General features: G+C 68.2%; 51 protein-coding genes and 1 tRNA gene (1 of these 52 running past the window's edge). 16 read left to right on the forward strand and 36 right to left on the reverse strand.

Annotation, left to right across the window (positions count from 1 at the left end):
* Both ACFX43_RS00340 and ACFX43_RS00345 read right to left on the reverse strand, forming a co-directional pair.
* Positions 1-827, reverse strand: an 827-nt coding sequence (locus ACFX43_RS00340; protein ID WP_378815696.1) for a PhzF family phenazine biosynthesis protein, incomplete at its 3' end; no start/stop codon positions are given.
* A gap of 57 nt (positions 828-884) precedes the next feature.
* Positions 885-1358: a GNAT family N-acetyltransferase gene (locus ACFX43_RS00345; RefSeq protein ID WP_378815698.1), complete on the reverse strand. Its 474-nt coding sequence runs from the start codon at positions 1356-1358 to the stop codon at positions 885-887.
* A 43-nt stretch (positions 1359-1401) separates the two neighbouring features.
* On the opposite strand from ACFX43_RS00345, the gene serC reads away from it, so the two are divergent.
* On the forward strand, positions 1402-2517 hold the full coding sequence (serC, locus tag ACFX43_RS00350) for a phosphoserine transaminase (protein ID WP_378815700.1): 1116 nt from the start codon (positions 1402-1404) through the stop codon (positions 2515-2517).
* Between the two features lie 38 nt (positions 2518-2555).
* Here the strand turns inward: serC and ACFX43_RS00355 are convergent, their stop codons facing one another.
* The gene (locus tag ACFX43_RS00355; RefSeq protein WP_378815701.1) at positions 2556-3512 is read right to left on the reverse strand and encodes a hypothetical protein; all 957 of its coding nucleotides are present in this window, start codon (positions 3510-3512) and stop codon (positions 2556-2558) included.
* 10 nt (positions 3513-3522) lie between these two features.
* Positions 3523-4734, reverse strand: coding sequence for a class I SAM-dependent methyltransferase (locus ACFX43_RS00360; protein WP_378815703.1), 1212 nt, complete (start codon positions 4732-4734; stop codon positions 3523-3525).
* Positions 4735-4990: 256 nt separating this feature from the next.
* Between ACFX43_RS00360 and ACFX43_RS00365 the strand changes: the two genes are divergently transcribed.
* Positions 4991-5362: a DUF4267 domain-containing protein gene (locus ACFX43_RS00365; RefSeq protein ID WP_378815705.1), complete on the forward strand. Its 372-nt coding sequence runs from the start codon at positions 4991-4993 to the stop codon at positions 5360-5362.
* 39 nt (positions 5363-5401) lie between these two features.
* On the opposite strand, the gene ACFX43_RS00370 is transcribed toward ACFX43_RS00365, so the two are convergent.
* A complete protein-coding gene (locus tag ACFX43_RS00370) occupies positions 5402-8200 on the reverse strand; it encodes an FAD-binding and (Fe-S)-binding domain-containing protein (RefSeq protein WP_378815707.1) in 2799 nt (932 codons plus the stop codon).
* A 151-nt stretch (positions 8201-8351) separates the two neighbouring features.
* On the opposite strand from ACFX43_RS00370, the gene ACFX43_RS00375 reads away from it, so the two are divergent.
* Both ACFX43_RS00375 and ACFX43_RS00380 read left to right on the forward strand, forming a co-directional pair.
* On the forward strand, positions 8352-9710 hold the full coding sequence (locus tag ACFX43_RS00375) for an MFS transporter (protein WP_378815709.1): 1359 nt from the start codon (positions 8352-8354) through the stop codon (positions 9708-9710).
* Positions 9711-9727: 17 nt separating this feature from the next.
* Complete coding sequence (locus ACFX43_RS00380) at positions 9728-10687, forward strand: ornithine cyclodeaminase family protein (RefSeq protein ID WP_378815711.1); 960 nt, start codon at positions 9728-9730, stop codon at positions 10685-10687.
* Here the strand turns inward: ACFX43_RS00380 and ACFX43_RS00385 are convergent.
* Together ACFX43_RS00385 and ACFX43_RS00390 are read right to left on the reverse strand one after the other, a co-directional pair.
* Entirely contained in the window at positions 10684-11568 is an 885-nt protein-coding gene (locus ACFX43_RS00385) for an NUDIX domain-containing protein (RefSeq protein WP_378815713.1), read from the reverse strand. The genes ACFX43_RS00380 and ACFX43_RS00385 overlap by 4 nt on opposite strands.
* Before the next feature lie 50 nt (positions 11569-11618).
* Complete coding sequence (locus tag ACFX43_RS00390; protein WP_378815715.1) at positions 11619-12851, reverse strand: geranylgeranyl reductase family protein; 1233 nt, start codon at positions 12849-12851, stop codon at positions 11619-11621.
* A 125-nt stretch (positions 12852-12976) separates the two neighbouring features.
* Here ACFX43_RS00390 and ACFX43_RS00395 point away from each other — a divergent pair, with 125 nt between their 5' ends.
* Genes ACFX43_RS00395 through ACFX43_RS00405 form a run of 3 tightly spaced genes read left to right on the forward strand, consistent with a single transcriptional unit; the run spans position 12977 to position 15772 of the window.
* Positions 12977-14035, forward strand: coding sequence for a FecCD family ABC transporter permease (locus ACFX43_RS00395; protein WP_378815716.1), 1059 nt, complete (start codon positions 12977-12979; stop codon positions 14033-14035).
* Positions 14036-14051: 16 nt separating this feature from the next.
* Positions 14052-15020, forward strand: coding sequence for an ABC transporter substrate-binding protein (locus tag ACFX43_RS00400; protein ID WP_378815718.1), 969 nt, complete (start codon positions 14052-14054; stop codon positions 15018-15020).
* Complete coding sequence (locus tag ACFX43_RS00405) at positions 15017-15772, forward strand: ABC transporter ATP-binding protein (protein WP_378815719.1); 756 nt, start codon at positions 15017-15019, stop codon at positions 15770-15772. The genes ACFX43_RS00400 and ACFX43_RS00405 overlap by 4 nt, the downstream gene beginning before the upstream one ends.
* Positions 15773-15780: 8 nt before the next feature.
* Here ACFX43_RS00405 and ACFX43_RS00410 read toward each other — a convergent pair whose 3' ends face one another.
* From ACFX43_RS00410 to ACFX43_RS00425, 4 genes are all read right to left on the reverse strand, one after another.
* Positions 15781-16266: a pyridoxamine 5'-phosphate oxidase family protein gene (locus ACFX43_RS00410; RefSeq protein ID WP_378815721.1), complete on the reverse strand. Its 486-nt coding sequence runs from the start codon at positions 16264-16266 to the stop codon at positions 15781-15783.
* A 101-nt stretch (positions 16267-16367) separates the two neighbouring features.
* Positions 16368-17435, reverse strand: a complete 1068-nt coding sequence (locus tag ACFX43_RS00415) for a glycerophosphodiester phosphodiesterase family protein (RefSeq protein ID WP_378815722.1) — start codon at positions 17433-17435, stop codon at positions 16368-16370.
* Between the two features lie 30 nt (positions 17436-17465).
* Positions 17466-17930 (reverse strand): DUF4232 domain-containing protein, encoded by a 465-nt coding sequence (locus ACFX43_RS00420; RefSeq protein WP_378815724.1) that lies wholly within the window; start codon positions 17928-17930, stop codon positions 17466-17468.
* A gap of 305 nt (positions 17931-18235) precedes the next feature.
* Positions 18236-18637, reverse strand: a complete 402-nt coding sequence (locus ACFX43_RS00425) for a winged helix-turn-helix transcriptional regulator (RefSeq protein ID WP_378815726.1) — start codon at positions 18635-18637, stop codon at positions 18236-18238.
* A 109-nt stretch (positions 18638-18746) separates the two neighbouring features.
* On the opposite strand from ACFX43_RS00425, the gene ACFX43_RS00430 reads away from it, so the two are divergent.
* Entirely contained in the window at positions 18747-19628 is an 882-nt protein-coding gene (locus tag ACFX43_RS00430) for an alcohol dehydrogenase catalytic domain-containing protein (protein ID WP_378815727.1), read from the forward strand.
* A 100-nt stretch (positions 19629-19728) separates the two neighbouring features.
* On the opposite strand, the gene ACFX43_RS00435 is transcribed toward ACFX43_RS00430, so the two are convergent.
* The 15 genes from ACFX43_RS00435 to rplJ all read right to left on the reverse strand — a co-directional run bounded on the left by ACFX43_RS00435 (position 19729) and on the right by rplJ (position 40606).
* On the reverse strand, positions 19729-23604 hold the full coding sequence (locus ACFX43_RS00435; protein WP_378815729.1) for a DNA-directed RNA polymerase subunit beta': 3876 nt from the start codon (positions 23602-23604) through the stop codon (positions 19729-19731).
* Between the two features lie 88 nt (positions 23605-23692).
* Positions 23693-27163, reverse strand: coding sequence for a DNA-directed RNA polymerase subunit beta (gene rpoB, locus ACFX43_RS00440; protein WP_378815731.1), 3471 nt, complete (start codon positions 27161-27163; stop codon positions 23693-23695).
* 349 nt (positions 27164-27512) lie between these two features.
* A complete protein-coding gene (locus tag ACFX43_RS00445) occupies positions 27513-28424 on the reverse strand; it encodes a J domain-containing protein (RefSeq protein ID WP_378815733.1) in 912 nt (303 codons plus the stop codon).
* A gap of 8 nt (positions 28425-28432) precedes the next feature.
* Positions 28433-29065, reverse strand: coding sequence for a hypothetical protein (locus ACFX43_RS00450; protein WP_378815735.1), 633 nt, complete (start codon positions 29063-29065; stop codon positions 28433-28435).
* Between the two features lie 136 nt (positions 29066-29201).
* The gene (locus tag ACFX43_RS00455) at positions 29202-30470 is read right to left on the reverse strand and encodes an MCE family protein (protein ID WP_378815736.1); all 1269 of its coding nucleotides are present in this window, start codon (positions 30468-30470) and stop codon (positions 29202-29204) included.
* Positions 30467-31939, reverse strand: coding sequence for an MCE family protein (locus ACFX43_RS00460; RefSeq protein ID WP_378815738.1), 1473 nt, complete (start codon positions 31937-31939; stop codon positions 30467-30469). The genes ACFX43_RS00455 and ACFX43_RS00460 overlap by 4 nt, the downstream gene beginning before the upstream one ends.
* Entirely contained in the window at positions 31936-33078 is a 1143-nt protein-coding gene (locus ACFX43_RS00465; RefSeq protein ID WP_378815740.1) for an MCE family protein, read from the reverse strand. The genes ACFX43_RS00460 and ACFX43_RS00465 overlap by 4 nt, the downstream gene beginning before the upstream one ends.
* Positions 33079-33157: 79 nt before the next feature.
* Entirely contained in the window at positions 33158-34132 is a 975-nt protein-coding gene (locus ACFX43_RS00470) for an MCE family protein (protein ID WP_378815742.1), read from the reverse strand.
* Positions 34129-35181 (reverse strand): MCE family protein, encoded by a 1053-nt coding sequence (locus ACFX43_RS00475; protein WP_378815744.1) that lies wholly within the window; start codon positions 35179-35181, stop codon positions 34129-34131. Before ACFX43_RS00475 ends, ACFX43_RS00470 begins: the two co-directional genes overlap by 4 nt.
* Positions 35178-36539 (reverse strand): MCE family protein, encoded by a 1362-nt coding sequence (locus ACFX43_RS00480; RefSeq protein ID WP_378815746.1) that lies wholly within the window; start codon positions 36537-36539, stop codon positions 35178-35180. Before ACFX43_RS00480 ends, ACFX43_RS00475 begins: the two co-directional genes overlap by 4 nt.
* On the reverse strand, positions 36536-37363 hold the full coding sequence (locus ACFX43_RS00485) for an ABC transporter permease (protein ID WP_355228099.1): 828 nt from the start codon (positions 37361-37363) through the stop codon (positions 36536-36538). Before ACFX43_RS00485 ends, ACFX43_RS00480 begins: the two co-directional genes overlap by 4 nt.
* A 12-nt stretch (positions 37364-37375) precedes the next feature.
* On the reverse strand, positions 37376-38161 hold the full coding sequence (locus tag ACFX43_RS00490) for an MlaE family ABC transporter permease (protein ID WP_378815748.1): 786 nt from the start codon (positions 38159-38161) through the stop codon (positions 37376-37378).
* The gene (locus ACFX43_RS00495) at positions 38161-39147 is read right to left on the reverse strand and encodes an ABC transporter ATP-binding protein (RefSeq protein ID WP_378815749.1); all 987 of its coding nucleotides are present in this window, start codon (positions 39145-39147) and stop codon (positions 38161-38163) included. Before ACFX43_RS00495 ends, ACFX43_RS00490 begins: the two co-directional genes overlap by 1 nt.
* Before the next feature lie 397 nt (positions 39148-39544).
* Positions 39545-39931 carry a 50S ribosomal protein L7/L12 gene (gene rplL, locus ACFX43_RS00500; protein ID WP_141802532.1) on the reverse strand — a complete coding sequence of 129 codons (387 nt, stop codon included), beginning with the start codon at positions 39929-39931 and terminating at the stop codon, positions 39545-39547.
* A 93-nt stretch (positions 39932-40024) separates the two neighbouring features.
* Complete coding sequence (gene rplJ / locus ACFX43_RS00505; RefSeq protein ID WP_141802531.1) at positions 40025-40606, reverse strand: 50S ribosomal protein L10; 582 nt, start codon at positions 40604-40606, stop codon at positions 40025-40027.
* Positions 40607-40848: 242 nt separating this feature from the next.
* Here rplJ and ACFX43_RS00510 point away from each other — a divergent pair, with 242 nt between their 5' ends.
* Entirely contained in the window at positions 40849-41838 is a 990-nt protein-coding gene (locus tag ACFX43_RS00510) for an aldo/keto reductase (protein ID WP_378815752.1), read from the forward strand.
* A gap of 241 nt (positions 41839-42079) precedes the next feature.
* Complete coding sequence (locus tag ACFX43_RS00515; protein WP_378815754.1) at positions 42080-43294, forward strand: MFS transporter; 1215 nt, start codon at positions 42080-42082, stop codon at positions 43292-43294.
* Here ACFX43_RS00515 and ACFX43_RS00520 read toward each other — a convergent pair.
* The gene (locus ACFX43_RS00520) at positions 43274-43984 is read right to left on the reverse strand and encodes a maleylpyruvate isomerase family mycothiol-dependent enzyme (protein ID WP_378815756.1); all 711 of its coding nucleotides are present in this window, start codon (positions 43982-43984) and stop codon (positions 43274-43276) included. The two genes, ACFX43_RS00515 and ACFX43_RS00520, sit on opposite strands and share 21 nt — an antisense overlap.
* Positions 43985-44041: 57 nt before the next feature.
* Positions 44042-44581: a CGNR zinc finger domain-containing protein gene (locus ACFX43_RS00525; RefSeq protein WP_378815758.1), complete on the reverse strand. Its 540-nt coding sequence runs from the start codon at positions 44579-44581 to the stop codon at positions 44042-44044.
* Between the two features lie 64 nt (positions 44582-44645).
* Between ACFX43_RS00525 and ACFX43_RS00530 the strand changes: the two genes are divergently transcribed.
* Positions 44646-45830: an MFS transporter gene (locus tag ACFX43_RS00530; RefSeq protein WP_378815759.1), complete on the forward strand. Its 1185-nt coding sequence runs from the start codon at positions 44646-44648 to the stop codon at positions 45828-45830.
* A 10-nt stretch (positions 45831-45840) separates the two neighbouring features.
* On the opposite strand, the gene ACFX43_RS00535 is transcribed toward ACFX43_RS00530, so the two are convergent.
* The 5 genes from ACFX43_RS00535 to rplK form a co-directional block, all read right to left on the reverse strand.
* Entirely contained in the window at positions 45841-46608 is a 768-nt protein-coding gene (locus tag ACFX43_RS00535; protein WP_378815761.1) for an amino acid ABC transporter ATP-binding protein, read from the reverse strand.
* Positions 46608-47420 (reverse strand): amino acid ABC transporter permease, encoded by an 813-nt coding sequence (locus tag ACFX43_RS00540; protein WP_378815763.1) that lies wholly within the window; start codon positions 47418-47420, stop codon positions 46608-46610. Before ACFX43_RS00540 ends, ACFX43_RS00535 begins: the two co-directional genes overlap by 1 nt.
* Positions 47417-48208: a transporter substrate-binding domain-containing protein gene (locus tag ACFX43_RS00545; RefSeq protein WP_378815765.1), complete on the reverse strand. Its 792-nt coding sequence runs from the start codon at positions 48206-48208 to the stop codon at positions 47417-47419. Before ACFX43_RS00545 ends, ACFX43_RS00540 begins: the two co-directional genes overlap by 4 nt.
* A 169-nt stretch (positions 48209-48377) precedes the next feature.
* Positions 48378-49094, reverse strand: coding sequence for a 50S ribosomal protein L1 (gene rplA / locus ACFX43_RS00550; protein WP_378815767.1), 717 nt, complete (start codon positions 49092-49094; stop codon positions 48378-48380).
* A gap of 61 nt (positions 49095-49155) precedes the next feature.
* Positions 49156-49584 (reverse strand): 50S ribosomal protein L11, encoded by a 429-nt coding sequence (gene rplK, locus ACFX43_RS00555; RefSeq protein WP_160025595.1) that lies wholly within the window; start codon positions 49582-49584, stop codon positions 49156-49158.
* A gap of 212 nt (positions 49585-49796) precedes the next feature.
* On the opposite strand from rplK, the gene ACFX43_RS00560 reads away from it, so the two are divergent.
* The 3 genes from ACFX43_RS00560 to ACFX43_RS00570 all read left to right on the forward strand — a co-directional run bounded on the left by ACFX43_RS00560 (position 49797) and on the right by ACFX43_RS00570 (position 54090).
* Positions 49797-50990, forward strand: a complete 1194-nt coding sequence (locus ACFX43_RS00560; RefSeq protein ID WP_378815770.1) for a lytic transglycosylase domain-containing protein — start codon at positions 49797-49799, stop codon at positions 50988-50990.
* 116 nt (positions 50991-51106) lie between these two features.
* Positions 51107-52822, forward strand: coding sequence for an alpha-glucosidase (locus tag ACFX43_RS00565; protein WP_378815772.1), 1716 nt, complete (start codon positions 51107-51109; stop codon positions 52820-52822).
* Between the two features lie 110 nt (positions 52823-52932).
* Complete coding sequence (locus tag ACFX43_RS00570) at positions 52933-54090, forward strand: glycosyltransferase family 4 protein (RefSeq protein ID WP_378815774.1); 1158 nt, start codon at positions 52933-52935, stop codon at positions 54088-54090.
* A gap of 165 nt (positions 54091-54255) precedes the next feature.
* On the opposite strand, the gene nusG is transcribed toward ACFX43_RS00570, so the two are convergent.
* From nusG to ACFX43_RS00585, 3 genes are all read right to left on the reverse strand, one after another.
* The gene (gene nusG / locus ACFX43_RS00575; protein ID WP_378815776.1) at positions 54256-55062 is read right to left on the reverse strand and encodes a transcription termination/antitermination protein NusG; all 807 of its coding nucleotides are present in this window, start codon (positions 55060-55062) and stop codon (positions 54256-54258) included.
* Between the two features lie 62 nt (positions 55063-55124).
* Positions 55125-55400, reverse strand: a complete 276-nt coding sequence (gene secE / locus ACFX43_RS00580) for a preprotein translocase subunit SecE (protein WP_378815777.1) — start codon at positions 55398-55400, stop codon at positions 55125-55127.
* 16 nt (positions 55401-55416) lie between these two features.
* Positions 55417-55489, reverse strand: a tRNA-Trp gene (locus ACFX43_RS00585).
* 128 nt (positions 55490-55617) lie between these two features.
* On the opposite strand from ACFX43_RS00585, the gene ACFX43_RS00590 reads away from it, so the two are divergent.
* Together ACFX43_RS00590 and ACFX43_RS00595 are read left to right on the forward strand one after the other, a co-directional pair.
* Positions 55618-56901 carry an aminotransferase class I/II-fold pyridoxal phosphate-dependent enzyme gene (locus ACFX43_RS00590; protein WP_378815779.1) on the forward strand — a complete coding sequence of 428 codons (1284 nt, stop codon included), beginning with the start codon at positions 55618-55620 and terminating at the stop codon, positions 56899-56901.
* A 156-nt stretch (positions 56902-57057) separates the two neighbouring features.
* Positions 57058-57260, forward strand: partial view of an adenosine deaminase gene (locus ACFX43_RS00595; RefSeq protein WP_378815781.1) — the beginning only. 847 nt of this gene lie beyond the right edge of the window; 203 of the gene's 1050 nt are visible here — the first part of the coding sequence; the start codon lies at positions 57058-57060; its stop codon lies beyond the right edge, outside the window.

Genomic DNA, 57260 nt, shown 5'->3' on the forward strand with positions numbered 1-57260 from the left:
CCGGTGACCCGCACCCGCGGGTCACCGGCGCGCAGGTCGACCTCCAGCAGCGACGGGCGGCCCATGTCGTGCCCCTGGTGGAGGGTGAGCCTCGCCTCCTCCGGGACCAGGGCCAGCTCCCGGGCGTAGGCGCCGAAGGCTGCGGCCGCGGCTCCGGTCGCGGCATCCTCCACCACGCCGCCCACCGGGAACGGGTCGCGGACGTGGAACACGGTCGGCGACTCCCGCCACACCAGCTGCACCGTCGCCAGATCGAGCCGCTCCGTCAACCGGAGCAGCCGGTCGAAGTCGTAGTCCAGCTCCGCCAGACGCTCGCGGGTGGCGGCCGCCAGCACCAGGTGACGTACGCCCGCGAAGGCGATCCTGGGCGGCAGCTCGGTGTCGAGCTCGTCCTCCCGCCAACCGAGCGCCGCAAGAGCCTCCGCGACATCTGCCGGGTCCACGTCATCGACCCGGGGCTCGACGCTGGTGAGAGTGGCCTTCAGGACGCCGTCGTCGGTGCGTACCGTGACAGGCACATGGCCGGCTGCGGTGTGGAAGCCGAAGTCGCCCACGCCGACATGCTCGCCGAGGGCCACTGCGGTAGCCACCGTGGCATGACCGCAGAAGCCCACCTCCGCCTTGGGGCTGAAGAAGCGCAGCGTGAATGACCGGGTGTCGTCCGGGCTCGGTCCGGGGGTCAGGAAGGCGGACTCCGAGTACCCGAGCTCGGCGGCGATCCTCAGCATCTGCTCGTCGTCGAGGGCGGATGCGTCGAGGATGACGCCGGCTCCGTTGCCGCCGCTCGGGCTGGTGGTGAATGCAGAGTAGTGCAGGATCTCGGTCATGCCGTGATCATCCATCCGCACGTGTGCCTCGGCGAAACGAATTTTCGTTCGGCTGGATCAGATCCTCTTGGCCATGCAGCGGACGAGCTCGTCGTCCTTGTAGAAGCCGAACGGCTCGACATGGGTGTAGCCATGCGCCTCGTAGAGCCCGATGGCCTCGTGCTGGAGGCCACCGGTGGTGAGAATCATCACCTCGAAGCCGGCATCACGTGCCGAAGCTTCGACGTGGGAGAGCATCCGCTTGGCGAGGCCCCGGCCCTGGGCCTCGGGCACGACGTACATCCGTTTGATCTCGGCAGTCACCACGGTCCCGAGGGCGGGCTCGCCGGAGCGTCGCCAGGCGCCGGAGGCAACCGGGACGTCGTCGAGGTAGCCCAGGAAGTACGCGCCCGCGGGCGGCTCGAACATCTCCGGCACGGTCGGGTCGTAGTCGGGTTCGCCGTAGCGTTCGACGTAGAACTCCTGGACCCGGTCGACCAGCTTCTGAGCATCGGGGTGGTCGTACGCGACCCGGCGAATCTCAACAGACACGTCGGTATTCTGGCCGATGCCCGCAACTTGCGAGAATGGGTTTATGACGCTGCAGATCCCCACCGACCTCCTGCCCGCCGACGGACGTTTCGGGTCCGGGCCGTCCAAGGTGCCCACCGGCCGTCTGGAGGCGCTCGCCGCGACCGGGGTGTCGGTGATGGGGACCTCTCACCGGCAGCAGCCGGTGAAGGATCTCGTCCGCCGCGTGCAGACGGGGCTGGCCGACCTGTTCTTGCTGCCGGAGGGCTACGAGGTCGTCATCGGCAACGGTGGCTCGGTGGCGTTCTTCGACCTGGTGACGTACGCCCTGGTGCGCGAGCGCAGCCAGCACGCCGTCTTCGGGGCGTTCGGCAAGAAGTTCCTCTCCGCGGCCAAGGCGGCGCCGTGGCTGGCCGATCCGTCGGTGATCTCGGCCGACCCCGGGTCGCTGGCCGCGCCGGCGTACGAGTACGACGTCGATGTCTACGCCTGGACACATAACGAGACCTCGACGGGCGTGATGGCTCCGGTCGTGCGTCCGGCCGGCGCGGGGGCGGACCAGCTCACCATCGTCGACGCGACCTCGGCCGCCGGTGGGCTGCCGCTCGAGGTGACCCAGAGCGACGTCTACTACTTCGCGCCGCAGAAGTCGTTCGCCTCCGACGGCGGGCTGTGGCTGACCCTGCTCTCTCCCGCGGCGATCGCGCGGGCCGAGGAGATCGCGGCGAGCGGCCGGCACATCCCGTCGTTCTTCTCGCTGACCGAGGCGATCAAGCAGTCCCGCAGCGCGCAGACCGTCAACACCCCGGCCGTCGCGACGCTCTTCCTGATGGCCGAGCAGCTCGACTGGATGAACTCCTCCGGCGGACTGGACGCGATGGTCGCCCGGACCACCGCCTCATCCGACGCGCTCTACGCATGGGCAGAGAAGGCTCCGTACGTCCGGCCGTTCGTCGAGGACCCCACCCACCGCTCCCTCGTGGTCGGCACCGTCGAGCTCGACGCCGGCATCGACAAGGACGAGCTGCGCCGCGTGCTCGCCGAGAACGGCGTCGTCGACCTCGACGCCTACCGCGGCATCGGCACCAACCAGCTCCGGATCGCGATGTACCCCTCCGTCGACGCCGCCGACATCGAGGCCCTCACCGCCTGCATCGACTGGGTCGTCGACCGCCTCTGATTCGCCGAGTCGGCTCGTCATGACGAGCCGACTCGGCGTCAGGTGCGCTTGCGGAAGATGAAGTACGCAGCGACAGCGAGCGCCACCAGGGCGATCGGGCCGGCGGAACCGCCGTCGTCGCCACCCTTGTCGCCGCCGCCATCCTCAGTCGCCGGCTCGTCTGTGTCCGGGGTCGGGTCGGCGGTCGGGGACGGCTCGTCGCCGAGCACCTCACCCACCAGCTCGGGGTCGACCCTGATCACCTCGGCGCGGATGCCTTCGCTGGTCACGACGACCTCGTCCTTCGAGGTGACGCCGATGGCCTCGCCCTGCTCCTGGTCGGGGGTCCGGAAGGAGCCCACCCGGTCCATCGATGGCCAGTCGTAGATCGTGGCGGAGTAGTAGCCGCGTACAACCACGTGCTTGCCGTCGGGGAAGAAGGCGCCGTCGGTGGCCATCGGGATGACCGGGGCGATCTCCTTCAACCGGTTCGGGCCGTCGGGGTCGAGGCGCTTCGGGACGGCGTAGAGCCGCCCGCCTCCCCAGTCCTTCGTGGCGACGAAGACGCGGCCGTCGGGGTGGGCCAGCAGGGACTCGGCGTTGTGCGGCCCGTCGGGATAGACGAGCTCGTAGACGGTCGGCGAGACCGTGCGCTCACCCCGCCCGACGCGTACCTTCGCGATCCTGATCGAGTCCCAGACGCTGTTGTTGTCGCCGATGTCGCCGACCCAGACGTGGTTGCCGCCGGCGGGGGCAAGACCTTCGACGTCGACCGGGTCGGCGGCCCAGTGGGTCACCCCGACCGTGTCACCGCGTGAGTCGACGGTGAAGACGCGTCCGCTGTCCCCGGAGTCGTTGGTGGTGGCGTACAGACCCTTGCCGAGCGGCGTCAACGCGCTGGCCTCGCTGATCGTCGGGTCGGAGAAGGCGAAGAGCACGTCGTCGCCCGCGGCGCTCGCGGGCACGGCCGAGATCAGCACCAGCCCGAGTGCGCCCGCAGCGACGACCGCCTTCATCGCTCGGATCTCATCGCTCCGCGAGCAGCTCGCCGAGCTTCGGACGTACGCCCCACTCGGCCACGAGCTCGTCGTACTCCTTCTTCACCGAGCCGCCCTTGACCGGCGAGCCGGTGCGGATCGCGCGGAGCATGGTGTTGCGCGGGGTGTGCTGGCTCTCCACGAACTGCACGACCTCGACGCGGTAGCCGGACAGGCGCAGCAGGCTCGCGCGCAGAGCGTCGGTCAGCGTGTCGGCGAAGCGCTCGCGGAGGATGCCGTGACGGGTGAGCATGGAGTAGGGCGCCGGAGTCGGGGCCTTGCGCAGCTGGGCGGCGATGTCGTGATGACAGCACGGCGCGGCCAGCACCAGCGGCGCCTCCCACTCGATCGCGCGGGCGAGGGCATCGTCGGTGGCGGTGTCGCAGGCGTGCAGAGCGAGCACCACGTCGGGCTTCTCGTCGAGCTGTACGCCCTCGATCGTCCCGGCCACGAACTCGGCGTGCACTCCCAGCTCGTCAGCGATCTTCGAGTTGTGCTCCCGCGACTGCTCCTTGACGTCGACGCCGGTGACGACGACGGGCAGCTCGCGAACCTCGGTGAGGTAGCGCTGGGCGGCGAAGGTCAGGTAGCCGTTGCCGGCGCCCAGATCGATGATCCGCAGCGGCTCCTCGGCGGTGGGCGTGCGGACCTTGCCGGACTTCATCGCGTCGGTCAGGGCGGCGTCGAGCTGGCGCAGGAACTCCTCGACCTGGCGGTACTTCGCCTGGCGCGACGGCTTCAGCTTCCCGTCCTTGTCCGAGAGACCGAGCACCCGGAAGACCGGGTCGGACTCCGGCAGCAGTCGCTCTTTTGCCTGGTCATGGCCGCGTTCTGCCTCGACCGGAGCCGTCAGCTCCGTGGTCGAGACGAGTGCCGTCGTCGGCGACTTGGCCTGGATCTGGGTCTGCTCGGTCGCCGTCGTCACGACCCAGTTGGCGAACGGTACGTCGAGCAGATCGTCCAGCGCGGCCGGGTCACCCACGGGGTGGTTCGCGGTGAACGCCTGGGTCGCGTCGTACGTCGTGATCTGCAGGTGTCGGCCGGCCTTCAGGTCGACGTAGCGGATCTCGGCGCGACGCCATTTCGGTGCGCTGCCACGCTGCTTGCCGGACGCGACCGCCTTGACCAGCTGGTCGGGATCGAGGATCACCGAACGCATCCGGTTCAGCGCCCGCAGCAGCGGTTCGGACTCCCTGCTCAACTCAGCACCCCAGCAATGACGACCACCAGCAGAAGGGCGACCAGCGCGCCGGGAATGATCATTCGGCGGTAACGCGGGTTCACCGCTTCAGTCTAGGCGCGGCCGGGGCGCCAACACCCATCGCCGCAGCCGTCTCACGCGGCGAGCAGCCCGATGACCCGAGCCTCCGAAGCAAAAATCTAGCAGCGCTAGACGTCACTGGTTCCATGATCTAGCATTGCTAGAAAATCTTGCACAGATAACCATAGGAGCGGAGATGCTGTACACCATCGGAATGGTCCTGATCTGGATCGTCGCCCTCGGGATCATCTACATCGGCGTGATGTACCTACTGAGGAACGAGGCCAACGCAGCCGGCTTCGGCCTGCCGGTCCTGCCCGCCGCCGAGGCCCGCGCCTGGTGGCAGCTCAAGGGCGTACGCGACATCGCCAGCGGCCTCGTCCTGATCCCGCTGATCTTCGTGGAACCCGACGCCGTGCCCTGGGTGGTCCTCGTCGAGGCCATGATCCCGGTCGGCGACATGCTCGTGATCCTCGGCAACCGAGGGAGCAAGGCGCGCGCCTTCGGGGTCCACGGACTCACCGCGGCGATGATGCTCATCGCCGTGGCGCTGCTCTGGCTGGGTTGATCCAGCCGGATTGATCAGCCGGATTGATCCAGCCGGGCCTCAGACCCGTGAGGCGAAGAGCTCGGCAAGGTGCATCGTGGGCACCGAGGCAAGATCGTCGAGCTGGACGCGGCACGACATCCCGTCGGCCAGGATGACGGCGTCGGGGTGTGAGCGGACAGCCGGGAGCAGGTGGGTCTCCGCGACCGCGACCGACACCTCGTAGTGCCCCTCCTCGACCCCGAAGTTGCCGGCCAGGCCGCAGCAGCCGGAGACCCGGGTGACCTTCGCGCCGGCCTGGGTCAGCAGCGCCTCGTCGTCGACCCAGCCCAGGACGGCGTGCTGGTGGCAGTGCGGTTGGGCGACGACCTCGACGCCGGTCAGGTCGGGCAGCGTCGCCCGCCCCTCGCCCACCAGCCGCTTCACCAGCTCGGCGAAGGTGAGCATCCCGTCACGTACGACCTCGGCCTCGGGCAGCGCAGAGAGCTCCACCGAGTCCGACCGCAGCGTCGCGGTGCACGACGGCTCCAGGCCGACCACGGGGACGCCGGAGGCGACATAGGGGGCCAGCGTACGAACCGTCTTCTCCATGATCTTCCGGGCGTCGTCGAGCTGGCCGGTGGTGATCCAGGTGAGCCCGCAGCAGGCCTTCTCGCCGATCACCCGGACGGTCAGGCCCTGCGACTCGAGCCACGCGATCGCGCCGTGGCCGGACTGGGCGAAGAAGTGGTCGGTGAAGGAGTCGGCCCAGATCCACACGTCCGGGGTCTCGGGGAGCCTGGCGGTCGGCGCCGACCGCTTCAGCGTCTTCGGCGCGAAGGCGGGGATCGAGCGCCGCTGGTCGATGCCGGCGGTCTTCTTGGCGATCTTGGCCAGCGGCGAGATCTTCAGCGACGCGTTGGCCATGCCGGTGAACGGCGCCGCGAGCCGCGCCCACTTCGGCAACTGCCCGAGAAGAGCGTGCGAGCGCGGCCGCCGCTCCCCGAGGACGTCGTGCTTCTGGTAGAGCGCCTCGGACTTGTACGTCGCCATGTCGATGCCCGTGGGGCAGTCGGAAGCACATCCCTTGCAGGCCAGGCACAGGTCGAGCGCCTCGCTCACCGCGGGGTCGCCGAGGCCACCGACGAGCGACCCGTCGAGCGCCTCCTGGAGCACCCGCGCGCGTCCACGGGTCGCATCCTTCTCCTCGCGCGTGGCGAGGTAGGAGGGGCACATCACTCCGGCGGTCTTCGGGGCCACGCACTTGCCGACGCCGGTGCAGCGGTGCACGGCAGCGCCCAGGTCACCGGAGTCGTGGATCAGCCGCAGGCCGGTCCGGGGAAGGGCACGGGGTCGCACCGGACGCAGGTCGTCGGTGATCGACGCGGGCCGCACGATGTTGCCCGGGTTGAGCAGCTCGGAGGGGTCACAGATGCCCTTGACCTGTTCGAAGAGATCGATGGAGGTGGAGTCGTACATGATGGGCAACAGCTCCGAGCGCACCCGCCCGTCACCGTGCTCGCCCGACAGCGAGCCGCCGTAGGTCACCAGCTGCGTCGCGCACGCGGTCATGAACTCGCGGAACACCTGGGCCGACTCCGGCGCGTCCGGTGCGAACGGGAAGTCGATGCGGCAGTGGATGCAGCCGTCGCCGAAGTGGCCGTAGGGATATCCGTGCAGACCGAAGTCCGAAAGGATTCCCTCGAAGTCGCGCAGCCAGGCACCGAGGTGCTCCGGCGGGACCGCGGCGTCCTCCCAGCCGGAGTGGGCCGGCGTGGGCAGCGAGACCCCGGCCAGCCCGGCACCGTCCTCGCGGATCCGCCACAGCGCGGCCGCCTCGAGGGGATCGACGACTACTCGCGATTCGAGCGCGCCCGACTCCGCCGCGATACGTTTCACCAGGTCAGGAGCGTCCTGTCCGGCGACCTCGACCATGAGCCAGCCGGCACCCTTGGGCAGGTCCGGCACCGAGCGGCCCTTGGCGCGCACCAGGTCGGCGATCCGGGCGTCCATCCCCTCGCACGCGATCAGCCGCCCCGGTGCCACCTGCAGGAGCGCAGGCACCGCGTCGGCGGCCTCCGCCATCGTCGGGTAGCCGAGCACCAGCAGCAGCCGACCGGGCGAGTCCTCGACGAGCCGCACGGTCGTCTCCAGGATGGTCGCCAGGGTGCCCTCGGTGCCGGCCAGGAACCGGTCGACCCGACCGCCCTTCTCGGGCAGCAGGTGCTCGAGCGAGTAGCCCGAGACCTGGCGCCCGAACCGGCCGAACTCGGTCCGCACGTGACCGAGGTTGGCGCCGACGAGCGCCTGGAGCCGCTCGGCCGTCGCCCCCGACGAGACGCCGTCCGCGTAGACCGCCTGCTCACCGTTGCCGAAGAGCACGGTCAGCGCCTCGATGTTGTCGACGGTGCGGCCGTAGCCCAGCGCACGGTTGCCGCAGGCGTTGTTGCCGATCATCCCGCCGATGGTGCAGCGGGTGTGGGTGGACGGGTCGGGTCCGAACCGCAGCCCGTGCGGGGCCGCCGCCCGCTGCAGGTCGGCGTGCACGACGCCCGGGTCGATCCGCGCGGTCCGCGCCTCCGGGTCGATCTCGTAGATGGTCCGCAGGTCGCGCGTGTCCACGACGATCCCGGACCCCACGGCGTTACCGGCGATCGAGGTGCCCGCACCTCGCATCGTCACCGGCGTCCCGGTCGAACGGGACACCGCGTGCACCGCGAGCAGCTCGTCGCGGGACTGCGGCCGTACGACGACGGAGGGCACGACCCGGTAGAGGCTCGCGTCGCTGGAGTAGAGCGCCCGGGCCAGCGGCGAGTCGTCGACCCGGCTGATCCCCTGGTTGCGCAGCTCATTCGCCAGATCCGAGGCAGTCGCATTCACCCGCTCATTGTCACAGACCTCGACACGGTCACCGGCCAGCGCCCACCGTCGACGACCACAACTCGAACCCGTCTCAGTGAGCGATATGGGACTCTCATATAATGGGACGGCCCGCGAGAGCGCGGGCACTTCCAGACCTCGGAGAGAGACCATGTCCGCCACCCCCGCACCGGCCAACCCGCGCTCGCGCGTGCTCGTCGCCAGCCTCATCGGGACGACGATCGAGTTCTACGACTTCTACGCGTACGCGACCGCAGCCGTCCTCGTCTTCCCCGCCCTCTTCTTCCCGGCCGGCGACCCGACCACCGCGCTCCTGGCGAGCTTCGCGGTCTTCGGCGCCGCGATGGTCGCCCGCCCGGTGGGCGCGATCTTCTTCGGCCACCTCGGCGACCGCCTCGGCCGCAAGACGACCCTGGTCATCTCGCTGCTCACCATGGGCATCGCGACCTTCCTGATCGGTGCGCTCCCGACGTACGAGACCGTCGGCTGGGTCGCCACCGCGCTGCTCGTGCTGATGCGCCTGGCCCAGGGCTTCGCGCTCGGCGGCGAGTGGAGCGGTGCCGCGCTGGTCGCGACCGAGAACGCCCCCGAGGGCAAGCGCGCGATCTTCGGTACGTTCCCGCAGCTCGGCGCGCCGCTGGGCTTCATCCTCTCCAACGGCCTGTTCCTGGCGATCGCGGCGCTGCTCTCCGCCGAGGGCGCCGACCCGACCAAGCCCTCCGACGCCTTCCTGGCGTGGGGCTGGCGGGTGCCGTTCCTCTTCTCCGCGGTCATGGTCATCGTCGGCCTGTGGGTCCGGCTGCGCCTGGTCGAGAGCGACGTGTTCACCAAGAGCCAGGACGCCGGTCTGGTCCGCAAGGTCCCGCTCGCCTCGGTCGTGCGCAACCAGGGCAAGCAGCTGGTCCTCGGCACCTTCTTCATGCTGGCGACGTACGTGCTCTTCTACCTGATGACCGCGTTCTCGCTGTCGTTCGGCACCGCCGCCAAGGACCTTCCCGTGCCCGGCCTGGGCTACGGCTACACGACGTTCGTGCTGATGCTGATCTTCGGCGTGATCTTCTTCGGCATCTTCACCATGGTCTCCGGGCCGCTGGCGGAGCGCTTCGGCCGCCGCCGGCTGCTGATCGCGGTCACCCTCGGGATCATCGTCTTCGGCCTGGCCTGGGTGCCGCTGGTCAACGCCGGCACCGTCGGCGTGCTCCTCTGGCTCGTCCTCGGCTTCTCGCTGATGGGCCTCACCTTCGGCCCGATGGGTGCACTGCTGCCGGAGCTGTTCCCGACCAGCGTGCGCTACACCGGCTCCGGCATCTCCTACAACGTCGCCTCGATCCTGGGCGCCGCGGTCGCGCCGTTCATCGCTGTCGCGCTGTGGAAGCAGGCCGACGGCTCCCCGGCCCTGGTCGGCGTCTACCTCTCCGTGATGGCCGTGATCACCCTGATCTCGCTGCTGATCGGCAAGGAGACCAAGGACGTGACGCTCGAGGAGACCCCGGAGAAGGCCACCGTCTGAGGGACTAGCGTGGCGGGGTGACCGTCAGGATCCTCTCCGCCACCGACGTACGCAGCATCTTCACCCCCCGCCTCGCGCTGGAGTCCCAGCGCGAGGCGTTCACGCGGCTGGGAGCCGGGGAGGCCGTCCAGCCTCCCCGGCTCCTCGTGCCTGGACCGGACGAGTCGGTCTCGTTCTGCTACTCCTCCCGGATCGCTCCCGACGGCCCTGCGGTGAGCAAGTTCGGCAGCGTCAACCCGGCCAACGCCGCCCGCGGTCTGGGGGCCGTGCACTCGGTCATCACGGTCCTCGACGCCGAGACCGGCGCACCGCGCGCGATCATCAACGGTGACAGCGTCACCGGCCTGCGCACCTCGGCCGCGACCACCCTCGCCATGCAGCAGGTCGCTCCCGACGCCCGGAACGTGCTCGTCGTCGGCACCGGCGCCCAGGCCCGGGCACACCTCGACGCCTTCGCCGTCACGCATCCCTCCGCCGACCTCTGGGTCTTCGGCCGGAACCCGGCCGCCGCCAGCGAGATCGCCGCCGAGCACGGCGCCACGGTGAGGGCAGATCTGGAAGAGGCCGTACGCACCACCGACATCGTCGTCCTCTGCACCTCGTCCCTCACCCCGGTGATCGAGGACGCCTGGGTCACCGACGGCACCACCGTCGCCAGCGTCGGCTCTTTCGCCCCCGACCGCGTCGAGCTCCCGCCGTCGCTGCTGTCACGCTCCACGGTCGTCGTCGACTACCGCCCCTCGGCACTGACCGACTCCGGCCCCGTCGTCGAGGCGGTGGCCTCGGGCTCGGTCGACCCGGACCGCATCACCGACCTGGGCTCGCTCCTGACCGGCAACGCCGCCCTCGACCGCAGCCCGGCGGACGTCCTCACCTACCTGTCGGTAGGCGTCGGCGTCCAGGACGCCGCGGCAGCCGCCGTCATCCTGGCCGCCGCCGAGGAGCGAGACGCCGGCAGCCGAGCCGATCTCGGCTAGCTCGCTGCCTTTTCGGCGTCGAGAGCGGCGGTGACCACATCGAGGAGCGGCAGACTCGCCAGCTCGTCACGGGACACCCAACGTACGTCGTCGGTGGTGCCGTTCTGCTCGACCACCGTGGGGCTGGCGCCGTCGGGGACGGTCGCGGAGAAGATGAGATGGACGCCGTGGAACTCCTCGTGGCGGCCGTTGGGCGCGGTGCCGACGATGTTGACGTCGTGGACGTCGAGCAGCTCACCGACCTCGCAGGCGAGGCCGCACTCCTCGGTCACCTCCCGCATGAGCGCCTCGCGCGGGTGCTCGCCGAAGTCGAGCCCACCGCCCGGGAGCGTCCACGAACCCGAGTGGTACCCACGCGACGAGATCCGGGTGAGCAGGATCGCACCATCAGAGGGCCGGGTGATGAAGGCGTAGGCAGCCAGCCGCTGGTTGCGCGTCGGCTTGTGCATGTCGAGGGCATCGGTGACCAGCGGAGACGTCGGGATCTCGCCGCTCGTCACCGCGGCCAGGGGCAGCCAGGCCGCCTCCGCGGTTGACCCGTCGACCTCCATGGTCTGCGGCTCGGGAGCGTCGTGGGGCACCCAGCCGTCGTAGACGATCCGGATCGCGTGGGAGTTGACCCGTCGGCCCAGCCGCCAGGCCTTGGCCTGATGCACCGAGTAGACCCGCGCCTCGACGCCGACCTCGACCGGCACCCCGGCCTCTTCGTAGACCTCGCGCACGACCGCGTCGCGGGGGTCCTCGCCGTGGTCGATCCCGCCGCCAGGCAGCGTCCACCGCTCCTCCGGCGTGACCTTCTCCGAGAGCCGGCTGAGCAGGATCTCCGGCTCGGACGCCGCGCCCGCCCGGATGATGACGGCGTACGCCCCCACTCGCTGCACCTTCGGAAGCTTGCGTCGCCGCCCACTGCGGCCCCGATTCCGCGTCGCCATCAGCTGAACGGGGGTCGGGAGTCGAGAGCCAACGAGCGGCGACCGGCCCAGCGCCACACCTTGGCGGCACGGTCGCGGTCGTCGTCGGTGACCAGGTTGCCCATCCACCGCAGGGCCAGCGTCATCAGCCAGTCGGAGCGCATTCCCGCGGGTCCGAGGGTGGATACCAGGCGCGGACGGGTCGCGATCCCGGCCAGACGGCGGGCGATGGAGAACGCCTCACCGTAGTGCTCGCGCAAGGTTGCCGGCCAGGCGGTGGCCAGATCCTCGCCCGCAATCAGCGCGTCGGCGACCATCCGTCCGGTCTCCAGGCCGTAGTCGATCCCTTCACCGTTGAGGGGATTCACGCACCCGGCAGCATCGCCGATCAGCGCCCAGTTGGGGCCGGCGACACCGGAGACCGCACCACCCATCGGCAGCAGCGCGGACTTCTCCGCCCGCAGCTCGCCGGTGAGCCCGAACTGCTCGCGGCACTGCTCGGTGTAGTGCCTCATCAATGGCTTGATCGCGACGTCCGCGGGCCTCTTCGAGGTGGCCAGCGCACCCGCACCGATGTTCACCTCGCCCGACCCGAGCGGGAAGATCCAGCCGTATCCCGGCAGCGCCTCACCGGACTCGTCACGCAGCTCGAGGTGGGAGGAGATCCATTCGTCGTCGGCCTGATCGGAGGCGATGTAGGCCCGCCCGGCGACGCCGTAGACGGTGTCGCGGTGCCACTCGCGGCCCAGCACCTTGCCGAGCGGCGAGCGCACGCCGTCGGCGACCACGACCGACCGGCAGGCGACCTCGTGGCCGCCCTCGAAAAGCACGGCGGCGATCCGCTCGCCGTCCCAGCGCACGTCTACCGCGCGGACGCCGTCGACAGCGGTCGCGCCGGACTTGATCGCCACCGTGCGGAGGTGATCGTCGAGCTCGGTCCGCGGCACCGCCGAACCCCACGACGGCAAGGTTCCGCCCGGCCACGGCAGGTGCAGCGTCTGCCCGAAGCCGTGCGCCCGCAAGCCCTTCGAGACCGGGTGCGCACGCAGCCAGTCCTCCAGCCCGAGCCGGACCAGCTCGTGGGTCGCGCGCGGAGTCAGCCCGTCACCGCAGGTCTTGTCACGCGGGAAGACGGCCGCGTCGGTCAACAGGACATCGACCCCGGCGCGCGCCAGCCAGGCCGCCGCGGCCGAGCCCGCGGGCCCTGCCCCCACGACGAGCACGTCAGCTGACTGCGGAAGGGACGAGGTCATGCGCATATCTTCCCAGAACCGGCCAACGGCCCGCGAAAGAACCCTCACCTCCGGCCGAAGCGAGCCTCTGCTAACTTATTGCAAGTTCTTCGCATTAACCCGAAGCAGTCTCGGAAGGCCCCCACGTGCACGACCCTCTCGGCGTACGTCGCCGCCGCCGGCGCGCCGTCATCTGGCTCCTGGGCCTCCTCGCAGCCGCCGCCTTGACGGTCGTCGTGGCGGTCGGGCTGGGTGCTGCGTACGTCACCCCGGGGACCGTCGCCCAGATCCTCGGCCACCACCTCCTCGGCCTGCCCGAGGCCGGCTGGAAGGCCACCGAGGAGGCGATCGTGTGGAAGGTACGCCTCCCCCGCGTGCTCCTCGGCGCCCTGGTCGGAGCAGGCCTGGCCGTCACCGGCATGGCGCTGCAGGCGATGGTCCGCAACATGCTCGCCGACCCCTACCTGCTCGGGATCAACTCCGGCGCCTCCAGCGGCGCCGCCGCGGCGATCCTCTTCGGCGCGGGCACCGGCCTGGGGGCGTACGCCCTGCCCGGCTCCGCCTTCCTCGGCGCCCTCGCGGCGTCGTTCCTGGTGTTCGCGCTCGCCCGCAGCGGCGGCCGGGTCACCTCGCTGCGGCTGCTGCTCTCCGGTGTCGCGGTCGGCTACCTCCTCTACGGCCTGACCAGCTTCCTGATCTTCGCCTCGGGCTCCGCCGAGGGAGCGCGGTCGGTGATGTTCTGGCTGCTCGGCTCGCTCGGCCTGGCCCAGTGGAACGGCCTGCTGGCCGTCGTGGCCGTCGCCGTGCTCGCCACCATCGCCCTGCTGACCCTGTCCGGTCGTGGTCTCGACGCCCTCGCGATCGGCGACGAGACCGCCCACACCCTCGGCATCTCCCCCGACCGCTTCCGCACCCTGCTGCTGGTCCTCGTGGCGCTGACCGTGGGGGTGGTCGTCTCGGCCGCCGGCAGCATCGGCTTCGTCGGCCTGGTCGTGCCGCACCTGGCCCGGCGTGCCGTCGGCTCCGCCCACTCCGTGGCGATCCCGGCCGCCGCCCTGATGGGCGCGATCCTGCTGGTCTGGGCCGACGTGCTCGCCCGTGTGCTCCTCCAGCCCCAGGAGATCCCGATCGGGATCGTCACCGCGCTCCTGGGCGCCCCGTTCCTCATCGTCCTCATCCGGCGCTTCTCGGCGCGCGACGTCTGACCATCAAGGAGCCGAAATGATCCGACCCATGCTCGCCACCGCCGCTCTCGTGCTGACCACGACCACCGCGTGCGGCGCCGACGCCGCCGGCGAGGAGGCCACCGCGGACGGCTTCCCGCTCACCCTCGAGAACTGCGGCGCCGAGGTCACCGTCGACGCTCCACCGGAGCGCGTCGTGATGCTGAAGAGCTCGGCGGTGCCCTACCTGCACGCGCTCGGCGTGATGGATCAGGTCGTGGCCAGGGCCGGCGATTATCCCGCCGACTACTACGACACCGCGACCCAGGACGAGCTCGACGACATCCCGCTGCTCACCGACGAGATGGACACGAGCGGTCACCTGCAGATCTCCAAGGAGATCGTGATCGCCGAGGAGCCCGACCTGGTCCTCGGCGAGGTCGACAACCTCTCCCGCGACACCCTCGACGCCGTCGACATCGACCTCCTCGAGGAGCCGGCGATGTGCCCCGAGGGTGTCGACGACCCCGGGTTCGACGACGTCTACAGCCAGCTGGAGGCCTACGGCAAGGTCTTCGACCGCGAGGACGAAGCCGCCCAGGCTGTCGCTGACCTGCGCAAACGCGTGACGAAGCTGGAGAAGGAGAAGGTCGGCGAGGGACGTACGGCGGCAGTGCTCTATCCCACCGTCGGCGGCGGCGTGACCTACGCCTACGGCACCAGGTCGATGGCCCACCCGCAGCTGGAGGCGGCCGGGTTCGAGGACGTCTTCGCCGACGTCGACGAGCGCGTCTTCGAGGTCTCGACCGAGGATCTCCTCGAGCGCGACCCCGACGTGATCATCCTGCTCCACAACTCCGGCGACCCGAAGCAGGTCGAGGAGTCGATCACCCAGCTCGCCGGTGCCGAGGACCTCACCGCGGTCAGGAACGGCGATGTGATGGCGCAGCTGTTCAACTTCACCGAGCCGCCCTCAGCCCTCTCCGTCGACGGCCTGGAGCGGATCATCGACAGGTTCGGCCGGTGATCGAGGCAGCCGGCCTGTCCTGGACGTACGGCGCCACGACGATCCTCGAGCACGTCGACGTCGCCTCCCACGAGGGCCGGGTGCTGGGTCTGATCGGCCCGAACGGGAGCGGCAAGACGACCCTGCTCCGGCTGCTCTACGGCGCCCTCCGGGGAAGCGGCACCGTCGAGATCGACGGCGACGACCTCGCCGGACTCCCCGCCAAGCAGGTCGCCCGGCGCCTGGCCGTGGTCGTCCAGGAGTCCGGCACCGACACCACGCTGACCGCCGGCGAGATGGTCCTGCTGGGACGTACGCCGCACCTGTCCGCCTTCGCCAGGGCCGGCGAGCACGACCTGGCGATCGCGGCGGAGTGCCTGGAGCGGGTCGGCGGGACCCACCTCGGTCCGCGCTCCTTCGCCGCCCTCTCCGGGGGCGAGCGGCAGCGGGTGCTCATCGCCCGGGCGCTGGCGCAGGAAGCGACCCACCTGCTGCTCGACGAGCCGACGAACCACCTCGACATCCGCTACCAGCACGAGATCCTGTCCCTGGTGCGGAAACTAGGGACGACGGCCATCGTCGTGCTCCACGACCTCAACCTGGCGGCCCGCTACTGCGACGACCTGGTGCTGCTCGACCAGCGCCGCGTCGCCGCCCGCGGCACCGTCGACGAGGTGCTGCGCCCCGAGATCCTGGAGCCGGTCTACGACATCGGCATCGAGCGGCTCGAGCTGCGCGAGGAGATCCACCTCCTCTTCCGTCCGTCGGCCTGAACCGGACCTCAGATCTCCGGGGCGGCCTCGACCCTGGTCTCGGGCACGGCCTCGTCGTCCGGGTCGACGCCGGGAAGGTGCGCCTCCCAGAGCTCGACGTCCATCACGTAGAGCCGGAGCGGCGCCTCGCCGCGCAGCTGCTCGGGCTTGAAGGCCCGAGCCGTGCCGACCAGCCGGTGGAAAGCCACAGCGCAGCGCTTCTCGAGCTCGAAGTCGGGCACCTGGCGCGCCATCCCGGTGACGTACGCAGCGCTCGCCCCGTACCCCGGCAGCACCGAGGAGTCGAAGATGACCCCGGCCACGCGCGGGTCGCGGATGAGGTTGCGGGAGTGCTGCGCATCGGGCGCCGAGACCCAGTAGAGGTCTCGGTAGCCGTCGTGGGAGAAGTAGACCGGCGACGTACGCGGCCGGCCATCGGGATCCGAGGTCGCCAGCACCAGGTAGGCGACGCCGTCGACGATCCCGCGGACGTGTCTGTCCAGATCAGCTGCCATACCCCAGAGGGTAAACGACTTTCTCCGCGCTGCGCGCGGTTACTCCCTCGCTCGGCGCGAGCGGACAAGCAAGCTCGCCGCTCGGCCTCGCTCCGGTCGTCTTAGCGGTGACCTCGGTATATGCGTGGCAGCTTGTAGCCGTGCTCAGCCAGCACCTGCCGCAGCACGTCCGGCCTGTCGGTGATCAGCCCGTCGACGCCGAGCCCGATCAGATGCTCCATCGTGGCGACGTCGTCGACTGTCCACGGCACGACCGCGATGCCGCGCGCGTGCGCCGCGTCGACCAGCTCCTGGTTCGTGAACGGCACATAGCCCGGATCAGACACCGAGCCGCCCTGCGGGTCGCCATGGACCGGCGAGACCGCATCCGCCCCGAACGAGTCCGCGGCCGCGACGTACCGCTCCTGCAGCGCCCCTTCGAAGTCGTCGATGTCGATCCCGCCCAGCCACGGCGAGGCCCCCGGCTGTCCCTGCTGGAGGAACTGCTGCCCGTTGGTCAGCGCGACGATCGGCAGCCGCGGCTCGACCTCGCGGAACCGCTTCAGCGCACCCCAGTCGAAGCTCTGGATCGTGACCTGGTTGCGGATGTGCGCCCGCCTGATCTCGGCCAGGACGACGCGGACGAACTGCTCGCGCGGCGCGGTCTGCTCCGGCGCCCCAGCCTCGACCTTCGTCTCCACGTTCAGCTGGACCTGGCCGGCGTGGTAGCTGTTGACCAGCGCAAACACCTCCGAGAGCAGCGGCATCCGCTCGCCCGGCGAGAGCACCTGGTCGGGGAACTGCGGCTGTCGCAGCGACCCGCAGTCGATCGTGCGCACCTGCGCGAGCGTCAGGTCCTTGATGTAGGTGCGGTTCGGCACGTACGGGAATTCGGGGTCGCCCGGGAACGCCGGCGCAGTGTCGACGCACTTGGCCGGATTCGGGTCCCGGTCGTGCGTCACGACCGCATGGCCGTCCTCGGTGATCTGCACATCGAGCTCGAGGGTGCTCACGCCCAGCTGGAGCGCCCGCTCGAAGGCCGGCAGCGTGTTCTCGACCGTCAGCGCTATGCCGCCGCGGTGCGCCTGGAGGTCGAAGGTACGCGGATCGTTCTCGGCGTACGCCGGGGTGATGGCGGAGCTCGCCAGGAGCGCTGCGGACACGAGGAGGCCTGCTCGGACACGTCTCATGCCCGACAGGATCCCGCAGCCGGATGGCCGCTAGTGGAACGCGTGATGAGACAGGAGCGACACGTTCTTGTCCGCACACCCGGTCGTCTCGTGACGCACGAACTGGGAGTCGTAGGAGTCCGGCACGTAGACCCGGAACCCGTCCACCTCGGCCGGCTTGCAGGCCGAGGCCGGATAGTTCTCGGCGGTCGACTCGGAGACCTCGCTCACGGCCACCTGACCCGGCTTCATGATCACCGTGCGCCACTTGCCCTCACGCGCCGCGGGCGCGCCGACCTGGGTGCCGTCGCCACCGCCGACGTACGACAGTCCGCCGAAGCCACCGAGGGCACACGCACGGTCGGAGACATTGGTCAGCGTGATCTCGCCGAACCGCGATCCGGCGCCCGCGTCGGTCGCGCGATAGCCGGCCTTCAGGTCGGCGTTGGTGCACTTCGGCGTCTTCCGATCCGCCGGTGCGGGGTCAGAGGACGAAGCAGAGGACTCAGTCCTCACCGGCGAACCCCCCGTGGCCGCCGGTGAGGACTGAGTCGGGGACGATGGTGTGCTGCTCGCTTGGGCGGGGTCCGCGGTCCCGGAGGCAGATGGTGACGAGTCGACCGCCCCGTCCTTCGTCGACCCACAACCTCCCACCGCGAGCACGCCGAGGACCCCGATTCCGACCACCATCAGTCGTAGGTGCCGCATCTTCGCTCCTCGAGTAGCAGATGCCAGCCAGATAGATCCAGCCAGTTAACTCATCGTCCCAACCCTGAGACGCGCGGACTGCACGCTTCGTTGCGTCGGACCTCGAGAAAATCTCAGACCCTGCTGTCGTACGTCGTCCGAGCCGCGTCGACCTCCGGCATGTGCTCCTCGGCCCAGGCCTTGAGGTGGCCGATGACCGGCAGCAGCGTCTGCCCGAGCGGGGTGAGCTCGTAGTCGGTTCGCACCGGCACCGACGGGGTGACCGAGCGGATCAGCAGACCGTCGCGCTCCATCCTCCGCAGCGACTGGGTCAGCATCTTCTGGCTCACCCCCTCGATCTGCGAGGCAAGCTCCGAGTACCTCAGCGGGCCGCGGAGCCCCAGCGCCACGATCGCCAGGCTCACCCACTTGTCACCGATCGTGTCCAGCAGCCGTCGGCTCGGACACAGCGCCGAGAACGCGTCGAATCCGCTGTTCTCGATTCCGCTGGGCCGTTCGGCCGTCGTCGTCCCCATGGCAGACCTCCAGGTGCGTACGCCACTTCAAAGTGCCTTCTTCCCAAAGGAGAGTAGGGCACCGAAAGTAGTGCATGCAACCAGACAGACCACCGCAAAGGACAAAACCATGTACGCACTCATCTCCCGCGCCGGCGACCCGACCCCGCGTCTCGAGGAGCTCCCGGCCCAGCCGCTCGGCCCCGACGACATCCGGGTCGAGGTCGCTGCCGCCGCCTTCACGCTCTTCGACGCCTTCGTCGCCGGCGACCACGCAGCCATCGGCCTCCCCGACGTGATCGGCCTCGGCTTCGACTTCAGTGGCGTGGTCACCGAGGTCGGCGAGGCCGTATCCGGATTCGCTGTCGGCGACCGCGTCGCCGGGCTCCACGGCAACCCGGCAGCAGGCGCCCGCGCCCACGCGACCGAGGTCGTGGTCCCCGCCTCCGCCGCAGCGGCCGTACCCGACGGGCTCACCCTCGAGGCGGCCGCCGCAGCTCCGCTCAACGCGCTCACCGCCCGCCAGGCGCTCGACCTGCTCGGCACCGAACGCGGCAGCCTCCTCGTCACCGGTGCCGCCGGCGGCGTCGGCCTGTGGGCGCTGGCGCTGGCCAAGGCCGACGGTTGGACGGTCGACGCCCTGGTACGCCCCGGCACCCAGCACCTCGCCACCGGCGCCGACCACGCCGTCACCGAGATCGAACCGCACGCGCACGACGCCGTCCTCGATCTGGCGGCGCTCGACGAACCGGCCCTGGCAGGCGTACGCGACGGCGGCCGCTACGTCAGCGTCAAGCCCGGCCGGGCACCGGCGCCCGAGCGCGGAATCGAGGTCTCGACCGCGCTGAACCAGCCCGACGGGGCGGTGCTCGCCGACCTCCTCAGGCTGGCGGCAGACGGAACGGTGCCGACCCGGATCGCCGCGACCCGCCCGCTGAGCAAGGCCGCCGAGGCCTACCAGGAGGCGGTGGCGGCACCGGGATCCGATGGGCGCTGGCTGCTGATTCCGTGACGTACTGGATCTCGATGCGACAAGGCCCCGCCAGGCAAGCCTGGCGGGGCCTTGTCTTACTCGATCTGGTTCTTACCCCAGACCTTCAGCGCTACGCGCTTCAGCTCTGGTACGAACCGAAGTCGAAGTCGTCCAGCGCGACGGCCTGGCCGCCGGTGTTGCCGAACTCGTAGTCGTAGTTGTCGTAACCGGTCACGGAGTACGCCGCGGCACGAGCCTCATCGGTCGGCTCGACCTTGATGTTGCGGTAGCGCTCCAGGCCGGTGCCGGCCGGGATGAGCTTACCGATGATGACGTTCTCCTTCAGACCGCGCAGCGAGTCCGAGCGGCCGTTGATGGCAGCGTCGGTGAGGACGCGGGTGGTCTCCTGGAAGGAGGCCGCCGACAGCCAGGACTCGGTGGCCAGCGAGGCCTTGGTGATGCCCATCAGCTCCGGACGACCCGAGGCCGGCTTGCCGCCCTCGGAGACCACGCGCCGGTTCTCCGACTCGAAGTCGATGCGGTCGGCCAGGTCGGAGGGCAGCAGGTTGGTGTCCCCGGACTCGAGCACCGTGATCCGGCGCAGCATCTGCCGCACGATGATCTCGATGTGCTTGTCGTGGATGGACACACCCTGCGACCGGTAGACCTGCTGGACCTCGTCCACGAGGTGCTGCTGCGTCTTGCGGACACCGAGGATACGGAGGACCTCCTTGGGGTCCGGCGTACCGATGGTCAGCGGAGCGCCGACCTCGATGTGGTCGCCGTCGGCAACCCGCAGGCGCGAGCGGCGCGACACGACGTACTCCTTGACCTCGGAGCCGTCGTCCGGGGTGACCAGGACCTTGCGGGCCTTGTCGGTCTCCTCGATCTCGACGCGACCGGCGACCTCGGAGATCGGCGTGACACCCTTCGGCGTACGCGCCTCGAAGAGCTCGACGACACGCGGCAGACCCTGCGTGATGTCGTCGGCCGAGGCCACACCACCGGTGTGGAACGTACGCATGGTCAGCTGAGTGCCGGGCTCACCGATGGACTGGGCGGCGATGATGCCGACCGCCTCACCGATGTCGACGAGCTTGCCGGTGGCCAGCGAGCGGCCGTAGCACTTGGCACACGTACCCGTGCGGGCCTCACAGGTGAGGACCGAACGGACCTTGACCTCGGTGATGCCGGCGCGAACCAGCTCCTCGATCTTGACGTCGCCCAGGTCCTCGCCGGCGACCGCGAGAACCTCGCCGGTCGACGGGTGCTCGATGTCGACGGCAGCCGTGCGAGCGTACGCAGCGGTCTCGGCGTTGTCGTCCTTGACGACGACGCCGCCCTGATCGACACCGATGACCTTCGGCAGACCGCGCTCGGTGCCGCAGTCGTCCTCACGGATGATGACATCCTGCGAGACGTCCACCAGACGACGGGTCAGGTAACCCGAGTCGGCGGTACGCAGCGCGGTGTCGGCCAGACCCTTACGAGCACCGTGGGTGGAGATGAAGTACTCCAGGACGGAGAGACCCTCGCGGAAGTTCGACTTGATCGGCCGCGGGATGATCTCGCCCTTCGGGTTGGCCACCAGGCCTCGCATGGCGCCGACCTGGCGGATCTGGTTGAAGTTACCCGAAGCACCCGAGGTGACCTGCATGAAGATCGGGTTCTTGCGGTCGAACGCCGCCTCCATGGCAGCACCGACGACCTTGGCGGCCTCGGTCCAGATCTCGACGAGCTCCTGACGGCGCTCCTCATCGGTGACCAGACCACGCTCGAACTGCTTCTGCACCTTGGCAGCCTGCGTCTCGAACGTCTCCAGGATCTCGGCCTTGTTCGGCGGCGTGGTGACGTCGTCGATGGAGACCGTGACACCCGACCGGGTGGCCCAGTGGAAGCCGTTGTCCTTGAGCGCGTCCAGCGACGCCGCGACCTCGACCTTGGTGTAACGCTCGGCCAGGTCGTTGATGATCGCGCCGAGCTGCTTCTTACCGACCTCGTAGTTCACGAAGGGGTAGTCGGACGGCAGGGTGTCGTTGAAGATCACCCGGCCCAGCGTGGTCTCGAGGACGATCGGGTCGCCCGCAGTCCAGCCCTCCGGCACGTCGTAGCCGATCGGCGGGACGATGTCGTCGAGGCGGATCTTGATCTTCGACTGCAGCGTGATCTGGAGGTGGTCGAAGGCCATGATGGCCTCGGCCGGGGACGAGAAGGCACGACCCTCGCCGACCTCACCCTCGCGGTCGGAGGTGATGAAGTAGAGACCGATGATCATGTCCTGGGTCGGCATGGTGACCGGACGACCGTCGGACGGCTTGAGGATGTTGTTGGTCGAGAGCATCAGGATGCGAGCCTCGGCCTGGGCCTCCGCCGACAGCGGCAGGTGGACAGCCATCTGGTCACCGTCGAAGTCCGCGTTGAACGCGGTGCAGACGAGCGGGTGCAGCTGGATGGCCTTACCCTCGATCAGCTGCGGCTCGAAGGCCTGGATGCCGAGGCGGTGCAGGGTGGGCGCACGGTTCAGCAGAACCGGGTGCTCGGTGATGACCTCTTCGAGGACGTCCCACACGACCGGGCGAGCACGCTCGACCATCCGCTTGGCGGACTTGATGTTCTGAGCGTGGCTCAGGTCCACCAGGCGCTTCATCACGAACGGCTTGAACAGCTCCAGGGCCATCTGCTTCGGCAGACCGCACTGGTGCAGCTTGAGTTGCGGACCCGACACGATGACCGAACGACCGGAGTAGTCGACGCGCTTACCGAGCAGGTTCTGACGGAAGCGACCCTGCTTGCCCTTGAGCATGTCGGAGAGCGACTTCAGCGGACGGTTGCCCGGTCCGGTGACCGGACGGCCACGACGACCGTTGTCGAACAGCGAGTCGACGGCCTCCTGCAGCATCCGCTTCTCGTTGTTCACGATGATCTCGGGGGCACCGAGGTCGAGGAGACGCTTGAGGCGGTTGTTGCGGTTGATCACACGACGGTAGAGGTCGTTGAGGTCGGAGGTCGCGAAGCGGCCACCGTCGAGCTGCACCATCGGGCGCAGGTCCGGCGGGATGACCGGGACGGCGTCGAGCACCATGCCGGTCGGCTGGTTGCCGGTCTTGCGGAAGGCGTCGACGACCTTGAGGCGCTTGAGCGCGCGGACCTTGCGCTGACCCTTGCCGGTGGCGATGGTCTCGCGCAGGTTCTCGACCTCGGCCTCGATGTCGAAGTTCTCGAGGCGCTTCTGGATCGCCGTGGCGCCCATGTGGCCCTCGAAGTACTTCCCGAACCAGGTCTTCATCTCGCGGTAGAGCAGCTCGTCGCCCATGAGGTCCTGGACCTTCAGGTTCTTGAAGGTGTCCCAGACCTCGTCGAGACGGTTGACCTCACGCTCGGTGCGGTCACGCAGCTGCTTCATCTCGCGCTCGGCGCCGTCCTTGACCTTGCGCTTGGCGTCGGACTTGGCGCCCTCGGCCTCGAGCGCGGCCAGGTCGGTCTCGAGCTTCTTGGCGCGGTCGTTGATCGCCACGTCGAGCCGGCCGGTCAGCATCTTGCGCTGCTGGTCGACCTTGGCCTCGAGCGAGGACAGGTCGCGGTGACGCGAGTCCTCGTCGACCGAGGTGATCATGTACGCAGCGAAGTAGATGACCTTCTCCAGGTCCTTCGGAGCGAGGTCGAGCAGGTAGCCCAGCCGCGACGGAACGCCCTTGAAGTACCAGATGTGGGTCACCGGGGCGGCGAGCTCGATGTGGCCCATCCGCTCGCGGCGTACCTTGGAGCGGGTGACCTCGACGCCACAGCGCTCACAGATGATGCCCTTGAAGCGCACGCGCTTGTACTTGCCGCAGTAGCACTCCCAGTCCCGGGTGGGACCGAAGATCTTCTCGCAGAAGAGGCCGTCACGCTCGGGCTTGAGCGTGCGGTAGTTGATGGTCTCAGGCTTCTTGACCTCGCCGTGGCTCCACGCGCGGATCTCGTCCGCGGTGGCCAGGCCGATCTTGAGCTGATCGAAGAAGTTGACGTCGAGCACGGTGGCTTCCAGTTCCTTCGTTAGTTCTTGGAAAGTTCAAAGGGGACTGAGGGAGGGGAGGTACGCCGGGGGCGTACCTCCCCGCTCGTCAGACTTCCTCTACGGAAGAGGGCTCGCGACGGGAGAGGTCGATGCCGAGCTCCTCGGCGGCGCGGAAGACGTCTTCCTCCGCGTCACGAAGCTCGATCGCCGAACCGTCCTGGCTCAGCACCTCGACGTTCAGGCACAGCGACTGCATCTCCTTGACGAGAACCTTGAACGACTCCGGGATACCCGAGTCGGGGATGTTCTCGCCCTTGACGATCGCCTCGTACACCTTCACACGGCCGGGCACGTCGTCCGACTTGATGGTGAGGAGCTCCTGCAGGGCGTAGGCGGCGCCGTACGCCTCCATCGCCCAGACCTCCATCTCACCGAAGCGCTGGCCACCGAACTGGGCCTTACCGCCGAGCGGCTGCTGGGTGATCATCGAGTACGGACCGGTCGAACGCGCGTGGATCTTGTCGTCGACCAGGTGGTGCAGCTTGAGGATGTACATGTAGCCCACGGCCACCGGCTCCGGGAACGGCTCGCCGGAGCGACCGTCGAAGAGGCGGGCCTTGCCGTCGGTGCCGACCACACGCCGACCGTCCCGGTTGGGGAGGGTCGCGCTGAGCAGGCCGGTGATCTCGTCCTCACGCGCACCGTCGAAGACCGGGGTGGCCACCTTGGTGCCCGGGTCGGCCTTGTCGGCGTGGATCTTGATGAGGCGCTGCTTCCAGGCGCTGTCCTCGGGGTCCTCGGAGAGGTTGAGGTCCCAGCCCTGCTTGGCGAGCCAGCCGAGGTGGAGCTCCAGGACCTGTCCGATGTTCATACGACGCGGAACACCGAGCGGGTTGAGCAGAACGTCGACCGGGGTGCCGTCCTCCATGAACGGCATGTCCTCGACCGGCAGGATCTTCGCGATGACGCCCTTGTTGCCGTGACGGCCGGCGAGCTTGTCACCCACGGAGATCTTGCGCTTCTGCGCCACGTAGACCCGAACCAGCTGGTTCACGCCCGGGGGCAGCTCGTCGCCCTCCTCACGGTCGAAGACGCGGACACCGATGACGGTGCCCTCCTCGCCGTGCGGAACCTTCATCGAGGTGTCGCGGACCTCGCGCGCCTTCTCACCGAAGATCGCGCGGAGCAGGCGCTCCTCAGGGGTCAGCTCGGTCTCGCCCTTCGGGGTGACCTTGCCGACCAGGATGTCACCGGTGGTGACCTCGGCGCCGATGCGGATGATGCCCCGCTCGTCGAGGTCGGCCAGCATCTCCTCGGAGACGTTCGGGATGTCCCGGGTGATCTCCTCCGGACCCAGCTTGGTGTCGCGGGCGTCGACCTCGTGCTCCTCGATGTGGATCGAGGTGAGGTAGTCCTGCTGCACCAGACGCTGGGAGAGGATGATCGCGTCCTCGTAGTTGTGGCCCTGCCACGACTGGAAGGCGACCAGGAGGTTGGCACCCAGCGCCATCTCGGCACCCTGGGTCGCCGGACCGTCGGCCAGCGGGGAGCCGACCTCGACCCGGGCGCCCTCGTCGACCAGCGGCTGCTGGTTGACGCAGTTGCCCTGGTTGGAGCGCTCGAACTTCGCGAGCTTGTACGAGGTGTAGGTGCCGTCGTCGTTGAGGGTCTCGATCAGGTCGGAGGAGACCTCCTTGACCACACCGGCCTTCTTCGCGACGAGCACGTCACCGGCGTCGACAGCCGCGCGGTACTCGATGCCCGTGCCGACCAGCGGCGAGTCGCTGCGGACCAGCGGCACCGCCTGACGCTGCATGTTGGCGCCCATGAGCGCACGGTTGGCGTCGTCGTGCTCGAGGAACGGGATCAGCGCGGTCGCGACCGACACCATCTGGCGCGGCGAGACGTCGATGTAGTCGACCTCGTCGGCCAGGAGCTCGGAGACCTCACCGTCGCGCTGGCGGACCAGCACGCGCTCGGTCGCGAACTTCATGTTCTCGTCGACGGCCGCGTTGGCCTGCGCGATGACGTAGCGGTCCTCGTCGTCGGCGGTCAGGTAGTCGATCTTGTCGGTGACGACACCGTTCTCGACCTTGCGGTAGGGCGTCTCGACGAAGCCGAACGGGTTGATCCGGCCGAAGGAGGCCAGCGAACCGATCAGACCGATGTTGGGACCTTCAGGGGTCTCGATCGGACACATCCGGCCGTAGTGCGACGGGTGGACGTCTCGGACCTCCATGCCGGCGCGGTCACGGGAGAGACCACCCGGGCCGAGAGCCGACAGACGCCGCTTGTGCGTCAGGCCCGCGAGCGGGTTGTTCTGGTCCATGAACTGCGACAGCTGCGAGGTGCCGAAGAACTCCTTCAGCGCAGCTACCACGGGACGGATGTTGATCAGGGACTGCGGCGTGATCGCCTCGACGTCCTGGGTCGTCATCCGCTCGCGCACCACGCGCTCCATACGAGCAAGGCCCGTACGCAGCTGGTTCTGGATCAGCTCGCCGACCGTCCGCATCCGGCGGTTGCCGAAGTGGTCGATGTCGTCAGCAGCGATGTCGATCGTGCCCTGCGGCATGTCGAGCTGCGTACGCCCGTCGTGGAGCGCCACGACGTACTTGATCGTCGCGACGATGTCGTCGACGGTCAGGGTCTGCTGGTCGAAGGCCTCGGTCAGACCGAGCTTCTTGTTGACCTTGTAGCGACCGACCTTGGCGGTGTCGTAGCGCTTCGGGTTGAAGTAGTAGTTGTTCAGCAGCGTCTGCGCGGCCTCACGCGTCGGGGGCTCGCCCGGGCGCAGCTTGCGGTAGATGTCGAGCAGCGCGTCGTCCTGAGCGGAGGTGCTGTCCTTCTCGAGGGTCAGCATCATCGACTCGTACTCGCCGAACTCCTCGCGGATCTGCTCGTTGGTCCAGCCGAGGGCCTTGAGCAGCACCGTGACGTTCTGCTTGCGCTTGCGGTCGAGTCGGACGCCGACCAGGTCGCGCTTGTCGATCTCGAACTCGAGCCAGGCGCCGCGGCTGGGGATCAGCTTGGCGGTGTAGATGTCCTTGTCGGACGTCTTGTCGGCGGTGCGCTCGAAGTAGACGCCCGGGGACCGGACGAGCTGCGAGACGACAACACGCTCGGTGCCGTTGATGACGAAGGTGCCCTGCTCGGTCATGAGCGGGAAGTCGCCCATGAAGACCGTCTGGCCCTTGATCTCACCGGTGTCGTTGTTGGTGAACTCCGCCGAGACATAGAGAGGCGCGGAGTAGGTGAAGTCCTTCTCCTTGCACTCCTCGACGGTGTACTTGGGGTCGTAGAAGACAGGGCTCTCGAACGAGAGGGACATCGTCTCCGAGAAGTCCTCGATCGGGGAGATCTCCTCGAAGATCTCCTGTAGACCGGACTTGTGAGACACGTCCTCCCCCGCTGCTTCGCGGGCGGCGACCTGCTCCTGCCAGCGCTCGTTACCGATCAGCCAGTCGAAGCTGTCGGTCTGGAGGGCGAGGAGCTTGGGAAGCTCGAGAGGCTCTGAGATCTTAGCGAAAGAGATGCGGCGAGGGGTGGAGTCACCCGACGAGGTGCGCGCGGCCAAGAGGAATCCTTCGACAAGGTTCGCAGGTGGATTCGCGCTGCCGACCACCGAACAGCCACCGGGCAGGCTGAGGGGCATATGAAGGCATGCGCAAAGCGCCATAGTACGGCACAAAAGCGCACTTCACAACACCGGGCCCAATTAAAGTCCGGCGTACCTTCATTCACACCTGCGGCGCTCGAGCGTCGGCGTTGTCGGTGCAGTGCCATTGTCGAGCATCGCGGATGATCATGCGCCCCATCGGCACCCCGGGTCAAGCATCCGCGCCAATCGGTCCGACCCACGGAAAAGTTATTCCAATCACTTGACAGGTAGCGCAAAGGCCTGGGATGCCGGGCCTGGTCGGGAACTAGTCCTGGCTGGGCTGGGTCTCGACCTTGTCCACCAGCCACTCGTCGCCGACCTTGGCCATCGTGAGCATCGCGTACTCCTGGTAGCCGATCGGGGTGCTCCGCTGGGCGTTGGTGACCTGACGGTCGACCAGCACGAGGATCTGCACGGTGTCCTCGGAGACGCGGATGACGCCGGCGTCGACCGGGGCGAGCGTCTTCACCACGGTCTTCGTCTCGGGGACGTTGTCGACGAGCACCGCGAAGAGCCGGTCGTAGTCCTCGCGGTAGTCCTTCGTCATCACGTCGTGAGCCTTGCTCTTCGACTCGTCCATCTTGCTGTAGTCGTAGGAGAGCAGCGGGACGACGGCCTTCTTCGCCGCCTCGAGCGCCTCACCGCCCTGCTCCTCGACGAGGAGCTTGTGGTTGCGGGTGATCTGCTTGCCCACCGCACCCTCGACGGTGCTGGTGGTGACGTTGTTGTTGGCGACGGTGCTGACCTTCTCCTGCCCGAAGAAGACCACGCCGGCAGCGACGAGCGCGGCCAGGGCGAGCGCACCGGCGGCGACCAGTCCCCACGTGGGGAGCAGCGGCAGCGTACGTCCAGTGGCCGCACTCTCCTCGGCGGCGGGCTCCTCGTCGGCAGGCTCGTCCTCGTCATCCGCGTCGGCCGCCACCTCGACGTCGGCGGTCTCCTCGTCGGCCTCGCGGTCCTCCTCCTCGACCGCAGCCTCCTCGAGAGCGGCCAGCTCCGCGTCGTACGCAGCCCGCTTCTTCTCGTCCAGCAGGACCGCGGCGGCATCGTTGAGGGTGCGGAAGCGGCGGTCGGTGGGGTCCAGGTCGGCGATCGCGGACTTCCACGCCGCGCGGATGTCGTCGGTGGCGGCGTCGGGCTCGACGTCGAGCAGGTCGTACCAGGTCGGACTAGTCATCGTGGAACTCATGGTGTCACCCCTTCACTGCTTTCCGAAGTAGGAGCTTCCTCGGCGGGGTACCAGTCGTCGACCAGCCACTTCCCGTTCTGCTTCACCAGCTCCACCTCCGTCCGGGCGAGCTGACGCGCCGCCTCGACGCGCTCCTCGGAGCCCTCGGACTTCGGGTAGCTGATCGCGAGCTCGGCGACGACGAGCACGGTCGCGCTGTCCGCGTCGAGGCCGGCGACACCTGTGCTGTGCACGCTCGTGGTGCGACCGACGCCCTGCTGGACGACGGTGGCCTCCGCGAAGGCGACGTTGCCCAGGAAGCTCTTCTCGAACTTCGGGGTCAGCAGCTCACCCACCCGCTCGCGATACTTCGGCATCGTCTTCTTGTCGCTGCCGACGTCATCGGGACCGTAGGTGTTGACCCGGCCGACGAACTTGTCGGCCGCCGCCATCACCTGCTCGCGCTGGCTCACCACCGACTCGTCGGCGCCGCGGGTCAGCTGCCAGCCGACGTAGCCGACGGCAGCCAGGATCACGGCGATCAGCAGGGCCAGGACGCCCCAACGGAGCAGTGCGCCCCGGTTCGCGGTCGCCTGGTCGGTCTCTGCGCCGGTCTCCGTGTCGGGTCCGGGGTCGGTCGTGGTGCTCAAGACGGATCACTCTCTGTGGTCAGCGGCTCCAGGAGCCATTTCCAAGCATCAACACCGTACGCCGCGGGCGAGTCGGTCGATGCGGCAGCACTTCGGGCCCCGACCCCGGTCGGCTGCTTGGTGGTCAGGGTTCCGGCTACTCGGTCTCCATCGGCTGCAGGTAGAGCCACTTCCAGGCGTCCTCGCCGTAGGAGGCGGGAGCCGCGGTCGACACCGTGGTCTCCTCGGCCTCGCCCCAGGTGAGCTCGCCGGTGTCCGGGTCGAAGCTGGCGATCGAGTCGGTGCCGCCGACAGCCGCACGCGGCACCTGGCTGGAGCCACGAGGGTTCGACTTGCTCGGGTCCTCGGTGCAGGAGACCTCGGTGTTGAAAGGACGGCTCTGCAGGTCCAGCGGGCTGCGCTTCTTGGTGCTCTCGTAGCCCTGCTTGCACGGCGCCTGGCTGGTCAGCGCCAACCCGAAGTGGGCCTGCGCCAGGCCGGGGTGGCCGACGTCGACGACCGCGAAGCTGCCCTCGACGACGACCGGGAAGATCGAGAGCAGGTGCCTGACGCCCGGCAGGTTCTTCCGGACGACCTTGCCGGTCACCAGCACCTCGTTGAGGAGCTCGCTGATCTCCACGTCGTTCTGCTCCAGGAACTGCCGCAGCTCGATCGAGCTGGCCGAGCCGCTCTCGATCAGCCTGATCAGGTCCTTGTTGGAGCCGGCCAGGGTGCCGGTGAACAGCTCCAGGTCGGTCGCGAACGACTTGATCGCCGAGCTGCTGTCCAGCTGGCCCTGGAGGACGGTGTTGCTGTCCCGGATCAGCTGGGTGGTGAGGGCGAAGTTCTGGTCGGCGGTCTCCACGAAGGCGGTGCCGGTGTCGATGATGGTCTGCAGGTCCTGACCGGTGCCGGCGAAACCCTTGCCGAGCTCGTCGATGGTCGTGGTGAGCGCCTTCTGGTCGACCGAGTTCACCGTCGTGGTGACGTCCTCGAGGAGCTTCTCGGTCGGCAGCGGCGTGGTCGTCGCGGCGCGGGCGATCTCGGAGCCGTCCTCGAGGTAGGGCCCGCCCTTCGACTGCGGCTGCAGCTCGACGTACTGCTCACCGACGGCGGAGCGGTTGCCGACCACGGCGAGGCTGTCGGCCGGGATCTTGTCCTCCCACCCCTTGTCGATCTTCAGGGTCACGTCGACGCCGCTGCGGTTGAGAACCAGCTCGCCGACCTGGCCGATCTTGACGCCTCGGTAGTCGACCTCGGCGTCCTCGTAGATGCCGCCGGACTGCTCGAAGTGGGCCATCACGACGTAGTGGTCCTTGACGAACAGGGACCCCAGGCGGGCGTAGCGCGCACCGACGAAGCTGACCCCGACGAGGGTGATCAGCAAGAAGATCATCAGCTGCATCTTCGTACGGCGGGTGATCATGAGACGCCCTCCTGGTGAGTGTTGCTCGAGGTGCTCAGCGCGGGGATCATCAGCGAGGTCAGACCCGGGTCGAGCTCCTTGCTCAGCTCGTCGTACGTCACCGCATGCGTCCCTGGGGTCGCACCGGCACGGCAGAACAGGAGCAGTACGCACCCGGAGCCGTCCTCGGTGGTGCTCCCACCGTTGGACGAGGGAGCTCCGATCCCGAGCAGGCCGTCGAGGGTCTTCCCGATCGAACCCAGCACGCCCGTCACGCACGCCTGGGGCGCCGAGGAGGACTGCCCGGTCAGCACCTCCTGGCAGGTGTCGATGGCGCTGGCCAGCCCGCCGTCCTTGCAGACGTTCGTGAGGTTGTTGAGCCAGTCGAGAGCCGTCTCCTCGTCCGGATACGTCTTGAGCTTCCGGTTGATCTCCTCGAGACCCCAGCAGACGGTGTCGCCGACCCGAGGCGCGTTCTGGAGCAGCGTGTCGAGGTTGAGGTCGACGGTGACGTCGAGGTTGACGAAGTCACCCATGTGCAGGTTGCGCGCGGCCTGCGGCGAACCACCGACCGCCGCGTCGACGAACGGATAGGTGAGGATCGTGTTCATCGCCCGGACGAAGTCGTCGCCGGAGTCAGCCAGGTTCGACAGGAGCGGCCTCAGGTCCTTGATGATGCCGATGGTGTTGTCCTTGGACGCCCGGATGACGCGTACGCCGGTGTCTCCGAGCCGCTCCAGGGCCTTGAGCATCTTGACCAGGTCGGCGCGCTGCTTGTCGATGCTGGAGATCGCCGAGGGCAGCTCGTCGAGGGCAGCATCGATGGAGCCCATCTGCGCGTTGGTGGCCTTCGCCAGCGCATCGAGCGCCTCGATGGCCGCGACGATCTTCTCCTTGTTGTTGTCGAGGTCGCGCGCCAGCTTCTCCACCTGGTGAAGCACGGAGCGGGCGGAGTCCTCGCGGCCGGCGAGCGCCTTGTTGAGCTCGGTCGAGATCGTCTTCAGCTGGGCCACGCCACCACCGTTGAGCAGCAGGCTCAGCGCGCTGAAGACCTCTTCGATCTCAGGGTTACGGCCGGTCTGCGACAGCGGGATGGTCGAGCCGTCGGCGAGCTTGGTCGAATCGGGCTCGGCCGGCCGCTCCAGCGAGACGAACTTCTCGCCCAGCAGGGAGGTCTGCTGGATCGACGCACGGGCGTTGCTCGGCAGGCTGACGTCCTTCTTCAGCAGCATCTCGACGGTGGCGACGCCGTCGTCGAGCCAGATCTTGTTGATCTTGCCGACGTCGATGTCCTCGAGCTTGACGGTCGACTGGGGCACCAGGTCGAGGGTGTCCTCGAACTGTGCGGTGACCGAGATCGCGTCGTCACCGGCGTCCACGCCGCCCGGGAGCGGCAGGTCGTAGACGGAGAAGGTGCCGCAGCCGGTCAGCATCAGGGCGCCGGCGATCACGCCGACGAACGCCTGGACGGCGCGCTTCATCGTGGTCATCGTGTCACCTCCACCAGGCCGCCGAGCGACATGTCATAAGGCACTCCGTAGGACGAACCCGTGCCGAGTCCGATCGCCGCGGAACGGTTCAGCCCAGGCATCTGCCGGATCTGCGAGCAGATCTCGGCGCTGCTGCCGTTGGTCGCCTGGTCCACGAGGCTGCACAGGAACGAGGCCGGGTTCTCGATGATCTCGTCGAGGATCATGGTGATGTTGGCGTTGGTGTCGAGCGTGGCGGTCTCCGGGTTGTACGCCAGGCCCAGGTTGTTGAGCGCGAGCGGAGCGGTCCGGAGGCTCTCGTCGAGCGCCTTGCGCTGCCGTACTAGGACCTTGCCGATCCGGTTGAGGCTCTGGATGTCCTCGCGCAGGATCGCCTTGTTGTCCCGGACGAACTGGGTCACCTTGTTCAGCGCCACCGAGAGGTTCTTCATCGACGCGGCGAGCTCTTCGCGCTCACCCTCCAGCATCGAGGAGACCTCGGCGAGCGCCTGGGCGAAGTCGCGTACGGTCTTGTCGTTCTCGGCGAGCGTGCCGATGAAGCCTTCGAGCTGCTCGGCGGAGTCGAAGAACTGCTCGTCGCGGTTGTCGAGCACCTTGGTCAGCTTGCCGAGGTCGCCGATGGTCGAGTTGATCTTCTCGCCCTGGCCGCCGAGGTTCTTCGCGGTCTGCTGCAGCAGGTCGGTGAGGGCGCCGTTCTTGTTGGCTCCGTCGGGACCGATCGCGACCACGAGGTCGTCGACGCTGGAGTAGATCTGGTCGAGCTCGACCGGGACCGAGGTCTTGTCGGTGCTCAGCACCGCACCGTCGGCCAGCTTCTTGCCGCCGTCGTAGGCCGGCGTGACCTGGACATAGCGGTCGCCGACGATCGACGGCGAGATGATCACAGCCTTGGCGTCCGCGGGCAGGTCGACGTCGCCCTTGTATTCCAGGGTGACCTTGACGTCGGTGCCGTTCGGCTCGACCGAGGTCACCTTGCCGACGGCGACACCGAGCACGCGCAGGTCGCTGCCCTCGTAGAGCGAGACCGTGCGCGGGAAGTGCGCCACGAGCGTCTTCTCACCGGTGTCGCGGACCAGCGCCCAGGCGCCGACCCCGAGGACGAGAGCACCGATGATGATGGGAACGATGAACTTGTTCATGCCGCCACCCCCGTAGCGCAAGCGCCAGAATACGGGCGCGGCGCCGTGTTGATGCTCATGTTCACTCGCTGACGCTCGTTCATGGGGTCCTCCCAGTGAGAGCCGGGACGGGAGGCATGTTCTGGATGTAGGTGTCCCACCAGGGGCCGTTGCCCAGGGTGTTGTTGAAGACCTTGTAGAACGGTGCCATCAGCCGCAGGGACTTCTCGAGGTTCTCCTCGTTCTTCGTGAAGACGTCGAGGATCACGTCGAGGCTCTCCAGCGCCGGCTTGAGGTCGGCGCGGCTGTCGTCGACCAGCTGCGAGAGCTCCTTCGAGAGCTGTTGGGTCGAGATCAGCAGGTTGTGGACCGCCTCGCGCCGCTCGACCAACGCAGCGAAGAGCTGGTTGGCGTCGTTCATCAGCGTGATCAGGTCCTCGTCGCGCTCGTCGAGCACTTTTGTCACCCGGTCGAGCTGGGTGAGCAGCGACTCGATGCGCTCGTCCTTGGCAGCCAGGTTGCGGGAGAGGTCGGAGACACCGGTGAGGGCGGCTTGGAACTCCTCCGGCGTCGACCGGGTCAGGTCGGCGAGCGTGGTGAGGGCCGCGGCGAGCTGGTCCTTGTCGATGTTGGCGGAGGTGTCGGCCAGGCCCTCGAAGGCCTCGACCACGTCGTAGGGAGACTCCGTGCGGTCCACCGGGATGGTGGCTCCCGCCTTCATCTGGCCCTCTCCGGCCGGCTGCAGTTCGAGGAACATGTCGCCGAGCAGCGTCTTCACGCGTACGCCGGCTCCGGAGTTCTCACCGAAGTTGACCTTCTCGCGGATCTTGAAGCCGACCTTGACCTGGTTGCCGTCCAGCTCGATCGAGTCGACTTTGCCGACCCGGACGCCGGCCACCCGGACCTCGTCGCCGGTCTTGAGGCCACCGGCCTCGGAGAAGTTGGCGTAGTAGGTGGTGCCACCGCCGATCAGCGGCAGGCTGTCGGCCTTGAACGCCATCACCATCAGCATGGCGAGGACGGCGATCGAGACGGCGCCGATCTTGACTGGGTTACGTTCACGGAAGGGAATCATCCGAGGTTGCACCTCGCTTGACCGGGCTCGTAGAGCGGAATCTCGAGGTCCTTGCCCTCAGGGTCGCGGATCGTGCCCCGCAGACCGCACAGGTAGAAGTTGAACCAACCGCCGTAGCTGGCCGTCGCGCCGATCTTGTCCAGCTTGATCGGCTGGAGCTCGAGGGCGTCGTCGAGCTGGCGCTTGTCCTTGGCCACCTCGTCGGAGAACCTCCGGGCCTGCCGCAGGTCCTCCAGCAGCGGGTCCTTCGCCTCGTGCACCAGGTCGGCGGTCTCCACGGAGAGCGCCGAGATCTGGTCCAGGGAGCCGAGGATCGCCTCGCGGTCGTTGTTGAGACCGCCGACGAAGTCACGGAACGTCACGATCAGGCTGGAGAGCTCCTTCTCGCGGTCGCCCACGTGCTCGAGCACCTCGGTGAGGTTGTCGATCAGGGCGTTGATGACCTGGTCCTTCTCGGCCAGCGTCGAGGTCAGCGAGGCGGTGTGGGAGAGCAGGCTCTCCAGCGTGCCGCCCTCGCCCTGGAAGACCTGGACGATCTCGTAGGACAGGGTGTTGACGTCGTTGGGCGACAGCGCCTGGAAGAGCGGCTTGAACCCGTTGAAGAGCACGGTCAGGTCGAGTGCCGGGTGGGTCTGCCCGACCGGGATGGTCTGGCCCTCCTGCAGAGCGGAGGCGTCGCCCACCAGCTGATTGGTCAGTGCCAGGTAGCGCTGGCCGATCAGGTTGCGGTACTTGATCGTCGCCTCGGTCGTGGTCGCGATCTGCTGCGCGCTGTCGACCGTGAAGGTGACCACCGCGCTCCGGGCGTCGTCGGAGATCTCGATTCCCTTGACCGCGCCGACCTTGACCCCGGAGATGCGTACGTCGTCGCCCTTGTTCACACCGGTGACGTCGGTGAAGACCGCCTTGTACTCATCGGTCTGTCCGAAGGTCACGTTGCCGATCGTGATCGCGAGCAGGCCGGTGGCCAGCGTCGTGACGATCACGAAGATCACCAGCTTCCAGAAGTCCTGGAAGGTCTTGGCGTCGAAGAGCTTCACTGCGCTCATTCGTACGTCACCTCAGCTCCACGTGCGGCCGGGCCGAGCAGCAGCCCGCCGAGGTCCGGGACCTCGCTGGCGGTCATGCCCATGCCGGGGGCGAACAGCTCGTTGATGACATCGGTCTCGGCCGACGTACCGACGTAGGACAGGGCCGAGTAGCCGGTCGTCCCGGTGGCGGAACGCATGACACCCTTTCCGGTGGGCTCGTCGACGCCGTCGTTCTTGTTGGGGAACGGCGCGAACGGCTTCTTCTGGCTCCAGGACGCGTTCGGCATCTCACCGCAGTAGGGCCCGCTGTCCTCACCGTAGCGCGGCTTGTCCTTGGTCGAGTAGGGACGCGACTGGTGCGGCAGCGTCTCCAGCGTGATGTGGACGGTGTTGTTGCGGAACACCTCGGTGAACTCGTCGGTCAGGATGTCCATGCCGCCGATGAGACACGGGAACATCGGGGCGTAACGGGCCAGCGTCTGGGTGACCGGCCGACCGACCTCGCCGACCTGGATCAGCGTGTCGCCGTTGTCGTCGAGGAACTTGTCGGCGGTGTTGGAGAACGCGGTGACGTCGGTCAGCATCTTCTTGAGCTCCACCTCGCGGTCCTCGAGCGTGGTCGCGGTGACGATGGTGTTGCGCAGGATCTGTCCGATCTCCGGAAGCACGGCCTGGTAGGTGCCCGAGACCTCGGTGGCGAGCTCGAGGTCCTCGATCAGCGCCGGGATCTCGGGGTTGAGCCGCTTCAGGTAGGAGTCGAGGGTGTCGAGCGACTCACCGAGCTTGTCGCCGCGCCCCTCGAGCGCGGTGGCAAGCGCGTTGAGCGTGTTGTTGAGGTCGGCCGGCTGAATCGTCCGCAGCAGCGGGTAGAGGTCACGCAGCACGGCCTGGACCTCGGTGGCCATCTTGGTCTTCTCGATGACAGCACCGGCCTTGATCGGCTCGGTGAAGTCGGTGTCGGGCGGGACCAGCGAGACGTACTTCTGGCCGAAGAGGGTCTTCGGGAGGATCGCGCCGGTCACGTCCGGGTGGACCTTGCTGATCTCATCGGGGAACAGACCCAGGGTCAGCTCGGCACCCTCGTCGGTCGGCTTCATCTCGAGGACCTCGCCGACGATCAGGCCACGGACCTTCACGTCGGCACGCTCGGGGAGCTGCAGACCGATGCGGTCGGCCTTGAGGGTGATCTCCTCGTACTGTCCGAACCGGTTGGTGAACTGCGCCCAGGTCAGGACGAGCGCGGCCAAGAGCAGCGCGAGGAAGAGGATCCCGAGGATCTTGCCCTTCTGCCGGCCCCAGGCGAGCGCCACGGCGCTTCTCTTGTGCGGCGTGGGCAGGTCGTGATGGACCTCGTCGCGAGCGAGTGTCTGAGTCATCCCGCCAACCTCACTGTCGTCGTGCTGCCCCAGATCGCCATCGAGAGCATCAGGTCGAGCACGGAGACGGCGACGATGCTCGTACGCACCGCCTTACCGACCGCGACGCCGACCCCTGCGGGGCCACCCGAGGCGTTGTAGCCGTGGTAGCAGTGGATCAGGATCACCACGACGGCGAAGATCAGCACCTTGCCGAAGGACCACAGCACGTCGATGGGCGGCAGGAACGTGTTGAAGTAGTGGTCGTACGTGCCCGCACTCTGGCCGTAGAAGAGGATCACCGTGAATCGGGTGGCGACGTAGGAGGAGAGCAGGCCGACCACGTAGAGCGGCACGATCGCGATCAGGCCGCCGATCATCCGGGTGGTCACCAGGAACGGCAGCGACGGGATCGCCATGACCTCGAGGGCATCCACCTCTTCGGAGATGCGCATCGCGCCGAGCTGGGCGGTGAAGCCGCAGCCGACCGTCGCCGCGAGCGCGATGCCGGCGACCAGTGGCGCGATCTCGCGGGTGTTGAAGTAGGCCGACACGAAGCCGGAGAACGCCGAGGTGCCGAGCTGGTCGAGCGCGGTGTAGCCCGAGAGGCCGACCTGGGCACCGGTGAAGAAGGTCATCGCCAAGATCACGCCGACGGTGCCGCCGATGACGGCCAGCGCCCCCGATCCGAGGGTGACCTCGGCGAGGATCCGGAGGATCTCCTTCTTGTAGCGCCTCAGTGTGCGCGGGAACCACGAGATCGCGCGCAGGTAGAAGCCGAGCTCGTCACCGAGGTGGTCGAGGCTCTTGGCAGGCTTCTCGTAGATCGCTTTGAGGTTTGCCATCCGTCTCGCCTCCTATCCGGACTTGCTCGGGACGATCTGCAGGAAGATCGCGCTCATCACGAAGTTCACGATGAACAGCAACAGGAACGTGATGACGACCGACTGGTTCACGGCGTCACCCACGCCCTTGGGGCCACCGCCGGCGTTCATGCCCATGTACGAAGCCACGATCGCCGCGATGAGACCGAACACGAGCGCCTTCGCCAGGCCCTGCCACAGGTCGGCCATCTGCGCGAGCGCGGTGAAGCTGGCCAGGTAGGCACCCGGGGTGCCGCCCTGGATGATGACGTTGAAGACGTAACCGCCCATGACGCCGACGATCGAGACCAGGCCGTTGAGGAAGACCGCGATCATCATGCAGGCGAGCACACGCGGGACCACCAGCCGCTGGATCGGGTCGATGCCCAGAACCATCATCGCGTCGAGCTCTTCACGGATCTTCCGAGCACCGAGGTCGGCGGCGATCGCCGAGCCACCGGCACCCGCGACCAACAGCGCGGTCGCGATCGGGGCAGCCTGCTGGACGACCGCGAGGACCGCGGCCGACCCGACGAAGGACTGCGCACCGAACTGGGCCACGAGGCCACCGACCTGCAGCGCGATGACCGCACCGAAAGGGATCGCGACCAGCGCGGTCGGGACGATCGTCACCGACGCGATGAACCACGCCTGCTGGATGAACTCTCGGAACTGGAAGGGGCGCCGGAACACGGCGCGCCCCACGTCCAGACCGAACGCGAAGAGCGAGCCAGCGGTCCCGATCGGTTTCAGGACCCTGGCGGCGGTCAGAGATGACATCAGTGAGGAGCCTCTGTGGGGTCTGCTGCTTTCACGCCGCCGGGGGCCATGGCCGCGTCTGCTCGGAACGATCCCGGCGGCGGGGTGACACCGTTCTCTCGGCACCAGGCGCCCGGCGGACGCTGGTACTTGCGCGGAATGCCGTTGGACGGCTCGAGCTGCATCGGGATCGGCGGCAGCGGCGGCAGGCCCATGTCCTTCTCGGCGGCCAGCTCGTCGGCGTCCTTCTCCTCGGACATGCCGATCGGGCCGATCGTCTGGGCGTTGAGGAACTGCCGCACCACCGGCTCCTCGGAGCTCAGCAGCATCTCGCGGGGCCCGTACATGGCCAGGTGCTTGTGGTAGAGCAGGCCGATGTTGTCCGGCACCGTACGCGTCGAGTTGATGTCGTGGGTGACGATCAGGAAGGTCGCGTCGATCTGCGCGTTCAGGTCGATGAAGAGCTGGTTGATGAACGCCGTACGCACCGGGTCCAGACCCGAGTCGGGCTCGTCGATCAACAGGATCTCGGGGTCGAGGACCAGCGCACGCGCCAGACCGGCACGCTTGCGCATACCACCGGAGATCTCGCCGGGAAGCTTGTTCTCGGCGCCGATGAGACCGACCAGGTCCATCTTCTCCATGACGATGTTGCGGATCTCCGACTCGCTCTTCTTCGTGTGCTCACGAAGCGGGAACGCGACGTTGTCGAAGAGATCCATGGAACCGAACATGGCGCCGTCCTGGAACAGCACGCCGAACAGCTTGCGAACCTCGTAGAGGTCTCGCTCCGAGCAGCTGGCGATGTCGACGCCCTCGATGACCACCGAGCCCGTGTCGGGCTTGATCAGACCGATCAGGGTCTTGAGGAGCACCGACTTGCCCGTGCCGGACGGGCCCAGCATCACGCTGATCTCGCCCGCGGGCAGAGTCAACGAGACATCTTTCCAGATGAGCTGCTTACCAAAGCTCTTGGTCAGCCCTTCGATCTTTACGTCTACACCCATCCGGGCCGGCTCCCTTCCTGTTCGCGTGGCGGTCTCCCTCAAGCCCCCACTGCCCGACTAACGGCAGAGTGTGACGGGGGTTACGCACTTCCTGCGACACGCGTCACACTTTTGTAAACCATAGTGGCCTGCGAACGATGACGGTGATCACCACCCGAGACGAACTCCCCCAGCCAACACGTCGACGGTCGGATTGCGACCCTTCACGCCCGGTGTGTGTTCAAGATAACGAAACAAACCGCGAGTTGCTACTCAGGAGTAGCAACTCGCGGTTTGAACGATCGCAGCGCTGCACTGCAGCTTGCCCGATCTGTTGCGGAACTGTTTCCGCAATGTAGAGAAAGCCCGGGTCCGGCGGAATCCGCCGAACCCGGGCTCAAGGGCCGAAGCCCTCAGATCACTTGACGGTGACCGTGGCGCCGGCGGCCTCGAGGGCCTCCTTCGCCTTGTCAGCGGTCTCCTTGTTGGCGGCCTCGAGGACAGCCTTGGGGGCACCCTCGACGAGCTCCTTGGCCTCCTTCAGACCGAGGGAGGTCAGAGCGCGCACCTCCTTGATGACGTTGATCTTCTTGTCACCAGCGGCCTCGAGGATGACGTCGAACTCGTCCTTGGCCTCCTCAGCGGCGGCGGCCGGGGCGCCCGGGGCGCCGGCAGCGGCAACGGCGACCGGAGCGGCAGCGGTGACACCGAAGGTGTCCTCGAAGGCCTTGACGAACTCGGAGAGCTCGATGAGGGTGAGCTCCTTGAAAGCGTCGAGCAGCTCGTCGGTGGAGAGCTTCGCCATGATGGCATTTCCTTTCGTGGTGGCCCTGTGCGTTTTTCTGTGAGTACGCAGCGGGGCCGGGTTACAGGTGGTGGTTAGTTACGACCGGGGCCATCAGGCCTCGGCCGGAGCCTCCTCGGCGGCAGCCGGCTCAGCGGCACCACCTGCGAGGATCGAGGGGTCCTCCGCGGCCTTGGCCTCGAGAGCGGCAGCGAGCTGCGCGGTCTTCGAGGGCAGAGCGTTGAAGGCGTACAGAGCCTGCGACAGCGACGCGGTGAACGCGCCCGCAAGCTTGGCGAGCAGGACCTCGCGCGACTCGAGGTCGGCAAGCTTGCCAACCTCAGCAGCGTCGATGGCCTTGCCGTCGAGGTACCCGCCCTTGATGACAAGGTTGGGGTTGGCCTTGGCAAAGTCACGCAGACCCTTGGCCGCCTCGACGACGTCACCCTTGATGAAGGCGATCGCGGTCGGGCCGGTCAGCAGGTCATCGAAGCCTTCGATGCCGCTCTGAGAGGCAGCGATCTTGGCCAGCGTGTTCTTGACCACGGCGTAGTTTGCGTGCTCACCGAGCGAGCGACGAAGAGTCTTCAGCTCGCCCACGGTGAGACCGCGGTACTCGGTCAGCACGGCACCGGTCGAGGCGCTGAACTCGTCAGCGATCTCGGCAACGGCAGCCTGCTTGTCAGCCCGCGCCATGGGTCTCCTTCTTCCGGGAATCGATTCCGTCGGTGAGGGCCCTGCATGACAAACGCCCCGAGCGCAGGCTCAGGGCGTGACGTACGTTCTCGTCTTGCTCTTCACCTACGCTGGCCGTCCGCATCCTGCGGAACCTTCGATCGAGTGCATGCGCACCTGACAACCGGCGGTCTCTGGTTTCAGACAACAATTATGCGTACGCCGCGGGGTGCCGCCAAATCGGCGGGCAGTACCTTGGCGGTATGGAGAGCCACACCTTCGGAAGGATCGGTCGCTCGGCGTCGGTCATCGGTCTCGGCACCTGGCAGCTCGGCGCCGACTGGGGCGAGGTCAGCGAGACGGATGCGCTGGCGGTGCTCGAGGCCGCGGTGGGTGACGGGGTGACCTTCCTCGACACCGCCGACGTCTACGGGGACGGCCGGAGCGAGCAGGTGATCGGGCGGTTCCTCGGATCGCACGACGGGATCTTCGTGGCCACGAAGATGGGGCGCCGGGTGGACCAGGTGCCCTCGAACTACACGCTCGCCGCCTTCCGCGAGTGGCTGGACCGCTCGCGCACCAACCTCGGGGTCGACACGATCGACCTGGTGCAGCTGCACTGCCCGCCCTCGGAGACGATCGAGTCCTCGGCCACCTATGACGCGCTTGACACCCTGGTCTCGGAGGGAGTGATCGCTGCGTACGGCGTCAGCGTGGAGACCTGCGACCAGGCCCTCGCCGCGATCGCGAGGCCCAACGTGGCCTCCGTCCAGATCATCCTGAACGCGTTCCGGCTCAAGCCGCTGGATCTGGTGCTTCCGGCGGCCGCGGAGGCCGGCGTCGGGATCATCGCGCGGGTGCCGCTGGCCTCCGGACTGCTGTCCGGTCGCTACTCGGAGTCGACGACGTTCGCCGCCGACGACCACCGCACCTACAACCGCCACGGCGAGGCCTTCGACGTCGGCGAGACCTTCTCCGGTGTCGACTACGCCACCGGGGTCAAGGCCGCCCAGGAGTTCGCCGCCCTGGTCTCCCAGCACGGCCCCGAGGGCGCGACGCCCGCGCAGGTCGCCCTCGCCTGGGTCGCTCAGCAGCCCGGCGTCACCACCGTCATCCCCGGCGCCCGCAACACGTCCCAGGCCCACGCCAACTCCGCCGCCGGCTCGCTGCCTGCGCTCTCCGACGAGCTGCTCTCCGGCGTACGCCAGATCTACGACACCCACTTCCGCGAGGCCATCCACTCCCGCTGGTGACATCCCCCGCCGAGGCGTCACTCGCGTCGGCCGAGTGGGCACCTCGTCGCCGATTCGGCCGACCTAGGCGACGTCTCGAGCGACCTGAGTGACGCCTCGCTCCGGTCGTCTCCGCGCTTCGCGCGGTCACTCCCTCGCTCGGCGCGAGCGGACGAGCAAGCTCGCCGCTCGGCCTCGCTCCGGTCGTCTCGGTCGGCGTACAAATAGTGAGCCTCGGTAACGAATCGGGCAGAGTAAAGGGGTGACGACGGAGACGACGACGGAGTTCCGGTTCCGAGACATCGCGCTGGTGGCGTACGCGCCCTCGATCGTCAGCTCCATGGGACATGGTGCGGTGATGCCGGTGCTGGCGCTTCGGGCCTCCGACCTGGGGGCGGACGCGTCGACGGCCGCGTTCGTGGTCGCGCTGCTCGGGATCGGGTCGCTGGCCACCTCGCTGCCCGCCGGGTCGTTGGTGGCACGGATCGGCGAGCGGCGGACGCTGATGGGTGCCGGGGCTCTCGACGCGGTCGCGATGACGGTGGCGTTCCTCAGCAGCTCGGTCGCCGTGCTCGCCGTCGCCGTGTTCGTGAGCGGGATGAGCTGGACGGCGTTCCTGATCGCCCGGCAGGGCTTCCTCATCGACGCGACCCCGCTCTCCCACCGGGCGCGGGCGATGTCGCTGCTGGGCGGGTCGTTCCGGCTCGGGGTCTTCGTCGGACCACTGCTCGGCGCCGGGCTCATCCACGCCTTCGGCCTCCCCGTGGTCTTCCTCTTCGCGGCCGCGATGTCGCTGTGCTCGGCGGTGATCGGCGGCTGGATGCCCGAGCTCGGCCGCACCCGCTCGCGTGAGCAGGGGCATCTGAGCGTACGCAGCGTGCTGTGGACCCACCGTCGGACGTTCGCCACGCTCGGGGTGGCGGTGGTGATCATCGGGATCTCCCGTTCCGTACGCACCGGGCTGCTGCCGCTCTGGGCCGACCACATCCACCTCGAGGCCTCGGTCGTGTCCCTGCTCTTCGCCGGGGCCGCACTGGTCGACATAGCCCTCACCCTCCCCGGTGGCTGGCTGCTCGACCACCGCGGGCGTCAGGTCGTGGCGATCCCGGTGGTGCTCGCCGTCGGCCTCGGCTGCCTGCTGCTCCCCCTCACCCACGACGCGCTCAGCCTGGGCGCGGTGATGGCGCTGATCGCCGTCGGCAACGGCCTCGGCTCGGGGATCGTGATGACGCTCGGCGCCGATGCCGCACCGGAGGACGGACGCGCCCAGTTCCTCGGCGGCTGGCGGCTGTGCGGTGACCTCGGCGGCACCGGCGGGCCGCTCCTGGTCTCCGGTCTGGCCGCGGTCTTCTCGATCGCCGCCGCTCCGGTCGCGCTCGGGCTCTTCTCGCTCGCCGGAGCGGTGTGGGTGGGCTACTGGACCGGCCGCGCCGACCGTACCCGACTACAGGCCCGGCTACGGGACGAGCGCGCGTGAGAGTGCCTCGGCCAGGGCTGCCTCGTCACCCGTGACGGTCAGCGCGGCGGACCGGGGTGTCGTACGACCCCAGAGCAGCAGCGCCAGCTCACGCGCGGATCCGGTGACGGACACCTTCTGCACCGCGTTCGGAGCCCCGATCGCCCAGGTGTGGTCGATGTCGGTCGCGGTCAGCTCGATGCGGGTGACGACCTTCCGCGTGCGCTTCAGAGCGATCTGCCGCGGGTACATCACGGTCAGCACCTCGTCGACCGTGTCGGCCCAGAGCTCCGGGGTCGCCTCCGGTGCGTCGAGCCCGAGCGCAGCGCGGATGTCCCAGAGGTGGACCAGGGTCTCGTGCACCTGGCGCCGAAACCAGAACGAGACCGGCCCACGACCGTCCTCGGTCAGCCCGTTGAGGATCCGGCCGGTCGCCTCCGGTCCCAGCGCCGAGAGCGTCTCGCGCAGCTCGGCGGCCTGCTCCTCATAGGCCGCGACCAGGTCCAGCGGCACCGGCAGCGGCTCCTCGTCCTCGTCGCGCGCCATCGCCGCCGCCCAGTGGTGCACCCCTGCCAGGTGATCGGCCAGATCGCCGATCGACCAGTCGTCGCAGGACGGAACCGGCACGTCCGGGTCGGCCTGCTTCAGCGCGGCCGCGAACTCGGCCTGCAGGTCAACGAGGGTGGTGAAGTAGTCGTCAGGCGTTGGCACGTCGCAGACCCTACCGACCGCGAGGGTCAGGCTCAGCCGTATCTCGTCACGGCCGAACTACTTCTGGCGGGCGCGGTGGGCGGCCGCTTTCACCCGGCTCTGGCAGCGGGTGGAGCAGTAGCGGCGGCCGGCGTTCTTGGAGGTGTCGACGAAGACGCGGTCGCACGGGTCGGCCTGACAGACACCGAGGCGGCCGGCCAGGTCGGAGCCGATCGCCAGCGCGAGGCCGGCGGCGATTCCCGCGCCCCAGCCGATGACGAGGCCGGGGTCGCGGCCGTGGAAGTGCAGCGCCCAGCCTCCCCCACGGGCACGGTCGAGCTGCGGGACAGAGCCCATCTCGCGCATGAGCGCGTTGACCGCGGTGGCGGCGGTGTCGAGGTCGCCACCGGCCGCTGCCTCGAACACGACTCGCAGCGACTCGGCGAGCGCGACCATCCCGTCGGCATAGACTTCCTCGACCTGGGGTTCGTAGTCGGGACGGGCCAGCAGGTCGCTGACGACCCGCGCCCGCCGGCCGGAGGGAGGCGGCTGTACCGCGCGGGTGCCGTCATGCCCCGGGGTCAGCGCGTTGACGAGCTTGCATGCCTGCTCGGTCACCGTATGTACGTGACTGTCGAAATGTATTTGACCAGTCACGAGTTCGGGTCCTACCGTCTCCTCCATGACTGTCATTCAACCATTGACCAGTCACCGAGGCACAAGGTGGCCGCGATCCCTCCTCGTGCTGGTCATCGCCCGAGCGGTCAACCGGCTGGGTTCGTTCGCCATGGCCTTCATGGCGGTCGCCCTGGTCGAGGTGCATGGGGCCTCCCTCGCCACGGCGGGTGCGGTTGTGACGGCCTTCGGTGTCGCCACCATCCCGTCGAGGCTGCTCGGCGGGTGGATGGCCGACACGGTGGGCCGCCGGCCGACCATCGTCGCCGGCCTCGTCGCCTGCGCGGTGGCCCAGCTGGTCATCGCCGCGTCTCCTGGGATCGCCGGTGCGCTGATCGGCGCGACGCTGCTCGGGCTGGCGTACGAGATCTACGAGCCCGCCTCCCAGGCGCTGATCGCGGAGTCGGTGGAGGTGGAGCGGCGGCCACAGGCGTACGGGCTCTATGGCGCTGCGATGGCGGTCGCCGGTGTGGCGGCAGGAGTAGTGGCCGCCCTTGTGGGCGGCATCGACCTGCGCCTGCTCTTCGTCGCCGACGCGCTCACCTGTCTGTGCGCCGCGGTTCTCGTCCTCGCACTCGTGCGGGACACCACGGCTCGAGGCGTGCGCCGACAGCGGTCCGGGCCGAGTCCCTGGCGTGATCGCCGGCTCCTGACGATGCTCGCGCTCGGCACCGGGTTCGCCACCGCATGGATCCTGAGCACGATCGCTCTTCCCCTGACCGTCTCCGCCCGGGGGCACGACGCCGCGGCCACCGGCTGGCTGCTCGTGGTCGCCGCGCTGGTCACGATCGCCGGCCAGCGCCTTCTCCGTGGCGCCGCCGCCCGGCCGTTCACGCTCATCCGCGCAGGCCTGGTCCTGATGGCCGTCGGCTTCGCCGTGATCGCGTACGCGGCACCGCTGCCACTCCTCGCACTCGGCTCCGCGATCGTCGCCCTCGGTGAGGTGCTGCTCCTGGGCCCGCCGATCGCGCTCGTGGCCGGTCTGGCGGCCGTCGACGGGTCGCGGGCGGGCTACCTGGCGGCGTACGGGACATGTTGGGGGATCGCGCAGACGATCGGGCCGATGCTTGCGACCGGTCTGTTGTCGCACGGGGTTCCGACGGTCTGGCTCACCGGCGCGGGCCTCTGCTTCACTCTGGCAGCGGTCACCGCGCCGGTGGCGAGTGTGACGTTCACCGAGCTGCGTCGGTGAACATCACGCCTCAGAGCACCCGGGCGAGGAAAGCCTGGGTGCGTTCGTGCTGGGGGTTGCCGAGGACGTCGGCCGGCAGGCCCTCCTCGACGATCACGCCGCCGTCCATGAAGACGACCTTGTCGGCGACCTCGCGCGCGAAGCTCATCTCGTGGGTCACCACCATCATGGTCATGCCCTCGGCAGCCAGGTCCTTCATGACGGCCAGAACGTCCCCGACGAGCTCGGGGTCCAGCGCGGAGGTCGGCTCGTCGAAGAGCATCATGTCGGGGTTCATCGACAGCGCCCGCGCGATGGCGACGCGCTGCTGCTGGCCACCGGAGAGGTGAGCCGGGTAGGCATCGGCCTTGTCCGAGAGCCCGACCTTCTCCAGGTTGGCCCGAGCGATCTGCAGCGACTCGGCCTTACCGCGCTTGAGCACCTTCTCCTGCGAGACCGTCAGATTGCGCAGCACGGTCATGTGCGGGAACAGGTTGAACTGCTGGAAGACCATCCCGATCCGGGCGCGCAGTCCGTCCACGTCGGCGTCCGGATCGGTGATCTCCTCGCCGTCGACCAGGATCGTGCCGCTGGTCGGCTCCTCGAGGAGGTTCACGCAGCGCAACAGCGTCGACTTCCCGGAGCCCGAGGGCCCGATCACGCAGACGACCTCTCCCCGCGCGATGTGGAAGTCGATGCCCTTGAGCACCTCGTTGTCACCGAAGTACTTGTGCAGGTTCTGCACGTCGATCACCGCCGCGCCGCGTTCGGCAGCCGGTGTCGTCTCGGTCTGGGTCATCAGCGGGCCTTCCCGGACTTGGCTTCCATGCGGCGTACGACGATCGAGAGCGGCACCGTGATCAGCAGGTAGCACAGCGCGATCGTGACCATCGGGGTCAGGTTGGCGTTGGCGTTCATCGCCTCACGGCCGAACGCGGTCAGCTCGTACTCGTCCAGAGACAGACCGAGGATGTAGACCAGCGAGGAGTCCTTGGTGAGCAGGATCAGCTCGTTGGTCAGCGGGGGCAGGATCACCCGGAACGCCTGCGGGAGCACGATCGTCACCATGGCCCGCGTGTGGGTCATGCCGAGCGTGCGCGCCGCCTCGTACTGACCCTTCGGCACCGCTTGGATGCCGGCCCGGATCGTCTCGGCCATGTAGGCGCCACCGACCAGACCGAGCGCCAGCGTGACGGTGCTGAGGTTGGAGAGCTGGACCCCGAAGGCCAGCGAGAGTCCGAGTCCGAGCACCAGGAAGACGACCAGCGCCGGCAGCCCGCGGAAGAGCTCGATGATGCCGGTCGAGATCCACCGGTAGGGACCGACGCTCGAGAGCCGCATCAGCGCCAGCACCAGACCGAGCGCCAGTCCGAACGCGAACCCGCAGGCGGTGTAGATGATCGTGTTCTTGAGTGCGATCACGATGACGTCGGGGAACTGCGCCGCCGCGATGTCGAGGTCGAGGAACGCCCGCCTGATCTCGCCCCAGTCGGCGATGAGCGCTAGGACGACGACCAGCGCGACCAGGACGGTGTACTGGATGTAACGGACGAGCGCCGCGCGCTTGCGCGGCGACATCCGCTTCTTGGGAACCACTGCCGCGCTGGTCACTGCGCGGCAGCCTCCCCGAACCACTTCTTGTAGACCTCGTCGTAGGCGGCCTTGTCGTTGATGCCCTTGTTGAGCACGTCGAGCAGCTTGTCGTTGCCGCCCTTCTTCACCGAGAAGCCGTACGCCTCACCGGTCTGGAACTCGCTGGTGATCTCCATGTCGGTGTTGTCCTTGACGAAGTCGTAGAGCAGACCGTTGTCGTTGACGCCCGCGTCGGCCTTGCCGGACTTGACCGCCTGCATCATCAGCGCGGAGTCCTCGAGCGTGATGATCTTGGCGTCCTCGGGAGCGTTCTCCTTGACGTAGTCGGCGCCGGTGGTCGCCTCCTGGACCGCGATGGTCTTGCCGCCGAGGTCGTCGAGCGACGTGTAGCCCGCGCCCTTCTTGGTCAGCAGAGCCTGGGTCGCCTCGAAGTAGGGCTCGGTGAAGTCCATGACCTTCTCGCGCTCCTCGTTGATCGTCATCGCGCCGGCGGCGACGTCACACTTACCGGAGTTGAGGGCCTCACCGGAGACGATGGTCTCCCAGCCGATGTTGACGACCTCGGTCTCGAGCTTCTCGGCGTCGGCCGCGATCTTGAGCACGTCGATGTCGAAGCCGACGACCTCGCCGCCCTCGTTGAACTCGAACGGCTTGTAGGGAAGATGCGTGCAGATGGTCAGGGTGTCGGCCTTGACCAGCTTCGCACCCGACGGGGAGGTGCCACCCTCGTCGCCGCCACCGCAGGCGGCGAGCGCCAGGCCGAGGGCAGGAACGGTCAGGGCAGCAGCGAGCTTCCGCAGATTCATGCGCCGAACTCTACGACGCTTTGGACGACGATGGCCCGCCACCCCTCGGGGTGGCGGGCCATCGCGTAAGACCGCCAGTGGATCTCGACCCGCGGTCACGGCTTCGCAAGCTCAGCCGTGCGCTCGCTCGATCCCTTCGCGTTCTCCCGGCGCAAGCGCCGTGAGAGGCTCAGGCCTCGTCCTCACCCGCCACGTTCTTGACGCGGTTGGGGTCGACCTGGACACCGGGGCCCATGGTGGTCGAGAGGGTGACCTTCTTCAGGTAGCGGCCCTTGGAGGAGGACGGCTTCAGACGAAGCACCTCCTCGAGAGCAGCGGCGTAGTTCTCAGCGAGCTGGGCCTCGGAGAAGGAGGCCTTGCCGATGATGAAGTGAAGGTTGGCGTGGCGGTCGACGCGGAAGTCGATCTTGCCGCCCTTGATGTCGGAGACGGCCTTGGCCGGGTCCGGGGTGACGGTGCCGGTCTTCGGGTTCGGCATGAGGCCACGGGGGCCGAGCACGCGGCCGAGGCGGCCGACCTTGCCCATCATGTCGGGGGTCGCGACGACGGCGTCGAAGTCGAGCCAGCCACCGGAGACCTTCTCGATGAGGTCGTCGCCACCGACGACGTCCGCGCCGGCCTCGCGAGCGGCCTCGGCCTTGTCCGGAGCAGCGGCGAAGACGATGACGCGCATCGTCTTACCGGTGCCGTGGGGCAGGCTGACGGTGCCGCGCACCATCTGGTCGGCCTTGCGGGGGTCGACGCCGAGACGCATGACGACGTCAACGGTCTCGTCGAACTTCTTCTTGCTGGAGGACTTGGCGATCTTGATCGCGGCCAGCGGGGCGTAGAGCTCGTTCTTGTCGAACGTCTCTTCCGCCGCGCGGTAGGTCTTGCTGCGCTGCATGGTGATTCCTTCGGTAGTTAAGAGGAGATGTGGTTAGCGAGCCAGCGCGGCTCTCCCACGGTCAGTCGGTGGTGACGCCCATGGAGCGGGCGGTGCCCTCGACGATCTTCATCGCGGCGTCGATGTCCTCCGCGTTGAGGTCGGGCAGCTTGGTGGTCGCGATCTCGCGCACCTGGTCCTTGGTCAGCTTGCCGACCTTGTCCTTGTGCGGGACGGACGAGCCCTTCTTCAGACCGGCAGCCTTCTTGATCAGCTCAGCGGCCGGCGGGGTCTTCGTGATGAAGGTGAACGAGCGGTCCTCGTAGATGGTGATCTCGACGGGGACGACGTTGCCGCGCATGGACTCGGTCTGGGCGTTGTACGCCTTGCAGAACTCCATGATGTTGACGCCGTGCGGACCGAGCGCGGTACCGACCGGCGGGGCCGGGGTCGCGGAGCCGGCCTGCAGCTGCACCTTGACGAGCGCTGCGATCTTCTTCTTCGGAGGCATTCTTGAGATCTCTTCCTTCTCGTGGTCATGACGAAGCCGCTTGTACGTTTCGGCCTCTGCCACCTGCTGTGTTGCTCTCGCAACTGGTCAATTGTCCGTGATCCGTCCGGGTTCACGAAATCAGCGGAGGCGGCCCACTCAGTGGGACCCCCTGAGTGACGGCCACCACTCCCCTTGGCATACTCCCCCGGGGATTTACAAAGGGAGCTCAATTGTTCAATCGACGCCTGTCCATGTTCGCCGCGCTCGTGCCGTTGGCCGCGCTCTCGGCCGCGTGGACCGCCGCCGCCACCGGTGCCGGGTTCGATCCGGTCGAACCCGTGACGCTGCCCGGCGGCGAGACCCTGGTGACGTCGGCGATCGACCAGCCCGCGAGCGTCACCGAGCCCGCGCCTGCGCAAGGAGCTCGCAAGGGCGCCCGAACCGGCACGATCGCCGTCGCGATGGCGCAGGGAAGCGACATCCCGATGCCGGCGCTGGCCGCGTACCAGCGTGCGGCCGCCGTCGTCACCACCGCCGACCGGGCCTGTGCTCTCGACTGGACGCTGCTCGCCGCCGTGGGGATGGTCGAGTCCGACCATGGGCGCCTGAAGAGCAGCCGGCTCGACGACTCGGGCAAGGCCTCTCCTGCCATCTACGGCCCGACGCTGACCACCGGCTCCGGCAGCCCCGCGCCCGACACCGATGCCGGCGCCGTCGACAAGCTCGCCAGCGGCGACCGGGCCGTCGGGCCGATGCAGTTCATCCCCTCGACCTGGCCGTTGGTGGCCGTCGACGGAGACGGCGACGGCGTACGCGACCCGCAGGACATCGACGACGCCGCCCTCGCCGCCGCCGTCTACCTCTGCTCCGGTGACGAGGATGTCTCCACCGATGCGGGGAAGAAGGCCGCGCTGACCCGCTACAACCGCAGCGAGGCGTACGTCTCCACCGTGCTGAAGATCGCCAAGGGCTATGCCGACAGCCCCTACGGCGGCGACGACATCGAGCTCGCCGCCGCGCCCGCGCACGCCGAGCCGAAACCTGGCCACCCGGGGCGCGACGCGGCCAAGCGGGCCGACAAGAAGCCCTCGAAGAAGAAGCCCCCCGCCACCACGCCGAAGCCGAGCGCGGGCGCCCGGCCCTCGAACGAGCCGAGCTCGACCCCCTCGACGGCCCCGAGCCCCAGCCCCACGCCGACCGACGACGGCAGCTGGGCCTCGATCTCCGAGCGCCGCGGGATCTGTGCCGCCGAGCTCTCCTCCCGCTTCCCCGACCTCGCCGACGGTTGGGACACCAACCGCGCCGTCGACTCCTGCAGCATCCGGCTGCTCGGCAAGACGGTCACCCAGGCCAACGCCGCCGTCCCCGGAGTCGTCACCGACATCACCGGGTACGTCGAGTGGCTGATCAAGACGCTGCCGTGAGGCTTCCGTCCGACCCCCGAACGCCCACTTGGCGTTCGGGATAGGCTCGAAGCAGGGCCACAGTCGTCCAGGTCATTCTCGACACTGGCATGGTGGCAAACCCGAGGCGGTGGCACATGGCCGCACCCGGCGCGTCTCGGTCGGCCTCGGACAACGAGGCGTGGTGGAAGTCGGCGGTGGTCTACCAGATCTACGTCCGCAGCTTCGCCGACACCGACGGCGACGGCATCGGTGACCTTCCCGGCATCGTGGAACACCTGGACTACCTCCAGGAGCTGGGGATCGACGTCATCTGGCTGTCCCCCGTCTACCGCTCGCCGCAGGAGGACAACGGCTACGACGTCAGCGACTACCGGGACGTCGATCCGCTCTTCGGCACCCTGGAGGACCTCGACCGGCTGCTCGCCGCGGTCCATCTGCGGGGCATGCGGCTGATCATGGACCTCGTCGTCAACCACACCTCGAGCCAGCACCCCTGGTTCCTCGCCTCGCGCTGCTCGCGTGAGAGTGCCACCTCCGAGTGGTACTTCTGGCGGGATGCCCGGCCCGGGACAGTGCCCGGCGAGCCCGGGTCGGAGCCGAACAACTGGGGTGCGTCCTTCGGCGGGTCCGCATGGGAGTGGGTGCCTGAGCGCGGCCAGTACTACCTGCACCTGTTCGCTCCGTCCCAGCCGGACCTGAACTGGGACAACCCGGACACCCGCGAGGCCGTCTTCACCATGATGGACTGGTGGCTCGACCGCGGGATCGACGGCTTCCGGATGGACGTCATCAACTTCATCTCCAAGGATCCTCTGCTTCCCGACGCGCCGCTCAACCGCGATGGCTATGGCGACGGGATGCCGTACTTCAGCCACGGGCCCCAGATCCACGCCTATCTGGCCGAGATGAAGCGCCGGGTCTTCGACCCTCGGCCGGGCACCTACCTCACCGTGGGCGAGATGCCGGGGGTGACGCCCGAGCAGGCCCGGGAGCTCACCGACCAGGAGCACGGCCATCTGAACATGGTGTTCCAGTACGAGCACGTCGCCCTCGACGCCGACGGAGACAAATGGACTCGGCGGCCGATGAGTGTGAACGACCTGCGGGACACGCTCGCAAGGTGGCAGACCGCCCTCGGCGACACTGGATGGAACAGCCTCTACTGGAACAACCATGACCAGCCCAGGGTCGTCTCCCGCTACGGCAACGACACGACGTACTGGCGCGAGTCGGCCACCGCCCTGGCCACGGTGCTGCATCTGCACCGCGGCACGCCGTACGTCTACCAGGGCGAGGAGATCGGCATGACCAACGCCGGGTTCGCAGGCATCGACGACTTCCGTGACATCGAGTCCCTCGACCACTACCGAACAGCGGTCGGTACGCACCGCGAGGACCCCTCGGTCGCGCTCGACGCCCTGCGCCGCCAGAGCCGGGACAACGCGCGTACGCCGATGCAGTGGAGCGCCGCACCCGGTGCGGGCTTCACGACCGGCAGTCCCTGGATCGGCGTCAATCCCAACCACAGCTGGTTGAACGTCGCCACGCAGCGTGGGGTGCGAACCTCGATCTACGAGTTCTACCGCGCCTTGATCGCCCTGCGGCACCGCCTGCCGGTCGTGGTGGACGGGAGCTTCGCAGCCATCGAAACCGGCCGTGACCAGATCTATGCCTTCCGGCGCCACCTGGGCAACGCGGCCCTCACCGTCTATGCGAACCTGTCCGACCTGCCGGTCTCCGTCGACCGCGACGACCGGGTGGATCGCGACCTGGTGCTGGCCAACTATCCCGGGAGCAGGCGCGATCCGGACCGGCTGGAACCCTGGGAAGTCCGCGTCTACCTGAGGTGAGGGCCCGGCGGCTACGCTGGGACCAAGACTGCAGGACACCTGCCGCTCGACGCGGACACCGCGGGAGCGCACGGCAGCGGTGTCGGCAGCAACCCGCAGACAGTGGGCAGATGAACTCGTATCGCGACGATCGTCCGAAGACAGTCGGAAACATCTACTTCGTCTGGAACCCACACCAGCCGCTGCCGGCAGGCACCGGAGGCACCGAGAACTACACGATCGGGCATGTCCGCGAGCTCAATCGCCGCGGTATCAACGCCCACGTCGTCACCGTCGGAGTCGGGATCACGGATGGACGCGACGAGTTCGCGGACATCCCCTTCCTCTCGATGGCGAGCGTCGCGGACGTCGGCGACCTGGACGGAGTGGTGATCTTCGTGGCCGAGTTCCCCATCGTGGCGACCAAGCGACCGGCGTACCAGATGCTGCACGTGCCTCCACCGGGCGGCGCCGTCGACCGGGCCCGCGTCGCGGCCACCATGCAGGACCGGTCGCTGATCGCGACCAGCCGGTTCTCGGCGCAGCTGTGGGCCGAGTTCCTCGACGTCGACATCGACACGATCAGCATCGTCTACCCCTACGCCGAGGCGTGCTTCAGCACCGAGGTACGCCCGCCCGCCGACGAGGCCGGGATCCGCATCCTCTACGCGGGCCGGCTGAGCCCGGAGAAGGGCATCTACACACTGCTGGCGATGCTCGACCTGGACCCGGTCGGCCAGGAGCGGGCCTTCACCTGCACGGCCACGACCGCGGGCTCCGACAAGCCCCAGGGTCGCAACATCGAGCGAGTCCTCGAAGCCCATCCCAGCGTGCGGCTCGTGCCCCGGCGGACCACGCCGCGCGCGATGGCCACGTTGATGGCCCAGCACGACATCATCGTCATACCCTCCAACAGCCAGTACTGGCACGAGACCTTCGGCATCGTCTCGATCGAGGCCCAGCACTCCGGCTGCCGCGTCGTCGCGTCCGACGACGGGGGACTCCCCGAGACCGACTGCGGCTCGATCACCCTGGTCGCCCCGGACGACCCCGCCGCGTTGGCACGGGGTATCCGCGCGGCCACGGCCCTCGGTTCCGTCGACGAGCTCGTCAGGATCAGCGCTGCCGCCAGGTTCACCGTCGACAACTCCGTCGACGGGCTCATCGACGTGCTTCTGCTGCCTTCCTCGATCACGCCTGCTGCCGTCGTACGGGATCTGGAGACTCTCGTTCGGTTGCCGGCGGCCGACGATCCGCAAGGGGTCTCGACCTTGTCGACGCCGGCATAGAGCTCAGCGAAACGCATCGGGCCCCTGTTCGGATGACGAACAGGGGCCCGACTGCTACGGGAAAGTGGGTCTCGACCCGCTTCGCGGCTTCGCAAGCTCAGCCGCTGCGCTCGCTCGACCTTTTCGCGTTACGACCCCGCTCGCTTCGCTCGCAGGGTCGTAGGCTCAAACCTTTTCGATCTGGTTGAACGAGAGCTCGACGGGAGTCTCGCGGCCGAAGATCTCGACGAGCGCCTTGACGCGTTGCGACTCGGCGTTGAGCTCGGTGATCGTGGCGTGCAGGGTGGCGAAGGGCCCGTCGACGACGGTGACCGAGTCGCCCTCGGCGAAGTCGACGACCTCGACGGGCTTCTTGGCGGTGCCGGTGGCGCCGGAGGTGGAGGTCGCGGCCTCACCGGCGGCGGCAGCCTCAGCCTCGGCCTGGGCGACGACGGCGGGGGCGAGCATGTTCTCGACCTCGGTCATCGACAGCGGCACCGGCTGGTGGCTGTGACCGACGAAACCGGTGACCGACGGGGTGTGGCGTACGGCGGCCCAGGACTCGTCGGTGAGGTCCATCCGGACCAGCACGTAACCCGGGAGAACGGTGCGCTTGACCATCTTGCGCTGGCCGTTCTTGATCTCCGGGACCTCCTCGGTGGGGACCACGATCTCGTGGATGTAGTCCTCCATGTTGAGGGAGACGATGCGGTTCTCCAGGTTGGACTTCACCCGGTTCTCCATGCCGGAGTAGGTGTGGATCACGAACCAGTCGCCCGGCTTCGCCCACAGCTCACGGCGGAACGCCTCGAGCGGGTCGTCGTCAGCGGCCTCGGGGGCCTCGCCCTCGACGATCTCGTCGAAGGAGTCCTCGGCCTCGACGGCGTCAGCGGACTCGTCGGCCTCGTCGAGCTCAGCCTCTGCAGGCACGTCGGAGGCGGCCTCGGCCGTCTCGAGGACCTCGGTCTCCTCGGTGTAGTCCTGCTCAGACACGTCCTGCTCCAAACCGTTGATTGTGTGTATCGGGTGTGTTCCGCGGGCCGGGGCCCACGCGATCACGCGTCGCGGCCGCCGAACACCCAGAACATCAACTTGCCGAACCCGAGGTCAAGGCCCGCGACGATCGCCATCATGACCAGGACGAAGACCAGAACCACGATGAAGTACGTCGTGAGCTGCTGCTGCGTCGGCCAGACGACCTTGCGGAGCTCGGCCACGACCTGGCGGTAGAACGTCGGGAGACTGGTGCGCTTCTCCGTCTTCTTGTCGCTCGGAGTCGGGACTGCCTTGCTGTCCGTCACGCCGCCACCTTCTCTCGAAAACGTTTCCATCGCTGGTCCGGCTTTGCAGGGCACGAGGGACTTGAACCCCCAACCTTCGGTTTTGGAGACCGATGCTCTGCCAGTTGAGCTAGTGCCCTACGGAGGCCTGCATCAGACGCGCGGTTGAGGGCGCGGCTAACCATGTGGGAAGACCACCAACGGTGAGTCTACGCACTCGGGTTAACGCGTTCCAAACTGGGCCCTCATGACCCATAGGATTGCGGGCATGACCTCAGATCCCCGTCCCCTCGCCGAGCTCTCGCGCGAGGAACTCGAAGCGTTCGCAACGGAGCAGCGCACGGCGTACGACAACTTGGTGGCCAAGGGCCTGAAGCTGGACCTGACCCGGGGCAAGCCCTCCGCGGACCAGCTCAACCTCTCCGACGGCCTGCTCCATCTCCCCAAGACGACGACCGCCCCGGACGGCACCGACACGCGCAACTACGGCGGCCTGGCGGGCGGCATCGAGATCCGCGAGATCTACGCCGAGCTGCTCGGCCTGGACACCGACCAGCTCATCGCCGGCGGCAACTCGAGCCTCACGATGATGCGCGACACGCTGATGTACCTGTGGCTTCACGGTGGCGTCGACAGCGAGCGGCCGTGGGGCCAGGAGGAGACGGTCAAGTTCGTCTGCCCGGTGCCTGGCTACGACCGCCACTTCACGCTCCTGGAGTGGTTCGGGATCGAGATGGTGACCGTGCCGATGCACGCCGACGGGCCCGATGCCGACGCCGTCGCCACGCTGGTCAAGGACGACCCCACGATCAAGGGCATGTGGCTGGTCCCGACCTACGCCAACCCGACCGGCGACACCACCTCGCAGGAGATCGCCGAGCGGCTCACCTCGATGCCGACCGCGGCTCCCGACTTCAAGATCTTCTGGGACAACGCCTACGCGCTGCACCACCTGACCCCGGCCGAGACCAAGACCGCCGACGTCGTCTCGCTGGCCAACGCGGCCGGCAACCCCCACCGTCCGCTGGTCTTCGCCTCGACCTCCAAGGTCACCTACGCCGGCGCCGGCGTGGGCTTCTTCGGCGGCTCGAAGGAGAACGTCGCCTGGTGGCTCGACCACCTCAGCCACGGCGCGATCGGCCCCGACAAGGTCAACCACCTGCGGCACGCGGAGTTCTTCGGCTCCGCTGCCGGCGTACGCGAGCACATGGCCAAGCACCGCGAGCTCCTCGCGCCGCGGTTCGCCGCCGTCGAGGACGCGCTCACCGCCGAGCTCGGTGCGCTCGGCGTGGCGACCTGGACCAAGCCAGCGGGTGGCTACTTCGTCAGCCTCGACGTGCTCCCGGGCACCGCGACCCGGGTGATCGAGCTGGCCAAGGGTGCCGGCGTCGCACTGACCCCGGCCGGTTCGGCGTTCCCCGGCAAGGTCGACCCGGAGGACACCAACATCCGGCTGGCGCCGTCCTTCCCGCCGTTGGAGCAGGTCAGCGGGGCCATGGAGGTCGTCACGGTGTGCGTGAAGCTGGCCGCTGCGGAGAAGCTGCTCGCGTGAGAGAGCGTCAGCGAACGAACCAAGAGATCACGCGACCGCGTCCGTATTCTGGCGCTTGCGCTACGGAGGTGGTCGCGTGAGAGAGCGTCAGCGAACGAACCAAGAGATCACGCGACCGCGTCCGTATTCTGGCGCTTGCGCTACGGAGGTGGTCGCGTGAGTGAGGACCGACGCGACCTACGTACGCTGCCGAAGGCGCATCTGCACCTGCACTTCACGGGTGCGATGCGCCACCAGACCCTGCTCGAGCTGGCTGAGCGCGACGGGATCCGGCTGCCCGAGCAGCTGGTAGCGGACTGGCCTCCGACGCTGAGCGCGGCCGACGAGAAGGGCTGGTTCAGGTTCCAGCGTCTCTATGA

The organism is Nocardioides sp. YIM B13467, assembly GCF_042788075.1.
Classification (GTDB): domain Bacteria; phylum Actinomycetota; class Actinomycetes; order Propionibacteriales; family Nocardioidaceae; genus Nocardioides.

Bases quoted from the DNA above. Each gene is read 5' to 3' on its own strand.
- ACFX43_RS00535 (WP_378815761.1), bottom strand. From the start codon at position 46,608: ATGACCCAGACCGAGACGACACCGGCTGCCGAACGCGGCGCGGCGGTG.
- ACFX43_RS00430 (WP_378815727.1), top strand. From the start codon at position 18,747: ATGTACGCACTCATCTCCCGCGCCGGCGACCCGACCCCGCGTCTCGAG.
- ACFX43_RS00415 (WP_378815722.1), bottom strand. From the start codon at position 17,435: ATGAGACGTGTCCGAGCAGGCCTCCTCGTGTCCGCAGCGCTCCTGGCG.
- ACFX43_RS00355 (WP_378815701.1), bottom strand. From the start codon at position 3,512: ATGAAGGCGGTCGTCGCTGCGGGCGCACTCGGGCTGGTGCTGATCTCG.
- rplA (WP_378815767.1), bottom strand. From the start codon at position 49,094: ATGCAGCGCAGCAAGACCTACCGCGCGGCGGAAGAGACGTTCGACAAG.
- ACFX43_RS00490 (WP_378815748.1), bottom strand. From the start codon at position 38,161: ATGTCATCTCTGACCGCCGCCAGGGTCCTGAAACCGATCGGGACCGCT.
- ACFX43_RS00590 (WP_378815779.1), top strand. From the start codon at position 55,618: ATGACCTCAGATCCCCGTCCCCTCGCCGAGCTCTCGCGCGAGGAACTC.
- ACFX43_RS00565 (WP_378815772.1), top strand. From the start codon at position 51,107: ATGGCCGCACCCGGCGCGTCTCGGTCGGCCTCGGACAACGAGGCGTGG.
- ACFX43_RS00465 (WP_378815740.1), bottom strand. From the start codon at position 33,078: ATGAACAAGTTCATCGTTCCCATCATCATCGGTGCTCTCGTCCTCGGG.
- ACFX43_RS00530 (WP_378815759.1), top strand. From the start codon at position 44,646: ATGACTGTCATTCAACCATTGACCAGTCACCGAGGCACAAGGTGGCCG.
- ACFX43_RS00510 (WP_378815752.1), top strand. From the start codon at position 40,849: ATGGAGAGCCACACCTTCGGAAGGATCGGTCGCTCGGCGTCGGTCATC.
- ACFX43_RS00375 (WP_378815709.1), top strand. From the start codon at position 8,352: ATGTCCGCCACCCCCGCACCGGCCAACCCGCGCTCGCGCGTGCTCGTC.
- ACFX43_RS00455 (WP_378815736.1), bottom strand. From the start codon at position 30,470: ATGATCACCCGCCGTACGAAGATGCAGCTGATGATCTTCTTGCTGATC.
- ACFX43_RS00390 (WP_378815715.1), bottom strand. From the start codon at position 12,851: ATGACCTCGTCCCTTCCGCAGTCAGCTGACGTGCTCGTCGTGGGGGCA.
- ACFX43_RS00475 (WP_378815744.1), bottom strand. From the start codon at position 35,181: ATGAGCGCAGTGAAGCTCTTCGACGCCAAGACCTTCCAGGACTTCTGG.
- ACFX43_RS00570 (WP_378815774.1), top strand. From the start codon at position 52,933: ATGAACTCGTATCGCGACGATCGTCCGAAGACAGTCGGAAACATCTAC.
- ACFX43_RS00480 (WP_378815746.1), bottom strand. From the start codon at position 36,539: ATGACTCAGACACTCGCTCGCGACGAGGTCCATCACGACCTGCCCACG.
- ACFX43_RS00400 (WP_378815718.1), top strand. From the start codon at position 14,052: ATGATCCGACCCATGCTCGCCACCGCCGCTCTCGTGCTGACCACGACC.
- serC (WP_378815700.1), top strand. From the start codon at position 1,402: ATGACGCTGCAGATCCCCACCGACCTCCTGCCCGCCGACGGACGTTTC.
- ACFX43_RS00425 (WP_378815726.1), bottom strand. From the start codon at position 18,637: ATGGGGACGACGACGGCCGAACGGCCCAGCGGAATCGAGAACAGCGGA.
- rplK (WP_160025595.1), bottom strand. From the start codon at position 49,584: ATGCCTCCGAAGAAGAAGATCGCAGCGCTCGTCAAGGTGCAGCTGCAG.
- ACFX43_RS00445 (WP_378815733.1), bottom strand. From the start codon at position 28,424: ATGACTAGTCCGACCTGGTACGACCTGCTCGACGTCGAGCCCGACGCC.
- ACFX43_RS00470 (WP_378815742.1), bottom strand. From the start codon at position 34,132: ATGATTCCCTTCCGTGAACGTAACCCAGTCAAGATCGGCGCCGTCTCG.
- ACFX43_RS00410 (WP_378815721.1), bottom strand. From the start codon at position 16,266: ATGGCAGCTGATCTGGACAGACACGTCCGCGGGATCGTCGACGGCGTC.
- ACFX43_RS00460 (WP_378815738.1), bottom strand. From the start codon at position 31,939: ATGACCACGATGAAGCGCGCCGTCCAGGCGTTCGTCGGCGTGATCGCC.
- ACFX43_RS00545 (WP_378815765.1), bottom strand. From the start codon at position 48,208: ATGAATCTGCGGAAGCTCGCTGCTGCCCTGACCGTTCCTGCCCTCGGC.
- ACFX43_RS00485 (WP_355228099.1), bottom strand. From the start codon at position 37,363: ATGGCAAACCTCAAAGCGATCTACGAGAAGCCTGCCAAGAGCCTCGAC.
- secE (WP_378815777.1), bottom strand. From the start codon at position 55,400: ATGGAAACGTTTTCGAGAGAAGGTGGCGGCGTGACGGACAGCAAGGCA.
- rplJ (WP_141802531.1), bottom strand. From the start codon at position 40,606: ATGGCGCGGGCTGACAAGCAGGCTGCCGTTGCCGAGATCGCTGACGAG.
- ACFX43_RS00495 (WP_378815749.1), bottom strand. From the start codon at position 39,147: ATGGGTGTAGACGTAAAGATCGAAGGGCTGACCAAGAGCTTTGGTAAG.
- rplL (WP_141802532.1), bottom strand. From the start codon at position 39,931: ATGGCGAAGCTCTCCACCGACGAGCTGCTCGACGCTTTCAAGGAGCTC.
- ACFX43_RS00365 (WP_378815705.1), top strand. From the start codon at position 4,991: ATGCTGTACACCATCGGAATGGTCCTGATCTGGATCGTCGCCCTCGGG.